We start from the raw sequence: 57,380 nt of genomic DNA on the forward strand, positions 1-57,380 counted from the left end.
GAGCGAACAATGCGCGCGCAAGCTGTGCCACGCCTTGCGGCGAAGTTCGCTCGCCCATGCCGATCAGTACGACGTCGGGCGACAGCGGCATCACGTCGCCACCTTCGATCGTCGCACCGCCGTGGTCCACGTCAGGACCGCCCCACCAGATGCGCGTGCCGCCGCTGAAAAGCGGATGAAAGCGGTAGATCGCCGCACTCAACAGCGTCTCCTCGCGTCGCGCAGGCCAGTACATCGAACCGAGCACGAGACCGTCGTTGATCCAGCAACTACTGTCGCGCGTGAAAAGCGTGTTGGGTAGTGGCGCAAGGATGAAGCCAGACGGCCGCGTGCATTGTGCGAGGAGGCCATCGGGCTCGAATGGCAGTTCCGCGCGTACGATTCCGCCGATCAGCCGCTCGGCCAGTTCCACGGCCGGCATCTCATCGAGCCAGATCTTCAGTTGAGAAGCGAGTTCCGCATCGACCGTGCCCGGCGCCAGCTTGCGCTCGAGTACCCACGCGCGCGCTTCGCGTCCGCGCAGGATGTCAGCGAGCAGGTCGTGCATGTCGAACACTTCGACGCCGTGCTCCTGCATGGTGCTGACGAACGCGTAATGATCAGTCTTTGCCTGCGAGACCCAGAGCACGTCGTCGAACAGCAGGTCGTGGCAATTAGCGGGAGTCAGGCGGGACTGCGCAAGGCCCGGGCGGCAGACCATCACTTTGCGCAGCTCGCCGATTTCAGAATAGACGCCGAGTGTCATTGTAGTTTTCCTGAAGATTGTTCGATCACAAGCCGAGCGCGCCTGTTGCCAGCAGCCATCCTGCTACGGCTGCAAGCATCAGGAGCGCGGCGAGGATCGCCAGTTCGAACGGTTTAAAAAGACGCGCGCCGCGTTCGCGTTTGGCCCATCCATACAGGAGCACGCCGGGGGCGTAGAGCACGGCCGAGAGCAGCAGATACTTCGGCCCGGCCGCATACAGCAGCCAGCAGCAATAGACGGTTGCGGCGGCCCCAATCAGCAGGTCGCGAGTCCGCGCACCTTCTCCTTGTGCGTAACCTTCACCGCGCATGGCAATGCGGGTCGCGTAGACTGCGGAGAACAGATAGGGAACGAGGATCATCGACGTCGCAAGCGAGATCAGCGCCAGATACGTCGCGTTCGAGACGAGCGTGATGACGAGGAACAGTTGCACCAGTCCGTTGGTGACCCAAAGCGCGTTGGCGGGTACGCCACGACTGTTCGAGCGCGCGAGGAACTCCGGCATGACGCCGCCGTTCGCGGGGGTGAAGAGCGTTTCGGCTGCCAGCAGCGTCCATGCGAGCAATGCTCCGCCCACCGACACCAGCAAACCGAGACTGATGAACACCGCGCCCCAGGCGCCGACCGCTTTTTCCAGCACGCCGGCCATCGACGGGTTTTTCATCGCGGCGAGTTCGCCTTGCGGGACGATGCCAAGCGACAGCAGAGACACCGCCATCAGCAGAAGCAGAACGACGGTGAAGCCGATCAGGGTTGCACGCCCGACATCTTCGCGCCGCTGCGCGCGGGCCGAGAACACGTTGGCGCCTTCAATGCCGATAAACACCCATACCGTGATAAGCATGGTGCTCTTGACCTGCGTGAACACGCTGCCGAGCTTTGCATTGCCCCAGACATCCTGCGCGATGACGTGGCTTCGGAAAGCCAGTGCGGCGAGCACGATGAACAGCAGGAGCGGAATCACCTTGGCGACCGTGGTGATGGCGTTCAGCAAGGCTGCGCTTCGCACGCCGCGCAGGATCACGGCGTGCATGACCCACAGCACGATCGACGCCCCCAGCACCGCGGCAGATGTGTTGCCGTCGCCGAATACGGGAAAGAAGTAGCCGAGGGTGCCGAACACGATCACCAGATAGCCCACATTGCCGATCCACGCGCTAACCCAGTAGCCCCACGCCGAGTTGAAGCCGACGAAATCGCCGGCGCTCGCTTGCGCATAGGCGTAGATGCCGTTGTCGAGTTGCGGCTTGCGCGTGGTCAGCGTCTGATAGACAAACGCGAGCATCAGCATGCCTGCGCCGGTGATGAGCCACCCAATCAGCACTGCGGCGGCGCCCGCGCCGGTGGCCATGTTCTGCGGCAGGGAAAACACGCCGCTGCCGATCATCGAACCGATGACGAGCGCGGTGAGCAAGCCGAGCCGCAACTGCTTTACCGCAACGCTGCCAGCATGCTCGGCCGGCCCGGAGGCAGACGATGCCGGTAATGAACCTGTCAGGTTTTTCATGACGGACCTCACTCCTTTTCTCGGATAAGAGGATTAGGACATCGCGGAGGGCCTCGTCGATTGATCTGGATCACTCGGGCCCGAGTGTGCCCCGCCGTTGGAGCAACCTCGGCAGCTCGAATCTGAAGGGTCGTGACTGCGCGGGAGTTTGTGAGACCTATCGATGAAACAGTTGATGAAGATCAGTTCGTGCGGGTGCCACGGCGATATCTTCTGACTGTTCATGACCGTCCGAGGGACCGGTATGCCGACTCATGCAGACCATGCAGCGTCACCGCCAGCGAACAACGCGACCACTCGCGAAGGCTACGTCGTCGCCGTGCGTGGGGCGATCGTCGACGTTGCATTCGGCGGCGCGCCCCTGCCTGCGGTCGGAGAGGCGCTCGTCGTCACGCCCGGCGATCTCGCGCCAGTGCTCGCAGAAGTGGAGGCGCATCTGAGCGAGACGACGGTCCGCGCGCTGGCGTTGCAAACCACTGCGGGTTTGCGGCGTGGCACGCGAGTCGAGGCGTCCGGCGGTGCCATCGAAGCGCCGGTTGGCGAGGCAGTGCTCGGCAGGCTTATCGACGTGACGGGCAGGGCGTGTGACGGCGGGGAAGCGCTGCCGTCGCAGATCGAACGGCGTCCGATTCATCGCGCGGCGCCTCCGCTTCGATCGCAGAAGGGCACTACCACACTGTTCTCGACCGGCATCAAGGTGATCGATCTGCTTACGCCGCTCGCCCAAGGAGGAAAGGCCGCGATGTTCGGCGGCGCCGGAGTCGGCAAGACAGTGTTGGTCATGGAGCTGATTCACGCGATGGTCGAGCGCTACGAAGGAATCTCGGTTTTCGCCGGCATCGGCGAGCGTTCGCGCGAAGGGCACGAGATGCTGCTCGACATGCGCACCTCGGGCGTACTGGCGCGCACCGTACTTGTGTACGGGCAGATGAACGAGCCCCCGGGCGCGCGTTGGCGCGTTCCCTTCACCGCATTGACGATAGCCGAATACTTCCGCGACGAACGACGTCAAAACGTCCTGCTGCTGATGGACAACGTTTTTCGCTTCGTGCAGGCGGGCGCGGAAGTTTCCGGTCTGCTCGGACGCATGCCCTCACGAGTGGGCTATCAGCCTACGCTTGCGAGTGAAGTTGCGCAGTTGCAGGAGCGCATCGTGTCCGTGGGCGGTGTGTCCGTCAGCGCGATAGAGGCGGTGTACGTGCCCGCCGACGACTTCACCGATCCGGCCGTGACCGCGATTGCCGCACACCTCGACAGCAATGTCGTGCTGTCACGCGCAATGGCAGCCGAAGGCATGTATCCCGCTGTCGATCCGATCGCGTCGTCGTCGATTCTTCTCGATCCGCTGGTGGTAGGCGAAGAACACGCGGCGGTCGCTACCGATGTGCGCCGCGTCATCGAGCATTACCGCGAACTGCAGGATGTGATCTCGCTCCTCGGCATCGAGGAGCTGGGCGCGGAAGACCGCATGCTGGTCGGCCGCGCGCGGCGCCTGCAGCGTTTTCTCACGCAGCCCTTTGCAGTCACGGAGGCTTTCACGGGCGTGCCCGGCCGTTCGGTCGCGCTTGCCGACACGATTGCTGGATGCAAGGCGATTCTTGCTGGCGAATGCGACACCTGGCAGGAAAGCTCGCTCTACATGGTCGGCACGCTGGATGAAGCGCGCGGCAAGGAAGAGGCTGCGACACAACAGGCCGCCTCTGCCACAACGGAGCAATCGGCATGAACGCCAACACATTACGGCTGACAATCGCCACGCCTTCGCGTGTGTGGTTCGACGGCGTCGAGATAGTTTCGCTGCGCGCGGAAGACGCAAGCGGTGCGTTCGGCATCCGCGCTGGCCATGCGGACTTCGTCACGCAACTCACGCCGTCGGTGGTCCGCTGGAGCGGCCCGGACAACGTGGCGCGCTACTGCGCGCTGAGTGGCGGGGTCCTGCTCGTGTCGGGCGGCAAGCACGTGTCCATCGCTTGCCGTGAAGCGATTCCGGGCGACGCGCTGGAAGACCTCGCGGCGATCGTTCGGAGCCGCCACGCCGCCGACGAAGAAGCGCTGCGGCGCGCGCGCGTCGACGAATTGCGCCTTCATGCGCGAGCGGTGCGTCAGATACTGCGTTACCTGCGGCCGCGGGCCGACGCAGGCGGCGCTCTGTCAACCGGTCCGGGCGGGTCGCTGCAATGATTGAGCATCGCCGCGAGGAGCGGCATTCCCCCGAAGACAGGCTCGCCAAGGCGGCGCAGGACGCCGCAGGGCGCGCAGCACGCGCACGCGAGGTACCGGAACCGTCGCTTGGCAGCCGGCTCGGCCAGATCGGCATTCTAGGGTGGGCAATCGTCCTGCCGACATTGCTTGGGCTCGCCGCCGGACGCTGGCTCGACCGCATCTTCGGCACCGGGGTGTTTTTTTCCGCGCCACTGCTGATGGCGGGGGCGGCGCTCGGCTTCTGGTCGGCGTGGAAATGGATGCATCGCGAACAAGGGGAACGCCGTGATTAGTACGCTGAACATCTGGAACATGCCGTCACCTTCGCTCGCCATCCAGGCCGCGGTTGGGCTCGCGGCAGGCCTCGCGGCAGGGGCGTGGCATTTCCTGTCGTTGAAATGGAACTGGCCGTTGTTCTCAGCAGGAAAATTTGCCGCGGCACTTGGACTGCAGTGTGCACGCATCGCGCTGACTTGCGCGTTGCTGCTGCTTCTCGCACGAGTCGGCGTGCCGGCATTGCTTGCCGGAATGGCGGGCGTGCTGTCGGCGCGCCGCATGATTGTGCAGCGTCACAGCGATTGCAAAGGCGTGTCATGACCGAGTCCCCGCTTACCGTCTCGCCGCTTTTACAGGTCGGCCCGGTCGTGATCACCGAACCGGTGCTCGCGACGTGGGCGATCATGGCCGTCGTGACGATCATTTCAGTCGTGGTGAGCCGAAGACTCTCGCTTGCACCCGGCAAGATGCAGACCGCGCTCGAACTGCTCGTGGACACGATCGACCAGCAGATTCGCGACACCATGCAAGCAGAGCCGGGTCCTTATCGCGCGCTCATCGGTACGTTATTCGTTTTCGTGCTGATCGCGAACTGGTGCGCGCTCGTTCCAGGCGTGACGCCGCCTACCGCACGCCTGGAGACCGATGCCGCGCTCGCGCTGGTAGTGCTCGGCGCCGCCGTCTTCCACGGCATTCGCAGCCGGGGCCTCGCCGGCTATCTGGCGTCGTTCGCCGAACCTAGCTGGGTCATGATTCCGCTCAACGTGGTGGAGCAGATCACGCGGACGTTTTCGCTTGTGGTGCGCCTGTTCGGCAACGTAATGAGCGGTGTGTTCGTGATCGGCATTGTGTTGTCGCTCGCGGGGTTGCTCGTGCCGATTCCGTTGATGGCGCTCGATCTGCTGACAGGCGCCGTTCAGGCCTACATCTTCGCTGTTCTCTCAATGGTCTTTATCGGCGCCGCGATAGGCGAGCCGCAACCCGCTACCGTCAAAAAGGCAAAGGCTCATGAATAATCTTGTTCAGATTGTCAGCATCGTCGCGGCAGCGCTTGCCGTCTCATTCGGCGCGATTGGGCCGGCCATTGCCGAAGGCCGCGCGGTCGCCGCAGCGATGGATGCGATCGCGCGTCAGCCGGATTCCGCAGGCACGGTGTCGCGAACCTTGTTCGTCGGTCTCGCAATGATCGAGACCATGGCAATCTATTGCCTCGTGATTGCGCTGTTGCTGTTGTTCGCCAATCCGTTTGCGAAGTAGGCGGGCGCCATGCGAATCGACTGGTGGACCCTCGCGTTGCAAACTATTAATGCATTGGTATTGATATGGCTGCTGGCGCGCTTCCTGTTCCGCCCGGTCGCGAACATGATCGCCGAGCGCCAGAACACGGCGCGGGCCCTGATCGCCGATGCCGGCGCGGCAAAGACAGCGGCGATTCATGAGCGCGACGACGCAGCTCGCGAAAGGCAGCGGATCGTCGCGGCCCGCGACGACGCGACGAAGGCGGTAGCCGCGGAGGTCGCGGCGCAGAAGCAGGCTCTTCTGAGCGCCGCGCAAGCCGATGTCGAGGCGTTGCGGGCCGCGGCGCGAGAGGAAGCGGCGGCTGCGCGCGCGCTCGAAGACAAACTGGCTGCCGAACGGGCGACGCGGTTAGCCGTCGACATCGCCGCGAAGCTGCTCGAAAGGCTCCCCGAAAGCATCCGCGTCACGGCCTTTATCGAAGGTCTTGCGGAGGGAATAGGACGGCTTCCGCAGCCGGCGCGCGCGGGGCTTGGAGAAGACGGCGCAGCGCCTGTGCTCGCTGCGCCGCGCGCGTTGAGTTCGCAAGAACAGGATCAGTGCCGTGCGATGCTCGCCGCCTGCCTGCGGAAGGACCTGCCGCTTCGCTTCGAGGTCGACCCGAAACTTATCGCCGGCCTCGAACTAAGGTCGCCGCACGCCGTCGTCAGCAACAGCTTCGGCGCCGAACTTGTCAGGATCAGGGAGGCGCTGCTCGATGACAGCCATGCTTCCCGCTGACTCGTGCGACGACACGTGGCTCGCGACGCAGCGCGCCGCGCTCGCGCGCGCGGTGACAGGCCCATACGCCGATACACTGGGACGCGTCGAACGTATCGGCGACGGCATCGCTTTTGTCTCGGGACTGACCGATGCGGCGCTCAATGAGCTGGTGCATTTCGATAACGGTGCGAGCGGCTTTGTTCATACACTCGAAGCCGGGCTCATGAGCGTAGTGCTACTGGACAATGCCGCCACGGTGGAAGCCGGCACGTCGGTGACTCGCACGGGCGCGGTCCTCGAGGTTCCGGTAGGCGAGGGATTGCTCGGCCGTGTGATTGATCCGCTCGGCCGGCCGCTCGACCGTGACGAACCCGTGAGGGCCGCTGGTCGCATGCCGGTGGAGCGGGCGGCGCCCGCTATCGTAGATCGCGATCTGGTTAGCGAGCCTGTCGAGACCGGGGTGCTGATCGTCGACGCGCTTTTCGCCATCGGTCGGGGGCAGCGGGAGCTGATTATCGGCGACCGGGCCACTGGCAAAAGTGCATTGGCGCTCGATGCGATCGTCAACCAGAAGCACTCGGACATGATTTGCGTCTACGTGGCAATAGGCCAGCGTTCGACCGCTGTGCAGCGAGTGATCGAAGCCGTGCATCGCTATGGCGCTCCCGAACGCTGCGTCTTCGTCGTCGCCGCCGCGGCGTCGGCGGCGGGATTGCAGTGGATCGCGCCGTTTGCGGGCTTCACGATAGCTGAATACTTCAGGGACCGCGGACAGCATGCGCTGGTCGTCATCGATGATCTGACCAAGCACGCCGCGACGCACCGCGAGCTGGCGCTGCTGACACGCGAGCCGCCGGGCCGTGAAGCCTATCCGGGCGACATCTTTTACGTTCATGCGCGATTGCTGGAGCGCGCGGCAAAACTGTCGCCGAGACTTGGCGGTGGTTCGCTGACGGCGTTGCCCATTGCGGAAACCGACATGGGCAACCTGTCCGCGTACATTCCGACCAATCTGATCTCGATTACGGATGGCCAGATCGTGCTGGACGCCGCACTCTTCGCGGCAAATCAGCGCCCGGCCGTCGACGTCGGCTTGAGCGTCAGCCGGGTCGGGGGCAAGGCCCAGCATCGCGCGTTGCGCGGCGTGTCGGGTCGGCTGCGGCTCGATTACGCGCAGTTTCTCGAACTCGAGATGTTCAGCCGGTTTGGAGGCCTGACGGACGCGCATGTCGCCGGCAAGATTGCTCGGGGCGAACGCATTCGGGCCTTGATTGCGCAACCTCGATTCGCGCCGCTCTCGACGCTCGACGAAATAGCGTTGCTTGCGGCGCTTGCGGAGGGCGTGTTCGACGCAGTGCCGCCGTCGATCGCGGCGCAAGTGCGCGCACATCTTGCCGCCCGGCTGTCGGGCGCGCGACTTGAAGAGGCCTACGATGACGCGTCGTTCGACGTGGCAGCTCAGACGAGACTCGTCGCGGCGGTACGCGACATCGTGCAGCGTCTCTCTCGGAGCAGCAGTCCCGGTCCAACCGGAACCCGGAGCGAGCAATGAGCGGGAAGCTGGCTGGAATCGAAGCGCGCAGCGCGACAGCGCGTCAGCTGGACGCGGTGATAGGTGCGATGCGCGGCATCGCGGCAGCCCGCTCGCGCGAGGCGCAACGGCGGCTGCCCGGCATACGTTCCTCGGCGGCAACCGTGGGCGCCGCGATTGGCGCGGTGCTCGGGCATGGAACACCTGAACCGCCGCTCCGGTCACCGTCGGATCTCCGCGCACGGATCGTCATCGCCCTCTGTTCGGAGCAGGGCTTCGTCGGCGCGTTCAATGAGCGGATTCTTGACTATGCGCAGAACTGCACCGACCACGCGCGATCCGAGTTGATGCTGGTCGGCACGCGCGGCGAGTTGCTCGCCAACGAGCGTCGCTGTCCAGTGGTCTGGCGTTCACCCGCGGCTTCCCACGCAGACGACGTCCTGTCGCTCGCGGGCCGCATCACCGATGCGCTCTACCAGCGTCTCGCCAGCCGCGCAATCGAGGATGTGTCGCTGGTGCACGCGCTGCCGGGCGTCGCGCAGACGGACGAGATCGTCGAGCACCGCCTGATCCCGCTCGACTTTTCACGTTTTCGTACGGTCGGACACGGCCTGCCGCCGCTGTTGAACCTATCCGCCGAGCGTCTGCTTGCGGGGCTGGTCGAATCATATGTTTTCGTCGAAATATGTGAAGCATTGATGCTCTCGTTCGCAGCTGAAAACGAAGCGAGGATGCGCGCGATGCTGGCCGCGCGTGCAAACGTGCGGGACACGCTCGAAGAATTGACGCAAAGCTATCGCCGGGTTCGCCAGGACGAAATCACCGAGGACATCGTGGAGCTGGCAGCAGGCGCGGCAGAGGCGCAGTAGGGCCGCGACGGCTGATGCCGCAACCCTGATTCGAATCAACTGCGCCGGAGCAACTGCAGGTGGTTTGCAAGGACGATGGACCAAGTCGCCCACGTCGGGCACCCCAGTCTGGCCGCTCCGACGCTGTGAGCAGCAGGAGGAACTTGGGCTCATGCAGCACCTCCGTGAGAGCACCTCCAGAGCGTTGCAGCCAGGTGCGCCGCGCTGTCGAATCGACGATGTTCAGGCCGAAGCGAGCCCACTGAGCTGCCACGCCGCCAAAGTCGGTAGAGCGCCCGGCTGCACAGGCCTAACCATGGGTGCGTCCGGATCGGATTGCATGAGTTTGCCGCTTGCTCCTGCTGGCGCCGTGCGCCGCTCACCAACGACCCATAGCAGCACAGCCTCTGCAGACTCGCGGCGCGCCATGCGTGGCCGCATCTTCCCAGAAAAAGCGCAATTCATTCGCGCCGCGAGGTGGCACGACGATCTTTCTGGTTTGAGCAAGATTTTCCCGACTAAATCGCCATTTTCAGAATGACGCGGAGGCGGCCTATGAGCGTTGACTTGCATCAAGCGGCTCACTCTCCAGTGGCATAGCCTGAAGTCAGCTGACTATCGCGCTGCCGCGCGAGCAGAGATGCGGCGATGGAGAACAAGGAGGCGGGATGAAACAACGGATTCGCGGAGGACTAGGCATCGGAGCGGCGCTGTTGATGTTTTCGTCGCCTGCGGCGCTAGCGGGCGATCTGGCATCGATCGAGACTCACAGTCAGCGTTATGGAGACCACGTCGCCATTTCCGCCTACGACGATCCTCTCGTGAAAGGCGTCACGTGCTATGTCACGGAATCGCATTCGGATGGTGCCTTCGGAGGTGGGCGGATGGCACGCACCGCGGATCTCTCGGCGTCGTGTCATCAGACTGGCAATCTGGAAGTTGCGGCTGCAGTTCCCGCCCAGGCAACAGTGTTTACGGCGCAACACAGTCCGATTTTCGGATCGCTTCACGTATTCCGAGTGGTCGACGTTGAGCGACACGCGCTCGTCTACTTCACTTACTCGGAAGACGAGACCGCTGGAGATTTGCCCGGCCGCTTGTACGTGATCCGATTACCGGCGAATCTCAAGATGCCGACGAGATAGCGCATTTCGAACGAGGCCGTGGTCTGAATCCGAGCGAATGACGTGGGCTCGTCACGCGGTCGGCGGCGTTCGGCTCGGGGCTCGCGGGACTCTGCCCGAGTCCTGCACTGGGTGCACTGGGCGCAGGCTTTCCGAAGGCTTGGTTTGTCTCTCAGCGATGCTTGCCGGAATGGCCGTGTTGGAGTTGTCCGGGCGTACTAAGCCAGGTCGGCAGCAGACCTGACCTGCCGAGTGCGCTGTGAAAGCGGTGCCATCTGCGACGATCCCGCGTGAGGGGCGCGTGAATACCGGAGGAAGGGCGCCTCACAAGCCCCACCTGGAACGAGACGATTTTCAGCGAATTTGACGGAAGTCAGTCGATGGCTCTATTCGGGCGATATCGTTTCACTGTTCACGACTGAGCACAGGAGACGGGGCATGCGGACGCGGCAGGAAGCGACCTTGGCGGCACGCGTACTGGCCGTTCGCGGCACGCAGGGGCAGGGCCGCTATGTGCTTCGGGCTTTTGTCTGGGTTGTCATGCTGGCTATTTTCGCAAGCTTGCCCGGTGGCTGCTCCTCTTACAGCGCCCCCCCGGACGATGCACAGGTCAACGCGGCGCTGCGAAATGTACTCAACGAGTACGAGACGCGTGCCTTGCTTGCGCGGGACCTGATCGTTCTGGCGCAACCCCTTGGGAATCCGAACAGTGCGCCAGTTTGGGCGGCAACGGCCGCGCAAGCCGACCTGGCGTGTATTCGGCTCGACCCGGAAGCGCTTGCGGAGCAGGTGCCGTTCGAGCGATTTGCCGTCGCGCAGCGGCAGCTAGGCGACGCCCTATCGCGGCTTCTGATTGAACTCGGCAATGATGGGCAGATTCGGCAGAACCCGCGTTTCGAAACGCTTCGCGCGCAACTGGGCGCGGTCGAAAGGCGTATTGCGGTCGCGCGAGAAGCGTACGACGAGGTCGTCGATCGCTATAACGCGAGCCTCGACGTATCGCGCCCTGAGGCACGGACGCACATGCCGGCACCACGTCCCCGGCCCACATTCCGCGTGACTGCCGGAGCAGAGAATCGGCAGGTGTAAAGAGTTGCGCCGGCTACATGGTTCAGGCGTCAGTGCGTGCAGCGATCCGCCGGCTGCGTTGCGTTCTCGACGTCCTTTACCTTGTACCTGCCACCGCAGACCTCGCAGGTTCTGGATGCCGATTACGACGCGCTCAGGGAGTCGCCCGAGACATGAACGCGCTCACCGATCTGGACCGGTGGCTGCGTCGAATAGTTGAAATTCCGGTAGCTGCCGTCCTGCATTCTGACCTGCACCTGGTAGTTAGTCGCCTTGCGCACAGCATGCTCAATGCCATTGCCCGCGAGGCCGCCGCCGACGGCACCGGCAATCGTTGCCAGAACTCGACCGCGTCCTCCGCCGACCTGATTTCCCAGCAGCCCACCGGCGACTGCCCCGCCTACGGCCCCGAGACCCGTTGTCGGTTCGGGCTCCTGGACCGTATTGATGGCGACGACTTCGCCAGCGTTCGGGTCAACAGCGACTGGTCCTGGAGCGGGCTGTGCCGACGCTTGATGTGCGTCGTTGTTAGCATACTTGGGGGGCTGCTCAACCGGCACATTGTGGTGATGATGGATGCGCGGCCGGGCGGGCGTTTCCTCCGCGGTCGCACGCTGCTCCACGTTCTGTTGCGGCGAAGTGACCGGTGCGCTTGCGCTTTGTGCAGCCACCGGTATGCCTTGCGTCGCAGGAGGCGTCACAGCTCGGGACGCCGGAAGAATGCCTGTCATCGCCGCGATACCCGTAGCGCTCGCCAGGATGACCGCCACAGCTGCGCCAGCAACCAAAGGGTGAATTCGACTACGCTGCGGTGAACTGGAAGTCAGGTTGGTGCTCATGTCGCGCTCCGTTGAGGTGTGTCAGCAAGAACGCAGCAATCGACACAGCGGTGCACCGGGCCAGTGTGAGATTTGTAAGCAGTTGTATTGCTTGACGGAGCGTCCAGGGGAAGTCTCTTCAAGGGTGGACCGTAGAGAACCCAGGCACAGCTTGCTCCGGTTGAACACCGTGCGGTGTGTGTTCGTCCACGATAGTCCGCATGAAAGTTACGCAGTCGCGCTCCATATCATCGTGTCGCCTACGTTGTCCCGGGCAGTGGACTGGAGACGAGAACGGCAGCCGTGACGAGCACAGCTCCTAGCAGAACAGATTCGACGTGCAAGACAGCGGCAAACCGCTTCAACGGTCGTGCAGTGAACTCCGTAGACGTCCCTCTCAGGGAGGTGAGCAGCTGGGGCATCTCGAAGAACCGGTTATGTCCGCCAAGCGCGGCGGCAATCCCCACGAGAGCAAGCTTAACCATCAGGACGCGTCCATACGTGGATGTCCAGAGGTACTCGGCTGCATTGACTCCGCGCCAGCCACTGTAAGCGCCAGTGACGAAGATGGTGACGAGCGCCAACGTCGCGGCGTCGGAAAGCGATTGAATGAACGCCGCAGTGTCCGGCCGCTCAGCGGCGGGCGCACGAAATACACGGGGCATCACGATGTAAGTTGCGACAAGTACGAGCCCCACCCACACGCTGATAGCAAGCAGGTGCACCCAGTCTACCCATACCGGAAGACTGAACGCGCCTGCATCGATCGGGTGTCCTCCGTGGCTGCGCGCCAACGCAACTCCTGCGAGGGCGAGCGAGATAGCGGGCTTGAAACGAATCGCACGTCGATCCTGCGCGAGCGACAGAATCATCACCAGTAGCATAAACCCCGCGCCTGCCAGCCAGGCATGGCCGAAGTCGGTTTCCACAAGCATTGAACGAGCGGCTGGACCCGCCTCTTGGAGGGTCGATTCACTCATTAGCGCGCAATGAATCCAGAACGCGAACGCACTGGACACCAGCGCAGTAAAGGAAGCGATGCGCAAGGTGAGAAGCAGATGGACACTGACGCTCGTCTGCCATCGTGAAGTGCTGCGGGAAAGCCACTTGTCACTGAGCAGAACACCTACAAGAATAGCGAAGCTGATGTTCTGCAGTGCCACAGATGCAAGCCGCAAAATGCCGAGGAAACCGTCGTTCATTACTTCACCGCGAATGTATAAGAGCCTTTGGTTTTGTGAGCATCATGCGTCATGACTGCCCACTGCACGGTGTACGAGCCGGAGGCAAGCTTTGGGACCGCAACCATGAGCACGCGTGGGTTCGACGAATCTACCTTTGCTTTGTCGTTGCTGGCAGTTGTGCCCGACGCGTCAACGACCTTGATCGAGCTAAACGCGGATTCGAGGTCTTCATTAAACGTCAGGCGCAGCATGTCAGGCGACGAGTCCACCGCGCTGCCGGCCGGTGGGGTGGCGCTCTCCAGCTTGCCGTGCGCGAACGCGATAAGAGGTGAAAGCGCAGCAGCGGCGGTCGCCGCTGCTGTGACGAGTAATCTGGATATCGTGATGTTCACGATTGTGTCCTCCCTTAACTCAATCGCGGTGCAGTGTGTACTGCCCCGCTGGAGCGCTATTAAAAGCTCACTGCTTCTGCAGTTTCGTCACAGTGAGGGCGCCGTCAATTTCTTCGGCAACGAAGTCAATCTTGTCGCCCACTTTTACCTGCGAAAGCATGGCTGGGTCTTTGACCTTGAACACCATCGTCATGGCCTCCATATCCAGATTTTTGAGCGGCCCGTGCTTGATGGTCAGCTTCCCGGCGGCGTTATCCACCTTCCTTACCTCGCCGTGCGACATGTCGTTCTTCGCGTCCGCACCCTGTTGTGCGCCGTCTGCCATATTCATGTTGCCCGTATCGCCCGCGGCATACGCGGTCGCGGATACGGCTACAGTGCAACCCAACACGATGGAAACAATTGCGTTCTTCATCAAAAACTCTCCTGCAGTTGAATTAACAAATATCGGCCGGAGCCATGTCCGGCGTGTCACGAAATCAGCTGTACGGCAGTTCACCGGTGTATTCGTACGCGACCGTCCCCTTCGGATGTTTGAACCAGCCAGGGTCACGGTAGTCGTTGCGGCCCAGTCCTTCGCGCACCTTCACGACGCTGAACATGCCGCCCATTTCCAGCGCACCGAACGGCCCGGTACCGGTCATCATCGGTAGCGTGTTGTCCGGTAGCGGCATTTCCATCTCGCCCATTGAACCGCCCGCGCTGCCCATTGCCATGTAGTCCGGGACCAGCTTGTTGATGCGTTTGGCGAGGTCCTTCTGCGGCACGCCAATCAGGTTCGGGACCTGATGCCCCATCGCGTTCATCGTGTGATGGGACTTGTGGCAGTGAAACGCCCAGTCACCAGGCCGGTCCGCGGTGAACTCGATGGCACGCATCTGACCGACGGCAACGTCGGCGGTCACTTCAGGCCAACGCGCGGCGGGAGGAATCCATCCACCGTCTGTTCCTGCGACCTCGAAGCTGTACCCATGCAGATGGATGGGATGATTGGTCATCGTCAGGTTGCCGAAGCGGATGCGGACGCGATCTCCTGCGCGCACGGGCAGCGAGTCGATGCCCGGAAAGACGCGTGCATTCCATGTCCACATGTTGAAGTCGGTCATCTCGTTCACGCGCGGCGTGAAGCTGCCCGGGTCGATGTCGTAGGCGGACATCAGGAACACGAAGTCGCGGTCCACCCGCATGACGCCACGGTCTTTCGGATGGACGATGAACGTGCCCATCATGCCCATCGCTATCTGCACCATCTCGTCGGCATGCGGGTGATACATGAACGTGCCGTGCTTCTCGAGCTGGAACTCATAGACGAACGTTTTGCCTGGCGGAATGTGGGGTTGCGTGAGACCGCCCACACCGTCCATACCGGACGGCACGAGCATTCCGTGCCAGTGAACCGTCGTGTGTTCCGGCAGCTTGTTGGTCACGAAGATTCGAACCTTGTCGCCTTCGACCGCCTCGATGGTCGGACCGGGCGCCTGGCCGTTGTAGCCCCACAGGTTCGCCTTCATGCCGGGCGCCATCTCGCGCACCACGGGCTCGGCAATCAGATGGAATTCCTTCCAACCGTTCTTCATCCGCCATGGCAGCGTCCAGCCATTCAGTGTGGCCACGGGTGTATACGGTCGGCCATTGGGCGGCACCAGTGGCGGTTGCGTGGTGGTCTTGTCCATAGTTGGCGCTTCTGGAAGTGACGCTGCGCCAGCCTTGCTGACCAATGCTGCGCCGAGTAGCGCCGCGCCAGAGCCGCCGAGAAATGTTCGACGTGAGACCATGTTCATTTACCTTCTGAAGTCGTCGGCGATGCCGGGTGGGGCGCGGGAGCAGGCAGCGGCGAGTCCTGCACCGGAGCCGGTGGTGTTGGCGGCGCGTCGCGCTGCGGTGCGCCCGGCGTCGGTGCCATTGCGAGCGGCGGAAGGCGGCCGCCAAGCGACTGTTGCAGGTCTGTCTCCGCAAGCCAGTAGTCTTTCAGCGCGTCGATGTATCCGTTGACGGCAGCAACCTGGTCGCGCGAATCGGCAAGCAGTTCGAACACGCTTGCGAGCATGCCGTTGTAGCGCAACAGCATTTCATCCGAGATAGTCTTGCGTATGGGCACGACCTCATCGCGGTAATGCTTCGCAACGTCGTAGCTCGTCACATAGCCGGAGTACGACTCGCGTACTTCGGAGCGGGCGTCAGTCGCCGTCTGGGCGAGCCGGTTCGCCGACTGCATATAGATGGCTTCGGCGCGTGCGACCTTTGCGCTGCCCCAATCGAAAATCGGAATCTCGACACTGATTTCGTATCCGTGCTCGTGTCCTTTATCGGTCTCGAAGTTGTCGAGATAGCCGACATCGAGCGCATTGATGAATCGGGTCGCCTTGCTGAGGCCCAGCGAGGTTGCAACGCCTTGTGTCCGCAGCTTTGCCGCCTGTATGTCCAGGCGGTTCTGCATCGCAAAGCTTTCGAGGTCGTTTAGTTGCGGCCTGTCCTTCGGCAGGTCAGGCAAACGGTCCGGCAGCTTGTATTGCGTTCCGGAGCCCCACAGGCCCATCGTGCGCGTGAGCTTTTCCCGGGCTATGACTGACTGCTGCCGTACCTTGGCCAGCTGCGCAACCGACTCAGCGTAAAAGGCCTGTTCGCGCGCATAGTCGAGCCTGCTGAAATTGCCTGCCTGCCGCATGCGCAAGGCAAGTTCTGCCCCTGCCTCGGCGGAATCCTTGACCTGAGCGGCGTATTGGGCTGCCTGCTCGGCAGCGACAGCATTCACATAGGCCTTCCGGGCATCGGCGGCCACGGCGAGCATCGCATTGGCCGTCTCGAGCTTTGTCTGTTCGAACCGCCGGCTCTCGATGCGCGTCGCCACAGGCAGCGTGAGTACACCCAATACGCCCATGGAGAACGTTCGGCTGATACCGAAGCCATCGCTCCAGTGCGTCCGGCTGAACGTAAAACCCGGATTGGGCAGGCGGCCCGCCTGCACGAGGTCGGCTTCGGAAATACCGAGCTCGGCGTACGACGCCTGAAGTCCCCGGTTATTCAGCAGCGCGACCTGAATGGCGTCATCCATGCCGAGTGGCTTCGACAGCAGTTCCTGCGTACGCTTGAAAGCAGCGACGCGGTCTTCGTCGTTTTTCAGGAAGACGGCGTCCTTACCAAGTCGCTCGGACGCAGTCGTCGATACGGTGTTGAATCCGCCGTCTTTTGAGAACGTCGTGCAGCCGGCCAGAAGCATCGTCGCGAGGGCAATGCATCCCACGCGGCTCGGGGCGAAATATCGAATCATTTCGACTCGCCCCCGTGCCCGTGACCGCCTTTTTCACCCGCGGTCGCAGCTGGTGGCTGACCATGCTTGATGGCCGCTGTGCTTCGGGTTGGCGCAACGGCACGGTTCAGCTGCTGCCAGCTCGGCGCGTCACCGTCTTGCCACGACTTGTAGCCGTCAAAGGCAGACTGAACGGTGATGAGCGGAACCGACGCCGCTGCATCAGTTGGATCGGGAACTGCAGTCGTAGCGTGCGCGAGCGACGACAACGCTGCGCCCGCGCCCAGGAGCGCCGCAGAAATTGTTCGCATGAATTTTTCTCGTCGTGAACCATCCAGCGTCCTTTACGGACACCGGAAAACTTGCAAGCGCAGCCAACGGATGCGCTTGCGCGGACTAGACGAGAAACAAGCGGGGAGGACGTTCGATGCCGCCGGTCACGAACGACACGACAGCGACAGCAGGGGGCAGTGGAACGGGGAAGTGGACCCGGTCAGCAGAAGCGGAAACCGCAGGCACGGCCGGTAGCGCAGCACCGACGCAACAGGAGGCGCAGGTCAAACACGCATGAGTGTGATGGGCACCGCTGGGGTCGTCGCCATGATGGTCATCATTGTTGGCTACGAGCACATGTCCGTCAGACGACTCGTCCAGATGGAGATGGTCAGCGGTTGCTTCATCGACCGCTTCCGGGGTGGCACAAATCATCGAGACGGCCGCAAACGACTGAACCGGAAGGCTCAGTGCAAGCAGCACGACGAGAAAGAGTTTGCGCCAGTAGGACATGGGTGCAGAGTCTAGCATGCGATTAAGACTTCTGTAATCGTCCAGAGGTGTCAGTCTGTAACGTTAAAGCGGCGGCGTCGTGGCAGCGACAATTACGAGCGCGTGAGGATTCTGGATCACATGGACGCATGCGTTCGCGGCGATTCACAAGCCACGCGCCCCGGAGCGGGGGACGGACGAGCGCCGCAAGCCACACCGCTGTCAGCGCCAATACGATGAACTTGAAATGCGAATTGATGAACAGATTCGCGACGGACATCAATCCGGTCGTAACGCTGCCGCTCAGCCAGGCGACCCAAAGAGCGCAGGGTTTGCGTTCGGCAAATGCGCCCAGTGCCAGATGCACGAGTAGGACGCCCGTCCCCACGATGTAACCGCCAAGAACAGTGAAGACTAATCTGAGCCACGACGTGAGCTTGGGCATTGCTACCAGCAACCGCTCACTGGACAACCCCATGTATCGAAGGTCTTCCGGTAGCAAGGGCGGCCGCACGAATATGAAATAGATGCCCATTGCGATTGTCGCAGCGCCGACGGCCGCGAGAAGCCACGCGCAAAGAGGCCAATGCAATGTTCGGTGCTTTCTGGGCATGGTATGTAACACCGGCTGCCTTCCTCGCGTGGTGAGGCGAGCGAGAAACGCTCGAACAGACACGGGCGCAAAGGTCGCGCGTTACGTCCGGGCAGTGCGTAATCGCAATGCGTTACCGATGACAGAGACCGAACTCAACGCCATCGCGGCACTGGCTATAATCGGACTCAGCACGATACCAAGCCACGGATAGAGCACACCAGCCGCCACCGGAATCCCCACCGCGTTATACGCGAACGCGAAAAACAGATTCTGGCGAATGTTCCTCATCGTTGCGACGCTCAATGCGCGCGCTCGCGCAATGCCACGCAGGTCGCCCTTGACCAGCACCACACGTGCGCTGTTCATCGCAACGTCCGTCCCTGTACCCATTGCGATGCCGACGTTGGCCTGTGCCAGCGCCGGTGCATCGTTCACGCCATCCCCGGCCATCGCGACGACGTGCCCCTGTTGCTGAAGCTCCTGGACATGCTTGTACTTGTCCTCGGGTAGAACGCCCGCTTTGACGCCATCGAGCGCCAGTGCCTTCGCAACTGCGTTCGCTGTAATGGGGTTGTCTCCGGTCAGCATCACAATCTTGATGCCAGAAGTTTTCAACTGACGTACCGCGTCGGGCGTGGTTTCCTTCACCGGGTCAGCGACACCGATGTAGCCCGCGAGTTTGCCGTCGATCGCGAGATACATGACCGTCTGGCCGGCCTCGCGCAGCTTGTTCGTATCGACCGCTACCGAGGAGTAGTCAACTGCCATGTCGTCCATCAGCCGTGCGTTGCCCAGTGACACCGTGTGACCGTCGATATTGCCTGTCACACCTTTGCCCGGAACCGATTCGAACGAGTCGACCCGACTTGTCGACGTACCCGACTCCTTCGCGCGCGCAATGATTGCCTGAGCGAGAGGATGTTCACTTGCACCCTCGAGACTCGCCGCATAGCCCAGCACGATGGATTCCGGTTGCCCGCTTAGCGCAATGACCGTCTGCACGCGCGGCTTTCCTTCGGTGAGCGTACCGGTCTTGTCCACAACGACGGTATCGATTTTCTCCATCAATTCGAGCGCTTCCGCATCCTTGATGAGCACGCCGTCCCTCGCGCCGCGGCCGACACCCACTATGATTGAAACGGGTGTCGAGAGTCCGAGCGCGCAGGGACATGCGATGATGAGAACGCTGATGGCAACAACCAACGCGTTCGCCAGAGCCGGCGTTGGCCCCACCATTGCCCAGACGACGAACGACACAGCCGCGATACCGATGACTGCGAGCACAAACCAGCCTGCCACATGGTCAGCGAGCTTCTGGATTGGCGCGCGCGAACGCCCGGCCTCAGCGACCATCTGTACGATTCTCGCGAGCAGCGTGTCGGAGCCGATTTTTTCGGCTCGCATCAGGAACGTGCCAGTCTGATTGACGGTTGCTCCGGTGACCTTGCTGCCTGCAATCTTTTCAGCAGGAATCGATTCTCCCGTAATCATCGATTCGTCGACGCTCGAGCCGCCATCCACCACAACACCGTCGACTGGTATCTTCGAACCTGGCTTCACGCGAAGCGTATCGCCAACGGCAACGTCTTCCAGCGGCACCGTCTCTTCCGCACCGTCCGATTTGACGCGGACCGCAGTATGGGGCGCGAGATGCAGCAAATCACGAATGGCACTCGACGTGCGCGAGCGGGCGCGAAGCTCGAGCACCTGACCGAGAAGCACAAGCGCCACGATGACCGACGCAGCCTCGAAATAGAGAGGCGGCTCGTGACCGCTCCTGAAGGCCTGTGGCAACGCTTCCGGGAAGAACAGAGCGAAAACGCTGAACACATACGCCGCAGCCACACCCAGCCCGATGAGGCTGAACATGTTCAACTGCCAGGTCACGAACGATTTCCACCCACGCTGTAGAAACGGCCAACCGGCCCACAACACAACGGGCGTCGCAAGCACCGCCTGGACGCACTGTGACCATGTCGCGTGCATCCAATGAGGCAGTGCCAATGCGGCAAAGAGCTGATCGAGCGCGGCGTCGAGGTCGAACGGCAACATCATTCGACCCATGGTCATCGCGAGCAGAGGAACCGACAGCACGAGCGCGACCCAGAAACGTCGCGTCATTGACTCCAGTTCGATATTGCGGCCTTCGTCAGCCACCGGAGTAAGCGGCTCCAGGGCCATGCCGCAGATAGGACACGCACCCGGCGCAGAAGCTCGTATTTGCGGATGCATTGGGCATGTATAGACGATGCCGGAAACAACGGGCGCAAGGGCCGTATTCGTCACCGGACCGAGGTATTTGTCCGGCGCTGCCCGGAAAGCTTCCAGACACTTGCTGCTGCAGAAGAAATACGTCTTGCTCTTGTGGGTAAGGCGATGAGGGGAGCCCGTCGCGACCTTCATTCCGCAGACCGGGTCGACGACTTCGGTTCCGTCCTGAGAAGTAGCGTACGCGCCGGCGTCGCCGCTGTCGGTGTCGTGAACATGCGCATGGGACTCAGGCATCGTTAACGCTTCCAGGTTGATTTCAGTGTACGTGCACTGCGTCGTCACCCGACAGCTTTGGTATGAAGCGCGGCGTGTGCGCGGCATAGTCGCGCCACGCTGGTCCGAACCGCTGGTCGGACTCGCGTTCTTCCTGCTTTGCGAGTTTCACGTACATGAAGACGAGTATCGGGAACATCGCCAGCGTCACGAGCGTCGGCCACTGGAGCAGGAATCCGAACATGATAGCGACGAAGGCGACGTACTGAGGGTGACGAATCTTCGCGTACGGCCCGGTGGTCGCCAGCTTCGCGCTGCGCTGGGCTTCGTAGAGCACGTGCCATGCCTTCGACAGCAGGTAAAAACCGCCAAAGATGAAGACCAGGCTCAGAAGGTGCGGAAGCGCGAAATGCGGGTCGCCATGCCGGCCTGTCATCATCCACCAGATGTGACCCGAGTCGTGCGAGAACAGATTCGTCTGCGGGAAACGTGTCTGCAACCACCCCGATAAAAGATAGATGGTCAGCGGGAACCCATACATCTCCGCGAAAAGCGCGACGACGAATGCAGAATATCCACCGAAGGTGCGCCAGTCACGCATGGTCGCCGGTTTGAAGAAGCTGAAGGCGAAGATGATGAACACCAGCGAATTGATGAGCACGAGGCCCCATAGGCCGTAGCCATTACCTATGCTGCTCATGGTTGCCTCCTGAATCAGACGTTCCATCTTTTATCGTCGAACCGGTATGGCTGTGTCCGTGACCGTGATGCATGAACAGATGCATCAACGGACAAGACAGCAATAGCAGATATGGCAACACGCCCAGAAAGTGTGCCCGGTGCTCCGAGAAAAGCAGGAACAGCGCGACAGCCGCAAACACCAGTAGCGCAACCCCTGACCGCGATTTCCAGAAGGGGAGCGAGGTATGTGAAGCGTCATTCATCGTCATCTCCATGAAGGGTCGGGCGTCATTTGACCGGTGCCCGGTCTTGTGCGGACTGACGGTCCATCATCGCCTGCATCATCATCTCGTGAGCTTGGCCCGACATTGGCATAGCGTCTGAATCCTGTTTCATCATGTCCATCATGTGCATGCTGTTTTGCATGGACTTGATCTGTTCGTCGATGTCACGAAGCTTCTTGTTATCTTTTGAGACGGGCTTGGGTGGCCGGCGGGTGATGCGCCTTGTGTTGCGCATCGCTCGCCTTCTGTTCGGCAGCGACCGCATTGCCGATGCTGCTAGTGACAGAAATCGCCGTGATAAGCGCCAGACTTTTGAAGAAATTCATGTTGGTCTCCGTAAGCACGGTTTGACCGGATTCATGCAATTGCTCTGCACTAACTGTATCCCCCGCGATGCAGCTATATTTGACGTGGCTCAACCACGCGGTTGAACACGGCCGTGCTTTTCAATGGCAGCCGAGTTCCACTTGGTGCTGAGCCCAGCTCCTAGGCACGCGTCGACTCCCTTGACCTGCGTCAATCGGCTACCAGACGCCGTCGGTAGCATGAAATAGCCGTCCTGTGCCATCCGGCACCATAGCGAAGGCATATATTTGGACGAGGGAGATTTCGTATGCGCAACGTTCGGATATGCGCTGTCGGTGAAAGGGGACCGGTGTGGGTTCTTGCGAACGTCGTCCTTGTTGTCATGGCGTTCCTGCTCGCCGGCTGCGGCTACAACACCATCCAGACGCAGGACGAGCAGGTCAAGGCAAGCTGGTCGGAGGTGCTGAACCAGTACCAGCGCCGAGCAGACCTCGTGCCAAACCTCGTCAATACGGTGAAGGGATACGCGAATCAGGAGAAGGAAGTTCTGACGAAGGTGACTGAGGCTCGCGCTCAAGTCGGCTCCATTCGCGCAACGCCGGAACTACTCGCGGACCCGCAGGCTTTCGCCAGATTCGAGGCAGCTCAGGGGCAACTCACCTCTTCGCTGTCCAGGCTGCTGGTGGTGTCCGAAAACTACCCGCAGCTGAAGTCGGACGCGAATTTCCGGGACCTGCAGGCGCAACTCGAAGGAACAGAAAACCGGATTACCGTCGCACGGAACCGGTACATCAAGTCCGTACAGGACTACAACATCACTGTCAGGTCGTTCCCTGACAACCTGACCGCCAAGGTCTTCGGCTATCAGGAGAAACCGAACTTCTCCGTAACTAACGAGGCTGCGATTTCGAAGCCGCCGCGCGTAGATTTCGGCGCTGCTCCTGCGTCGGCTGGCGGGGTGTCCAATTGAACATTCTCCGCGCTGCGATTGCGTTATTGGTTGCCATCCTCGCTTTCACTGGACAGGTCGCCGGCGCCGATGTTCCGGTTCCACCGCTGACGGCCCGCGTGACGGACGAAACGGGCACACTCACAGCCGAACAACGCTCCAGCCTGGAACAAACCTTAAAGGACTTCGAGGCGCAGAAAGGCAGCCAGATTTCGGTGCTTATTGTTCCAACGACCCAGCCAGAGACCATTGAGCAATATTCAATGCGCGTTGTCGAACAGTGGAAGCTTGGGCGCAAAAGCGTTGACGACGGCGCACTGCTCATTGTCGCCAGGAACGACCGCGCGCTTCGCATCGAAGTCGGATATGGTCTCGAGGGCGCACTCAATGACGCAACGAGCAATCGGATTATCACCGAGACGATTGTCCCCAGATTCAAACAAGGGGATTTCTATGGGGGCATCACGGCAGGCGTGGATAGCATCATGCACGTCGTCAATGGTGAGCCTTTACCTTCTCCCACAGGACGTCGAAACGAATATCACGGCGTCGGACAACTGCTGCCAGTGCTCTTCGTGTTGACCGTCGTAGCCGGTGGTGTGCTGCGCGCGATGCTCGGGCGACTCCCGGGCGCCATCGTGACAGGGAGCGCCATCGGCGTGTTGGCCTGGCTGCTGTCCGGGGCTATTCTAGCCGCCATTTTCGCCGGAATAATCGCACTCTTCTTCACCCTGGTGGGCAGTGGTCTCGGCGCATTCGTTGGTGGACGCTACATCGGCGGAGGGCGGGGTGGCTCGGGCCGCGACACATTTAGCGGAGGGGGCGGTGGTTTTGGCGGCGGCGGCGCCTCCGGCAGGTGGTAATCATGGACCTGAAGCGAACCATCAGACACATGTTTATGACCCGCTGGCGGATAAGCTCCTCATTCCCCGTGCGGTCACTGATGGCGATTGAGCAGGCCGTTCGCGAAAGTCATCAAAGGCACGTCGGTCAGGTTCGGTTTGCCGTCGAAGGTGCACTGCACAGTCTTGCCTTGCTCAAAGGAAAGTCAGCGAGAGAACGTGCGATTGAGGTGTTTTCGGACCTTCGGGTCTGGGACACGGAACACAACAATGGCGTTCTCGTGTACCTGCTCCTCGCCGACCGTGACGTTGAGATTGTCGCGGACCGGGGCATTCATGCGAGGGTGAGCGCAGAAGAATGGGAAGCCATTTGCCGCGAGATGGAGGCCGAGTTCAGACGCGGCCAATACGAATCTGGGGCCATAGGAGGCATTCGGAGAGTGACAGGGTTGCTCGAAAAACACTTCCCTGCATCGCAATCAGAACGCGAAGAATTGCCGAGTTCACCAACGGTGCTATGAGGTCTCGAATATGCTCGGGTTGGCCGCGGCTATAGCGGCACTTCCCTGAGACCAAATTTGACGAGGGGAGCGACCGCTCCCAAGCGGTTCAGCAGGCCGGTCTCAACCGGCGCGCTGACGAAGAGCATAGGGCAGTATCCGGGACGAAAGCTCCGACGAAGGCAACGCTTCAGGGACTGCCGCTCGTCTGGCGAAGAGGCTGAAGAAAGCGGGCGCAAAATCCACTCTCGACATTTGCGAGCACCAGGCGTCCCCCCGTGCGCCGAGCGATTTCAGAAACGATAGAGAGGCCCAGTCCACTTCCCGACGAAACCGAATGGTCCAGCCGATAGAACGGTTCCAGCACGCGCCCAAGTTCGTTGTCTGGTATGCCGGGTCCCGTGTCAGTAACCTCCAATATCAGCTCTCCCGCCCGCTCAAGAGCCGACACATCGACCTTCCCGCCGTCGGGGGTGTATCGCACGGCATTGTCGACCAGGTTCCTCAACACCACCGCCATGGATGACGCATCAACCACCACGTCAATATCGTCAACCTGCTCGATGCCGAGGTCGATGTCCTTGGCGCGGGCGAGGCCAATGCTGGCATTGATGGCGTCAGTCACCGCCGCATCCAACGACCACGCCGCTGGCTGCTCCAGTGCTGCCTGCTCAGACCTTGCCAAAGCCAGCAATTGCTCCACCAGCCGGTGGGTACGTCGCAATCCGGACTGGAAGGCCGAGAGTCGCTCGCGAGCATCGGGTGACGTGATAGTGGCGCCCAGGTTGCCCGCTTGTAACGATAGGGCCGCAAGCGGTGAGCGCAACTCATGCGCCGCGCTCGCGACAAAGCGGCGCTGATGACCAATGGCATCTTTCAACCGCGCGATGAGGTTGTTAATCGACCGGACAAAAGGAAGCACTTCCGTGGCGATACCTTCTTCCGGCAACAGCTTGAGCGACGCATCCGTTTGCTGGTCAACCACGATCGCCAAACGTGAGAGCGGTGCCAGCTTCGTTCTGACAATTACAACGACGACCACAAACAGAACTGGCATGAGGAGAAGCACGGGCACAAGCGTTCTCATTGCACCGTCACGGGCAATTTCGTCACGCAATGCAGAAGGCTCCGCGACGGCGATGCGCTCACCGGTTTGCAGCGTACGGATGTTGACGCGCCAACTCTGTCCGCCGCCGTCCAGGTCGTGAAACCCGTCCGCCATCGCGCGCGGAATCGTGAGGCCCGCTGCCTGTGACATACCTGCCGACGTCGCACTTAGTCTGTCGATGACGACCTTGACGTCCGAGTCCTGCGAACTCTCGACCGAAGACCGCGTTCCCGCGAGCGCCAGTGACCGCAACGAGGACACGTGCAGACTGATTCTGCATCGAGCTTCCCGCCGTTGAAAGCGTCAGGATGTAGGTTCTGTTCTGCTAAGGAGGTAAAAATGAAAAGCAACCGACTCTCAACCTACGGCACCAAACAAGGCGCCGACGCCTGACGAGACGCCCATTGCCAAGGCACTCCAGAAGACCACGCGAATAACGCCAGGCAAAATTTTCGCCCCGCCAGCTTTCGCCGCCAGGCCGCCCAGAAATGCCAGCGAAACAAGGGCGGAGACGACGATAGCCGGCAGCAGTACGGAATCGGGCGCGACTGCAGCAACGACAACCGGCAAAGCGGCGCCGGCCGCAAAGCTGCCTGCCGAAGCAAGTGCGGCCTGCAGAGGACGGGCCGCGGTGGCCTCCGAGATGCCCAGTTCATCGCGGGCATGAGCACCGAGCGCGTCGTGCGCCATGAGCTTCTCGGCAACCTGTCTGGCGAGCGGCAAATCCAGGCCTCGCTTCACGTAGATGGCGGCCAATTCTCCATGCTCGCGCGAGAAGTCGGTAGCAAGTTCAGTCCGTTCCTGCCGCAGCGCCGCCTTCTCCGTGTCCGCCTGCGATGACACGGACACGTATTCTCCCGTCGCCATCGACATTGCTCCCGCGGCTAGCCCGGCCACAGCGGTAAGCACTACGCTTCCGTGAGCAGTGTGCGCGGAGGCTACACCAGCAACGAGACTCGCCGTAGAGACAATCCCGTCATTGGCACCCAGTACGGCGGCACGCAACCAGCCAATAGAGTCGAGACGATGCTGTTCCACATGTCGACGTGGCATAACGCCTCCGCGTTTGAAATGTTAATTCACGACCCACAGCGATGGACGCAAGAGCAGTGTGTTTGTATCGCTGCGAGGGCGGGATGAGGGATTTCGCCGTGCGAAGAGGGCGCCTGCATATGGAGTAGGGCGTGCGCGAACGTATCCAACGCATAGTCAGACTTGCCATCAAATCTGCAAATGTCGAAACATGAAGAGTTGACTGCGAGCGCTCACGCGGCCGCCTGCGAAGGATGCACTTCTACCGTGACATGCGATAGCCCCTTGAAGCGTTCGAGCACCGCATGATAGAAGCGCGAGTCTCGCTCAGGCTCGCCGGTCGAGACCGACACCACCGCGCTCATGTGGCCAGGGCCCACCCGCCAGACATGCAGGTCAATTACCTTGTCGCCATGGTTCTCGATGGCGTGACGAACGTTCTCTGTCATGCGATGGTCCGGATTGATATCGAGCAGAATCGCACCGGTGTCGCGCATCAGTCCGTAAGACCAGTTCGCTATCACCAGTGCCCCGATGATGCCCGCCAGCGGGTCCATCCAGAGCCAGCCGAAGGAGCGCGCCAGTACAAGACCAAGAATCGCCAGCACGGATACCGCCGCGTCCGCCATTAGGTGCATATAGGCTGAGCGGATATTATGGTCCCTGCTTACAGCCTCATGCGTGTCGTGGCTATGCTCATGCTCCGCAAATTCGACTTCATGGTCGCCGTCAGACAAATGCACGATCGCTCTGAATGCGTGCGGCTCCGGGACTTCGTCTTTCGATTCCAGGTGACCACCACGCTCCGCCAGCACAAAAACCTGACGCGCCCCGTCTGGTCTGACGGTCGTGATAGTCGTGGTTGGAGGTGTCAGGCGCGAAACCGTTGTTTGCGGCGTAATCCGGAAAACTGGCGGCACGCCGTCCTCGAAGATCGAGACAGCGAATACACCGGAGGGGGCGACAATCTTCTGCACTTCCTCGCGGTGAACGTGTGCGTCATGACCATGCCCATGCCCGTGGTTATGACCATGGCTATGACCGTGATGGTCACCGCTCAGAAGCCAGACACTCGCGAGGTTGACCAGCAGGCCGACCACTGCGATGGGAATCGCCTCGCCAAAATGAATAGGAATCGGGGCAAGAAATCGGGAGACCGCCTCGTAACCGATCAGCAAGGCAATCATTGCCAGTACGATGGCACTCGTGAATCCTGCGAGGTCACCAAGTTTGCCTGTGCCGAACACAAAGCGGGAATCGGTGGCGTGCCTGCGCGCGTATGTATAGGCGAGTGCGGCAATCAGCATCGCTCCCGCATGCGTCGACATATGCAGGCCATCTGCGACGAGTGCAAGCGACCCAAACATGCTACCGCCGAGGATCTCAACGAGCATCATCGCACTGCAGAGTGCAATCACTGCCCATGTCTTGCGTTCATTTCTTTCATGACCAGTCCCGAGAAAGATGTGGTCATGCGCTGCGCCGAACGCGGCGTCTTTGAAATCATTCATTTCCAACCCAATCACTTGAAATAGCTGTGAACAACTTCGATGAGTTGTTCCGTGGCGCTGTCGCCGTGGTCCTCGCCGTTTCCGGCATCGACAAGGTGGTTCCGGATGTGGTCCTCCAATACCACTGCCAACAGGCCGTTCATCGCTCCCCTGCAACTCGTGATCCTTTGCAGCACGTCGGAGCACCCGTGCTCTTCCTCGAGCGCACGTTCGATGGCCTCGACCTGCCCTTTGATACGACGGACCCTGTTAAGAAGCTTCTGCTTTTCCTGAACTGTATGACTCATTGCTCCCTCTGCACACCCTACGTACACGCGTATCCAATCTCCAACTTTAACATAGGGGGAGGGGGTATTCTTGTTTGTGCGAAATCTCTGTGATCCCTCATATTGCCAAGATGCCGACGTACAGAATCGCGCAGCGAGGCAGGGCTGTTGTCGACCAACGTGTAATCGCGTGACGGGCCAATCGCGCTCGAGTGCATAACCGGCGACGCCGCCAGTACATATGCCGCAGACGTCGGGCGTTTTATCGAAAGCCCGGTTTTCCGATTTCCTCGGCCTTTTGTGGAACCCGCCGCATCCGGTCAGGGTTGTACCCCATGGCGCGCAGCCGGCCGAGCATTTCCTTGTAGGTGGCCTCGTCAATCTCGGGCGCGCGCGCAAGCACCCACACCATGTTGCCGTCCTCCATGCAACGGATGGTGTAGCGATATTCCGGATCGACGTATGCTGTGACCACTACGACTTCGAAAGGCCAGATGAGCGCTACTCGCCATTTCGTGTTGCCGGTTCCGGCCATCACCTTCGCGACGAAGTGGCTTCCAGAGACCGGCTGATTGAAGTCGTGGCGACGGCCGAGATATTTGTCGTCGATTGTCCCGTCGGCGCGCAACGTCCACTCGTCGTAATTGCCCACGAAATCATGTTCGCTCAGGAACGGCGTGTCGGCGAGAACATACCAGCGCCCCATGTATCGTTGAAGGTCGATCGGCGCGCCGGCGGTGCATGCTGAAACGAGCGCCGGCGCATCCGGTTCGGGCGAGGGCCCGTGCGCGCATCCGGTCAGGAAGGTCATGAATGCGACGAGGCAGACCATTGATGTGCGCATGATTGTTTTCCCGATTGTTCCGACGTTCACAAATTCAGACGTGCGCGCTGGACGAGGCACCTGCGACTGGCGGCGAGCGCGGCGTACACCGCTGCAATTTCTGCCGCTGACTTAATTTCAGCGGGGGTGCTGTCAATACTGTAGTCATCACGACCGCTGCACGACGCTCAGCCACCGCCGAGGACCGACCGAAGAGCTTGACGTGAATCAACGGAGCGCCTCGGCATGGTCAGCGCGCACACGTACGTGCAGATCGCCGGCGACTAATCGACATCAAGCTGGGCGGCGCACGATCGCCGGTGCTTGAGATTATCCGGTTCGTCTAAACGAGAGCACGATGAAACCCGCGGAAGTGCTGCGCGATGTGCGAGAGATCAGTCCAAGCCCGGAACGACCCGTGGCGCGCGGCTGATGCCGCCTCGGAGACCGAGGGCGCAAGGCAAGGCGGGGGCGGCGTCTAAAGGGCACCGCCATGCTACTTTGCGCTACGTTGGCCGCGCAAGCAGCAACGGCGTGCGAGCGAGGCGTGCAGTGCGAGCCGCGACACTGCCGAGGAACCAGCGCGCCACACCGCGCCGTCCATGTGTGCCGACGACCAGCAGATCCGCATGCCAGCGTTCGGCGTCACGCACGATTGTGTGCGGCACGTCATCGTTGACGGGCTCCGTTTTGACGAGCGCAGTCTCTGCGTGGTTGGACAGTTCTGCGAAGACGCTCGCGGCTGCGGCGAGCGCCGCGTGCCCCTCTTCGATAAACGCCTGCTGCAGAACGTGTATCGGCACGAAGTCGGTGAGCCGCACTGCGCGGTCGACCACGTAGATTGCGCGAAGGCGGGATTCCGGCCTTGCGAGCCGCAGCCCGAAGCGCAATGCGCTCACCGATGCAGCACTGCCGTCAAGCGCGAACACGATCCGTTGCGGCGACGGTCCGATATCCGCTTCGTAGCCGGCCGGCACGACGAGAATCGAACAGGGCGCTGCTGTAGTGACGTATTCCGATACGGTTCCTTCGATCCAGCGCAGCATGCCGTGATGCTGACGCGCACCGACGACGAGCAGATCCGCCTTCCATTGGGCTGCGGCGTCTATCAGCGCGTTGGCCGTGTAACCGCCTTGCCTTGAAGGCTGGATGACTTCCGATTCCACGTCAATGCCGGCCTCCGCAAACATACTTGTTGCCCGCGCTACGGCATTTTCCGCGTCGTGTGTGAGTTCGTCGCGCGCGACCTCGAGCTCGGCGTCCGCCATGGGTCCAAGCGGCAAGAGGGTACGAGGGTTTTCAGCGACACTGACAATTCGAATCGTCGCGTCGGGCAGCGCCATGCGACGCACGTATTCGGCCGCGCGGACCGACTGCGGCGACGCGTCCACGGCAACCAGTATTCGTTTGACTTCGGATCTCGCGTTGTGTTGCGTCTGAGCTGGATCCATGACTACTCTCCATTTGAGCGTGACGTGCGCCCCTCGGCGTCGATGGACTCATTGTGAGCGCGCCGCGCCTGGGAAGGTTGATGTGCGTCAAGCGCCAACCTGCATGTCTCGCGCCACGCCCGTTATCTCGCACGACCAGCAGCATCGCCGCACGTGTCTGACGGGTGACGATATCTGCTCGACAGCCTGCCTCTTCGTATTGATAGCGTTGTCCACCAGATTGTCCAGCATGATACGAACGCAGGGGGCGTCGCTCGTATCGTCACATACGCGGCTCTGGCCACGCTTAACTCGATGCCTTTAAACGATGCATCGGCTTCGTGCGCAATGATGCGTTCTCGTGCCACGGTGTCGGGTTGCACGTCCACGGTCGGCGCGGGGGCGTGTTCACCTTGATTGCCGCGAGCGGAGACTTCAGTTCATGTGCGGCATCGGCGGTGAAGCTCGTGCGCAATCGAGCGACGCGCGAAGCCGCGACCGCAGGACATCAGGACATCAGGACATCAGGACATCAGGACATCAGGACATCAGGACATCAGGACATCAGTGCGTCAGTGCGTCAGTTCTGTGGCGTCAGTTCTGTTGCGGAAGTCAGGTACGGGCATTTTCACCCGGTGTGTCGCGCTTGAAACGGAGCTTGTGCTCGGTCAGTGCATAGCTCCAGTCGACCCGCGCCAGAGCGAAAACGAGACACAGGAAAGCCAGTTGGCTGACGACGAAATACGCGCCCAGATAACCTCCGTCGAGATCGAGTTCAGGATCGAGGTACGAGTGCGCGACCTGCGCAAAATGTGTCCAGACTGCATAGCTCGCGAGGCGCCCGCAGAAGAAGGGCACGCCGATCACCCACAGCCTGAGACCGGTTAGCCCATATGCTATGAACAGATAGTTCGACGGGAACGGACTGAAGGCGTATAGAAGCAGCGCACCGGCCGTGAGCGCCTTCTTTTTTTCAAGCCAGATCTTCACCTCGTCGATGTTTTGCCTGTCAGCTTCGCGCATCAGATGCCCGCGGACGAGCCATGTCGAGCATCGTGCAAGAATCAGACGTCCGATCGTAGCGGCGGACGCAGCCACTACGGCAAGCAGCAACGGGTCTTCGGCCGGCTGATTGAATCCTATCCATGACATGGCCATCCACGTGGGTGGGGCGAAGGCGGGAATGACGTTGAGCAGCAGAATGGCTACGAAGAGTATCGCCATCGTGATCACAGGACTATCTCCGGGTTCTTTTCACCGTCAAGGGCGCAGCAATGCAACCAGTCCGAACAGCTCCGCCAGGGCACGCACACTCATCAGAAGCAGAAGCGCTGCCCCCGTCGCGCCCATGACAACCCAGAGGTAACGATTCTGAGAAGGCGTGTGGGAGCGTCGTCCCGTCTGCGGCAACGCACGGATCACAAAGATCAACGCTACATTCCCCGCTACCAGCGAAACGAATGCAACTGTGCGAGCGAGGGGCAGCGGGTAGCCGAGAGTCAGTAGCCCGCCATACAACCCCAGCAGCATCATGGCGCCCACTGCGCCTGCAGTCGCCCCTTTTGCGAGTGTCCAGTTCGACAGCAGTCTTGCGCCGATGCGGCGCGGCGGCAAGCGCATCAGATTTTCGCGCTCGGGCTCGTTCTCGAACACGACCGAGCAGACCGGGTTGATGATCAATTCCAGGAAGATGATATGAACGGGCGCAAGCAGCGGGGGCCAGCCGACGAAAACCGGAATCATGGCAGCGGCGATCATCGGAATGTGAACAGCAACTGTATAGCTGATGGCCTGCACGAGATTGGCGTAGATTCGTCTTCCCAATCGGATCGCCGACACGATCGGCGCAAAGTCGTCGCGCAGCAGGACAAGCGATGCGACTTCACGCGCAACCTCGGCGCCGCGCAGCCCCATCGCAATGCCAATATGCGCCGCCTTGAGCGCGGGCGCGTCGTTCACACCGTCGCCCGTCATCGCGACCACCTGGTCGCCATTCCTGAACGCGTTGACGAGTTGTAGTTTCTGCTCTGGTTTGACGCGGGCGAATACGCTAACGCTGTTGATTGCTTCGCGAAGCTGTGTAGCGTCCATCGCGGCTATTTCATGGCCGGTTACGATGCGTGTGCCGTCAATGCCGACCTCGGTCGCGATTGCCCGCGCCGTGGACGGATAGTCGCCGGTGATCATTACCACGCGGATGCCGGCTGCCTGGCATTGCTCGATAGCGCCCGCGACTTCCGGGCGGACGGGGTCCAGCAGGCCGACGAGTCCTACGAAGGAAAACTCGAATTCATCCTGCTTATGCGGCCAATCGGGCGGTGGGTGCCATGCCTTGGCCACCCCAAGGACACGCAGGCCTCCCGACGCCATCTGCGCGGCCTGATCGAGCAGAGTTCGCGTCTCGCGCTCGCTCAGGCGGCATAAGGCGCAGACCGCCTCTGGCGCCCCCTTGCAGGCCACGGCGTAATGGTCGAACTCCGGCGAGTGCCATGCGTGCGACATAGCCGGCAACTCCGGCGTCAGCCCGTACTCGTGCACGAGCGCCCAGTCCGTGTGGATGCGTCCGGTCCCGGCAAGACCAACCCGGCCTGTTTCGTGAAACGCGCGTTCCATCGGATCGACGGGCTCGATTTCGCTTGCGAGCACGAGGTATTCGATGAGCTCGTGATACGCCTCATCAATGCGCTGGGTGCGCGGATCGATGACCTGCCGCTTTCCTTGCGCAAATAGCACGCGCACGGACATACGGTTTTGCGTTAGTGTGCCGGTCTTGTCGACGCACAGCACGGACGTCTGGCCCAGCGTTTCGATCGCACTCATGCGGCGCGTCAGCACACCTTCGTTCGCGATGCGGCGGGCTCCCAGCGCCATGAACACGGTCAGTATCACGGGAATTTCTTCTGGAAGAATGCCCATTGCCAGAGTAATCCCGGCGAGCACCCCTGGAAGCCATTCGCCCGAGCGCCAACGGTAAGCCATGACCAGCAACAGGCACAGTGCGACGGCGGTCACCGCTACGCGGTTGACGAAAGTTCTCGTCTCGACTTGCAACGGTGATCGGGCCTCCGTTATGCCGCTCAACGACTTGCCAACGCGACCGAGCGTCGTATTCGCCCCAGTCGCGGTCACTATCATCTGTCCTTGACCCTGCACGACCATTGATCCAAAGAAAAGTTGTCCGTAAGGATCTTCTTCGGCAGAGGCATCGGGCCGTGCAACGGACTTGCTCACTGACACGGATTCGCCCGTCATGAGCGACTCGTCTACGCTCAGCTCGTGAGCCTCGGTTACGATGCCGTCGGCCGGAACGCGAGAGCCTTCATCGACGAAAACGACGTCGCCCGGCACCAGTTCCGCTGCGGAAACGAGTTGCCGTTGACCGTCCCGGAGTACCTGCGCACGGGGCGCGGACAGTTCGCGAAGAGAGTCGAGTACCCGAGCGGTACGATGGCTTTGAAAAACGGTCAGCAGGACAATTGCGCCGACAAACGCGAGAAGCGCCAGGGCCTCCGACACATCGCCAAGCAGAAAGTAGATACCGGTCGCGCCGAGGAGCAGAAGAAACATGGGCTCGCTCAGTACTTCCTTAAGCGTTTGCCACCACGTGCGGCGGGCTTTCGAGTCTACGAAGTTACGGCCGAAACGGGCGCGCTGTTCTTCTACCTGCGCGTGCGACAGACCACGCCGCGTGTCGACGCGCCCGACAGGCGATGCAGATTCGGCATCGCCAGCTGCCAGGTCTGGGGCGGACTCAACGGGACTTGTCTGCATCCTGGTGTCAATTCCATTAAGGACATTGTGCGAGGCGACGACCCTTGGCGACGCCGGCGAACGCAACTGTGATTCGCTGGGGCCGGCGCGAGAGCGCTTGATCCACAGCCGAAAGGCGTCCTGCACAAACCGCGATCCAATTTTGAGAATGACGCGGACCGAACAGGTGGCCGTTGACCTGAGTCAAGCAGTTCACTTTGAAGTGACCGTTTCCACTCGATCAATTCAACCGGCGGATGCAATTCAGTGACGACTGCACAAGCACCGGAAGTGTTACAAATGGGACGTGTGTCTCTCATGACAGACGATGATCCACGTCAAATCCACTGCGGCGTCCTGCCCATACTTTAATGTTGAGGGTACGTCGTACCGTCGATCGACATGGGCGGAGCGGAGATGAAGAACTGGCGGCTGGCAGCACTCGCGCTGCAGATCATCATGATGGCTGGATGCAACACGCAGGCGCGCATCGCAGCAACCCGGAGCACCGAAATCGCGCTTGGAAACGCGCGCAACGTGGCGCGGGTCGATTGCTCGGAGCCAGCCGAGTGCGAGCGCTTTTGGCGCCGCACCGAACTATACGTGGCGCAACGCTCGGCGGCGCCAATCCGGCATGCAGACGATACGAGCATCGAGACAGCGGTGCCCCATACGTTCGGCACGATCTATGTATGGGCGACGCGAACGATCGACGCCGGCGGCGTTTCGACGATCCGGATCATCGGCATGTGTCGCGGAATGTATCGCGCAGACGGCAGTCCCGGCTGGCTGTACCAAACGTGCGCCGAACAGATTCGCGCAGTCGAAACCGATTTCCGCTCGTTCATCGGCGCGGCATCGTGAGCAAGGAGACGACGTGAAAGCGAGCGTGCGCGCGACGGTTCTCGCCGGCGTTGACTCCCACGACGGTGCGCGCGCCATTCAGGCGTGGCGCTGGATGCAGTGGGCGTTGCTCGTTGTCAGTCTGATCGCCATTCCGGCGTTTTATCTGGAACTGGCCGACGCGTCCGGGCTTCGTCTGGCGGGACGTGTGCTATATGCATGCATGTGTGCGGGATTCGTGGCGATACTTGCCCGTATGGCCGCCCTTAGCCACAAGCCACAACGGTTCCTCACCCGCAATGCTTACGACGTACTGATTGCGCTTGGCGCAGCGGCCAGTGTCATGCGAGGTCTATTGCCGTGGTCATCTTTCGAATGGATATTGCGCATCCTGTTCGTGGCGCTCGTAGCGGTGCGCATTGTGGTCTCGTTGCGAACTTTTTTCGCGCCAGGCCGCCTGGGGATGCTGCTCACCGCCGCCGCAGTGCTGCTCGCGTCCGCGGGCGCGGGTTTCTACTGGCTCGAACCGGGCGTGCATACCTACGCCGAAGGCGTCTGGCTCGCGTTTGAAAGCAGCGCGACAGTCGGTTATGGCGACACGGCGCCCACCACGCCGGCATCGCGTATTTTCGCCGCCTTCGTCGTGTTACTGGGCTATGGGCTCTTGTCGCTGGTTTTCGCCAGCATCGCCGCGATTTTCGTCGAACAGGAAGAACGGATTTTGCGGCGCGAAATGCATCGCGACATCAAGGCGCTGCGAGACGAGATTGCCGCGCTAAGAAAAGATGTGCGCGAGGCTCGGGTGAGCGCCGCCGCAGTCGCGCCGGTCGACCGGGAGATACCGCATCCGGATGGATCGCACTGAGCGGTATCTGCAGGGCGGTCCGGAAGCTTATGCCCGCGCGCTGTCCGTTGTGACGATGCCGCGTAATTGCCGCACCGGCACGCGCATGCCGAGCATGGCGAATGATGCGATTGCCGTCGGCTGGGGCTCACGGGGCGCTTGAACCAGCAACACTGGTTTTTGCGCCAGCCGCAGAAGGGCAGGCCGAAGCAGGCGCAATTCAACCCAGACGGTCTGCTGCACAAGCAGATCGGTCAGTGCGCCGCGCGGCAATTCCTTGACACGTTCGGCGACAGGCGTCGCATTCGGCGAATCGTGCGAACGACGCCTTCGCACCCAGTTGTCATTCGACGTCGCGCGAGGGCGGATTGGGCGCCAGAATCACTTCGTACTCGGGCTCCCACGTCACGCTGTCCAGTTCGGCGATCTGCTCGCCGCTGCCGGAACGTGGATCATGACGAGCGGCGAGATAGACGGGCGCATCGGCGCGCAGCGGCAGAATCGTCAGCATGAGCGGCGCGTCCGGATCGATCGCCACATTGCGAACGCCGATCCGCCACGGCAAGCCGTTATAGAAGTGATCGTCGATCAGTTTCGTCCCGCTGAAAAGGCGCGCCACGTCGCCCCGATAGCGGATCGTCAGGTAAGCGTTGGCGAGACCATGCGCGTCGAGCGCGTCGCGAGGCACATCGATGCGCCAGGCGGCCGCCTTGCCGAACGTTTCCGGCAACGGCGCGACAGCGGCGTTGGCCGTGCCGCCGCGCATGACCGGCGGCACGGTTTGCGGCGCGCGAAGCGGCGTGACGCGCACGTCGAATGCCGACTGCGGAACGTGCACACGCAAACGCTGGAACATGCCTCCGCACGATGAGTCGATGTTTGCGTGATCCACCTGCAATGCGGACGGCAACTGAAGCAGCGGCGGATAGACATCGACATCGAACGCCGAAGCACTGTTCGGGCGCAGCACGAGATGGCCGTCGCGCTCGAAGGCGAACGCGTCGCTCAATATGAGTCTGCGCCGGCCGTCAAACGGCAACACGCTCAGTCTCTCCGCGTCCTTTCGCAATAGCGTGACGAAGACGAGGCGCGCGCCGCCGCGATCCGTCACGACGAACGCCGCGCCGTTGTGCGACCGCACGACGAGCACCCCGTCGGCTTCATGCTGGCTCAACGCCGGCTCGCCGCCAGGCGCGGGCGTCATACTGCTTTCCAGCGCGGCGATCGTCGCTACGCTGCGGGAGTCGAACGCGAACTCGGGCGCGACGCCGTCGGTGGCCGCGAACACATGAACATCGCCATCGTCGCCCGATATCTGCGTCACCGGCTGCGCGGTCGCGTAACGCAACCGCACGCTGCCGAATCGCAAGCCGATCGGCCAGATGAACGACGTGCCTGGCGCGATGTCGACGGGCTCCACAGGCAGCGCGACGCTGCCGCTCGCAAGCTTCACCGAGAAACGCATGCCTCGATGCGCTGGCATCGCATGTTCGCGGACGTGATTGTTGAAGAACAGGAACCCCTGGTCCCCGTTCGCACGTACGGCAAAGCGCGGCGTCGCGAGGTCGGCGGGACCGTGCGATACGGTGTCGGGCGCATACACATCACATGGCGCAAGCACTGCGCCCCACTGCCTGAGGAAGTAGTGAATCGGCCGCAGCTTGCCGAGCACTTCGCGCGCCTCGCCATTCGCGCCGAATGGAGCCTGGAAGTCGTAATTGACGATCGGTACGTCGTTGTAGCCGCCGCTCGCGGTCGATTCCTGGCCGTCCATGTCGCCGGGCGGATTGCGTCCGCCGTGCAGCATGTAATAGCCGTACAGGTTGACTCCCGAGCCGAGCTGCACGGGCAGCATCGCGGCGATGTCGTCGGCGTCCAGAACCGGCCGCCGCCGGTACATCGCGGGCACGCCGCCGCCGAACTCCGCGCCGAGAAAGGGCGTTTCGTGCGCGACGGCGTCGGCGTCGCCCGGCACGTCGCTGTGCGTCTGAGCGCCGAGATCGCCACCCACCCGGCTGGCGAAGCGGAATCCATAGACCTCGTTCGGCGGCGACATGTGCGGCGACACGCCCCACGGTAGATCGGGATAGCCGCCGAACACAGGCGCGACTTCGCCGCGCGGAAAGACCGCGTTGTCCCAGCCCGTCACCGTGTAAAGCGGCACGTCGAGCCCCGCATCGCGCGCGAGGCGCTTGAGCGTCGCGATGTGCGCGGCCCCTTGCTGAGGGCCGCTCAGGTTGTACTCGTTCTCAAGCTGGATGCCGATGACAGGTCCGCTGTCTTTCCATAACAGGCCGTGCAGCTGCGCGGCGATCTGCGAGAAAAGTCTTGCCACGTAGTGCAGATAGAGCGGGTTGTCGCCGCGCGTGGGCATCTGATCGACGACCCAGCCAGGCAGCCCGCCGTAGCGAACCTCCGCATGCACCCACGGCCCGACGCGAATCAACGCGAGCAGATCACGCTTCGCGCATGTTTCGACGAAGCGTCGCAAGTCGAGGCGTTCGGTCCAGTCGAAAGTGCCCGCGCGCGGCTCGTGATGGCGCCACACGACATACGACGCGACGATGTCGACGCCGGCTGCCTTCGCTTTAAGAAGCGTGTCGTCCCATTGACTGGCTGGCAGGCGCGCGTAGTGAATCTCGCCCATCACCGGCAGCCACGGCTCGCCGTCGCGCGTCAGATAGCGGCTGTTGATGCCGATGGTGCTGCCGTTGGGCGAAGTCGACGTACCGACGCACAGCGTGTCGTGCAACGGCGCGGTGGCGGGCGCGCTGGCGTCGATGCTCAACGTGAGCGTTGCATGGCCGCCGGCCGCGCTGTCGGTGTTCGCATCGGCGTCCGCGTGAGCGGTCAAGCTCGTCATGCCTGCGTCCACACGCACACGTCCGCGGTGCCGAGCGTGCGGCTGCCCAGCACGAAGCGGGCGTTTGCCGGTGCAGGCGCATCGACGGCTTGCGCGCCGAAGTTGAACGCGAAAGTCAGCGGGCCACGCCTGCGAATGCGCACGCCTTCGGGCAGGTGAACGGGATTCAGCGACGCATCGCGTGCCGCCGCTTCGAGCAACGCGCGATGCAACGACGGATCGAACCATGCGCTCGCGTAGCGGACGCGATCGCGCGCGACGACAGCCGGCCAGCCGTCGTCGAAGCGCGCCAACACTTCGACGCCGTCGCGCGTTTCCAGATGCTCGCGCCAATGCAGTGCGACACCGGACACGCCGCCGAGCGTGGTGGACGGTTGCAGACTCGGGCGCAATGAGTCGACCTCCAGCACCTTGAAAGGCAGCAGCGTCTGCAACGGTCCCGGAGGCAGTTCGGAAGGAATGGCGAAGTCGAGTGTCTTCGAGCCGGTACGCGGCCCGATCACCCACTGCGCGCCCGAGCGGCGAATCGTGTCGACGAAGCCGGGCGGCAGGACCGCGAGCCCCGGCACGACGATCAGTGCGTAGCCTTCCAGGTCCGCGTGCGCCGATACGATATCGACGTCCAGCGCCATCTCGCGCAAGGTCCGGTAGTACTCGAACGCGAGCGTCTGATAGTCGAAGTCTTTGGCGTGGCGCTGAATCTCGAACATCCATTGCGTCTCGTAGTCGAACACGAGAGCGACGGGTGCGCGGCCTGCCGGCCCGCTTTGCGCGAGCGCCGACAGTTCCGCAGATTTCCCGATTTCCTGCGCCGCACGCGCCACCTCGCGACCGCCGGGCGACGGCGTGTTGTCCGGCAGATGCAGACCCGAATGCATCTGCTCCTGCGCGATCAGCACCTTACGCTCGAAGTCGGGATCCTCGAGGACGATGCGAAGAATGCCGGCTGGAAGCCCGCCAAGGAATTCTGGAAACAGGTGGTCGGCGTTATTGCATCTGAGGTACGAAACGACCCGACGCTCGAACAGACAACCTGGGCTTCGGCGCTGAACATACGGTTGGCCAAGGTCTTCGACGAAACCTATCGGAAGCTCGGTGGCGTGCGTAAGTTCTACGAGATCAAGGGCAATGCCCGTCTTGAGATGGCGCGCCACGTCGGTCGCCAGATCGAAAAAGACCTTTTTGCACGCTGGAAGATTGGCACACATTCGCTGATCCAGTTGCGCCAGTTCGTCGACGCTATCCTTGCGCTTCTTGACGAGCGTCAGGCGGTGCTTGCTGACGAACTCACGAAGGCGCCGACTGTCCAGGCTGCTATCCAGCAGAGCATTGAGGAATTGGTCACCCAATTCAACAAAGTTGGCTTCTTCGGACAGCACCTAACTGACAAGCGCGGTGCACTGTTTGCTGAGGTCGCAGCAAGGCATCAGGATATCTATGCAGCTCGGACGTTGCAAGAAGGGCAAAAGTTTGCGATCAGTCTGATTCCGTTTATCAAAGACGAGCTGACTTCGCTGCGCGGCCATATTGACGACATGCACCAGACGCTTGCGGCCGCGACCGAGCGCGTCCATGACGAACAGCAGGCACGTCTGGTTGGCGGTGATACCACCTATCAGCAGCGGATCTTTGACCGCACGGCAATCGCCAACATCATGAAGGCGGTCATCGTCGACGAACAGGCGCAGATCGTCCGCACGCAAAGGGTACGTCAGTCCGTAATCGACTTGGCGGGCACAGAGGTTGATTCCTTCGACAAGCTCGTTCGTGGCGTCTCGTTGGGTGCAATCATCTCCACGATATCGCAGACTTCGGCGACTATCGTCGAGATGGCGCACGCCGAAATCTCAAAGAACCTTCCGCCGGTGCTGCAGGTGAACATCGTTGAGCGACTGCAGAAGCAGTACGACGCGAACCCGAACGGTCTGCGGAAATTCGTGTCGGAGCTTTACGAGAAGTCCGGGACGATGATCCAGTACAACAAGACCGAAGTTGACCGGTCGGTGGCTAACAATACAGGCGGATCGCGCGGTACAACCAACACGGTTGCCGTCTTCCTGCCGGAATGTGAGAGCCAGAAGGACTTCCAGGCCACGCTGACACGCCTTTTCGAAGAGCAGAAAGACCCTGCGTCTGACACCGTTGTTGCACCTGGCAGATTGTCGAACGAGATTGTCATCCTGAAGATTGCGTCGTTGATGCCGGCACGATTCATCGAGCCGCTAGCGATGATGAAGCGCCATTACGACGGACTGGTTGCTGATTTCAATGAATCGCACCTTCTACATAGCGCCGGCGATGGCAAGAAGCTTCCTCCGCTGTATGCGCGCTCGTCAGCCGAGGTGAGCGCGCTCGCAAAGCGCAAGCCGTTCCTGCTTGTTGCGCGTCTGATGGACATGCTCAAGGAGCGCGAAAACAAGACGACCGGCGAGCCGGAGTGGGCCTTTGTTTACAAGGCGAATGGGCTTCCCGCGTCGAAGGTGCTGCGAGGCGCAACGTGGCAGTCAATCATCGATGATGATCATCCAGCTGAAATTCAGAGTCTGATTGAGCGGGAGGTTAGCCGCAAGGTCGAAGTCGATCTGAAGCACCGGGATGAAAAGCAAAAAGTGTTCGACCGCTACATCGACTTTGCTACGGCGCGTTTCAACGAAGCAGGCGAGGACGACCAGGATCCTGAATTTGTTGCGCTGAGTGCAATGCAGAAGCCTGTGCGCGAAATCATCGGGTTGCCGGCGGTTGCCGAGTGAACGGCGGTTGAACACATAACTGAGTAAACAGAGATATGCCAATCTATAAGTGCCCCACCGTCGGTGATTGCGAAAAGGCCAACAGCGGCGAGATTTTCGTTCGCTCGCCGGGAGAAGACCTCAAGTGTCCTGAGTGCTCGACGCTGCTGGTGCCTCAGATTACCGGCGGTAAACCCGGACCCGACAAGAAGATCATTGCTGCAGCTATCGCGGCAGGCATTGTGTTGATCGCAGGCGCTGTCGGCGGCGGTCTCTACTATAAAAAGTCGCATGCAGCAAAGGTCGAGGTAGTCGAGGCTGTAGCCCCCACACCTGCTTCGGAGGTGCCGGCAGCACTGGCACCTGCAAGCGCACCGGCGCAAGCGACCACAGTCGGTATTTCGCCGTCGGACGCAGACATCAACGCACAGCGCAAGGACAGCGACACGAAGCTGTCGCAGGGTGACGCCCCGGGGGCAGAATCGGCAAGCAATCAGGTCGCTGCCAAAGAAATGGTCAAGGTGGCGATTGCCCAGATGTCGCAAGGCAAGCTTGACGACGCCGAAAAAGAGTTGAATGACGCGGCGACGCGCGATCCGAAGCAATCGCTGGTGTACTACAACATGGCTGTGCTCAGGCTAAAGCAGGGGCGCACCGACGAAGCGTTCAAGGAACTGGAGGCCAGCTTTCTGAATGGTTTCTCGTATTTCGACGAGATGCAGAAGGATCCTGATCTGGACGCGATTCGAAATGACCCGCGCTTCATCGCGCTCGTCAAGAAATATAGAACAACGGTGTGATGGCCTCTATCCGTCGACTGGCCGCTGGGTCCGGCGTTGCGCTGGTCCTTATTTCGGCATGTTCGAAGTCAGCCGACCCTTCGATTTTGGGTCACTGGCGGGCTGAACACATAGACGTATACAGCCTGCAACTGCCTGTGGGACCGGACATCGTCGTGTCAGCGAGCGAAATTGTTACTCCGGATACTGGCGCGAGCGTTCGGGTGACCGGGATTGAAGCCAAGGGCGGTACGGCGACTGTCGACATGCCGTACGGCGTGGAGTTGAAGTTCTTCTTCGACGGTCCGGACCGCATGTATCTGAAAGCGCCCTTGGTCGGACGTGTCTACTATCGGCGGGTCGCCGAACCTGCTCGTGCCTCGCAACTGGCGATATCTAGTACCGTTGTAGAAGCGACGGGGGAGCAACAGGGGACTGCGCCCGCTGGGAAGCGAATATCGGTTGGCGTCACACCGACGCCGAGTCAGATCGGCCCCAAGGCTTCCGGGTCTGCGTACCCGACCACCGCTCCCTTGGCGCGCGCACCTGGCCAATCCACCGGCGAACTTGGGGTCAAACAGTACGAGCGCGCGTTGCTGGCTGCCAGGCAAGGACAGGTCGATGGCGCGATCGACAATCTGAATAGCGCATTGAAGGCGGGTTTTCGCGAGTTTGCTGTATTAGATTCCGCGCCAGAGATGGCCGAGTTGAGAAAGGACGTGCGCTATCGGGCGCTCGTGGCTCGCTATCGATAGCAGCTGAGTGTGTTCTGTGGTGTCAAAACTTAAATTGAAACGGGGAATGGTCATGAGTGAAACTGCTCGCGAGATGATGATGTACGACGCACAGAAGAAAAGCGTCGGTGTTGCATACCTGCTTTGGTTCTTTCTCGGCACTCTTGGCGGTCATCGCTTCTATGCCGGTCGTACAGGAACGGCGATCGTTCAGCTTCTGCTGACGATTGCAGGTGCATGCACCATGTTTCTCGGCGTTGGTTTTTTCATCGTAGGTTGCGTCGGGTTGTGGGTTCTGATCGATGCGTTCCTGCTCCCGGGCATTATCCGCTCATTCAATGTGACCTTGGTAAACCGTTTCGCTTAACGCGACGTGGCTAGTTGCGCAGAGGAGCCTGGCGCTACAGGTTAGCCCGTTACGTTCTACGCAACGGCCGCGTATGAGAGAAATAAAAAGGAGCAATTCAATCATGTTGTTTGGTCGACTCGTTATCTATGGCCTCGCGGCGTCCATCCTCGCGGGATGTGCAGTCGGGCGTACCACTGTCGACGTGTCTGCGTCACAAGGCAACAATCCGGCAACGGGCAAGTACGTGCGCATCGACTCTGCTGAGGACAAGAGAACGTTTACTGTTGCTCCTCCGAGTGCTGACATGGCATCGCTGGACCCTGCCGAAGATTCTAGCGATGCGTCGAAGGCGCGAGCGATCGGACGCAAGAGAAACGGCTATGGAAAGGCGCTCGGCGATGTGGTGCTTCCTGAGGGTAAAACGGTTTCCGGCCTGGTCGAAAGTGCGCTGGCTACGGGCTTTCAGCAGGCAGGATACGTTGTCGTGAAGCAGGGCGATCCCAACTTCGATTCCGCCGCTCCCGTGACTGCACAGATTGTCGACTTTTGGGCATGGTTTCAGCCCGGGTTCTGGTCCGTTACTACCAACCAGAAATCGGAGGTAAAGCTGTCCGGTGACATCGGTGCGCTTCATGGCGATCAGACAATCAAGACTCGGGTGAGCGAATCAAAACAGGTCGTGACGTCCGGGGACTGGCAAGAGATCGTGGAAAAGGGCCTTGCCGCCATTGCTCAGCAGACGAAGGACCTGATCAGCGGCAAATAATCGTCGATGCCGCGAGCTCTGGACGTTCAATAGAGCTCGCGATGACGTATACCGTACCCAGCACGGACGAACTGTGAGGTCTAGCTATGAGCATTCTGTGCCAAAGCATCCGTAAGTTGCATGCTCGCACCTCGGAGAAGCAGATTCGAAACAACGTGGCAAAACTTCGCAGCCGAAGAGAATCGAAGACGTAACAATTGATTAAACGCAAAACGCTGGGCTGTCCGTGTGCCACCGTTTCTCAAAATTCGCGGAAGTACTACGATGATTCCGAAAGTTGCACGATGGAACAGGGCCGTTTTCTTATCTGGCAATCATGGTGGATGAGGTCGTCTAGCGGGAAATTCTGGTCGCCCAAGTTATTTGACATAAGATAAATTATCAACAAAACGGTTGTGGGAGCAAAGTAGTAGTGTCGTACCTGAGCAAAGTACAGATGTCGTATCGCAAGGATCTGTAGCGCATGCTGGTGCGGTTTTCCCGCCTGTGGAGACCGCCATGACGCGCACCGGGACGATCACGATGAGCATGCAGGAGCTTGACCGGCTGAAGGTTATTGAGGCGGTTGCCGAGGCGCGGCTGATGACCTGGCGCGCTGCTGAACGGCTGGGTTTGAGCCGACGCCAGGTTGAGCGGCTCGTGGTCCGCTACCGCGACGAAGGCGCCGCTGGGCTCGTTTCGCAGCGGCGCGGCGCGCGCAGCAATCATCAGTTGCCGCAGACGGTGCTTGACCGGGCGCTCGGACTGATCCACGAGTGCTACGCGGATTTCGGGCCGACGCTCGCCTGCGAGAAGCTGCGTGAATGCCATGGGCTGGTGCTGTCGAAGGAAACCGTGCGGCACCTGATGACGGACGCGGGCCTGTGGGTGCCGCGCAAACAGCGACCGCCGAAGGTCTATCAGCCGCGTGCCCGACGCGCCTGTTTCGGCGAACTGGTGCAGATCGACGGCAGTGACCATCACTGGTTTGAGGAACGGGCACCGGCGTGCACGCTGCTGGTGTATGTGGACGATGCCACCAGCCGGATCATGGCGCTGCACTTCACGGCGACCGAGTCGACTTTCAGCTACTTTGAGGCGACGCGCACGTATCTCGAAAGGCATGGCAAGCCGGTGGCGTTCTACAGCGACCGCGCCAGCGTGTTCCATGTCAAGAAACGCGCGGAGACGGCGGGCAAAGGCGTCACGCAGTTCGGCCGCGCGATGTACGAGCTGAACATCGACACGTTCTGCGCCAACAGCAGCCCCGCCAAGGGGCGTGTCGAACGGGCTCACCTGACGCTGCAGGACCGCCTCGTGAAGGAACTGCGTTTGCGCGATATCAGCACCATCGAAGCCGCAAACGCGTATGCCTGCGCTTTCATGGCCGCTTATAACGCGCGTTTCGCGAAGCTGCCCAGAAGCACGTACGATGCGCACCGGCCGCTGCGCGCCGACGAGAATCTCGACACGATCCTGACGTGGCGGGTCCAGCGCAAGGTGTCGGATGCGCTGACGCTGCTGAACGATCGCGTGATCTGGCTGCTCGACGATACGCCGGCGACCCGCAGGCTGATCGGCCGCTACATCGACGTGTGGGAGTATCCGGACGGGCGCCTGGAGATCCGTGCGGACGGCGTCGTGCTGCCCTGTGTCCAGTACGACAAGCTTGCCGAGATCGACCAGGGTGCGGTGATCGAGCACAAGCGTCTTGGTCATGCGCTGCAGGTCGCGCAGGCCCTGCAGGCACAGCGCGACAACCGCCGGATCTCGGGCTCGCCATCACGTACGAATCGTGGTGCGGCGGTACGCAAACCCACACCCTCACCCGGCACGAAGAAGCAACGCGCATTCACCCGAGCCGACCTGAACCAGGCAATCGTGCAGATCGCACAGCAGTCGAAGACGCCTTCAACACCTGGCCAACGGTCTGCACGCACTCGCTGAACGGACTGAGACGCCCTGCCCGTTCAAGGCTGTCCTTCGACACCACGTGGATTCAAAACCGTTAAAGACAGACTCAAACCCGACATCAAGACTACGACATCTGTATTTAGCCAGCCCTGCGACATTTCAATCTGGCCTCGACAACGGTTGTGGGAGCAAAGTAGTAGTGTCGTACCTGAGCAAAGTACAGATGTCGTATCGCAAGGATCTGTAGCGCATGCTGGTGCGGTTTTCCCGCCTGTGGAGACCGCCATGACGCGCACCGGGACGATCACGATGAGCATGCAGGAGCTTGACCGGCTGAAGGTTATTGAGGCGGTTGCCGAGGCGCGGCTGATGACCTGGCGCGCTGCTGAACGGCTGGGTTTGAGCCGACGCCAGGTTGAGCGGCTCGTGGTCCGCTACCGCGACGAAGGCGCCGCTGGGCTCGTTTCGCAGCGGCGCGGCGCGCGCAGCAATCATCAGTTGCCGCAGACGGTGCTTGACCGGGCGCTCGGACTGATCCACGAGTGCTACGCGGATTTCGGGCCGACGCTCGCCTGCGAGAAGCTGCGTGAATGCCATGGGCTGGTGCTGTCGAAGGAAACCGTGCGGCACCTGATGACGGACGCGGGCCTGTGGGTGCCGCGCAAACAGCGACCGCCGAAGGTCTATCAGCCGCGTGCCCGACGCGCCTGTTTCGGCGAACTGGTGCAGATCGACGGCAGTGACCATCACTGGTTTGAGGAACGGGCACCGGCGTGCACGCTGCTGGTGTATGTGGACGATGCCACCAGCCGGATCATGGCGCTGCACTTCACGGCGACCGAGTCGACTTTCAGCTACTTTGAGGCGACGCGCACGTATCTCGAAAGGCATGGCAAGCCGGTGGCGTTCTACAGCGACCGCGCCAGCGTGTTCCATGTCAAGAAACGCGCGGAGACGGCGGGCAAAGGCGTCACGCAGTTCGGCCGCGCGATGTACGAGCTGAACATCGACACGTTCTGCGCCAACAGCAGCCCCGCCAAGGGGCGTGTCGAACGGGCTCACCTGACGCTGCAGGACCGCCTCGTGAAGGAACTGCGTTTGCGCGATATCAGCACCATCGAAGCCGCAAACGCGTATGCCTGCGCTTTCATGGCCGCTTATAACGCGCGTTTCGCGAAGCTGCCCAGAAGCACGTACGATGCGCACCGGCCGCTGCGCGCCGACGAGAATCTCGACACGATCCTGACGTGGCGGGTCCAGCGCAAGGTGTCGGATGCGCTGACGCTGCTGAACGATCGCGTGATCTGGCTGCTCGACGATACGCCGGCGACCCGCAGGCTGATCGGCCGCTACATCGACGTGTGGGAGTATCCGGACGGGCGCCTGGAGATCCGTGCGGACGGCGTCGTGCTGCCCTGTGTCCAGTACGACAAGCTTGCCGAGATCGACCAGGGTGCGGTGATCGAGCACAAGCGTCTTGGTCATGCGCTGCAGGTCGCGCAGGCCCTGCAGGCACAGCGCGACAACCGCCGGATCTCGGGCTCGCCATCACGTACGAATCGTGGTGCGGCGGTACGCAAACCCACACCCTCACCCGGCACGAAGAAGCAACGCGCATTCACCCGAGCCGACCTGAACCAGGCAATCGTGCAGATCGCACAGCAGTCGAAGACGCCTTCAACACCTGGCCAACGGTCTGCACGCACTCGCTGAACGGACTGAGACGCCCTGCCCGTTCAAGGCTGTCCTTCGACACCACGTGGATTCAAAACCGTTAAAGACAGACTCAAACCCGACATCAAGACTACGACATCTGTATTTAGCCAGCCCTGCGACATTTCAATCTGGCCTCGACAACGGTTGTTAGTCCAAAGTTCAGATGTCGTGTTCCGCTATTTAAAGATGTCGGGTTTTGCAACTTGGTCATGCTGGACGCTCGTACTCAGACTGCGGGAGCCCAGCATGCGTCAAACCGACCTGGTGACACTGAAGATGCGCGAACTCGACCGGTTGAAGATGGCCCACGCAATCGTGGGATGAGCGTGAAGCCTTGCCGCGCGGCCGGAGCGATAGTTGCTTAACCGCACCTAAAAGCGCCGAGGGCCCAAGTGCGGTGAAACCTCTAATCGCATCGACGTTATGGCATACCGGATTAGTGCCGCGTGCATCCGCGCTTTCGTCGCCCTGCTCCTGGAACGTCAGCATACGGCGCCAGGTGATAACAGATATCCGGCCTTGTGAGGTGTGGCAAAGGTCGTCCTCGTCAGCATCTTGTCAAGCGGCCTCTGGGCGGCACAACGCGCCGGAAACGACCGACGAAGAGCGAGTATCCAATGTCTGAAGCGGTTCACTCATCCGGAACGTCCTGGGTGCCGCCTTCCCGCAGTACCATGTTCGCGCATAGCAATACACGACTTGCGGGAGCTTCTCACCTTGGCGGTCGACCAGATCAGTGAGCCCGACGTACCGATTCCGACGCGCGATTTCGAGGTAACGCGGCGCGTGCTCGCCGTCGTCCTGTTTTTGTCGGTCTTTGTTCCTCTTGGTTGTGTCGCGGGCTACGGCTACTTCGACTATCAGCGGCGTATTGCCGACGCAGGCGACATAGTGGACCGCCTCACCAGGGTCGCCCAGGAGCACGCGTTGAAGATTGTCGACATGAACCACGAAATTGAAACGCGCATCGTCGAACTCCTTGATACCGACGATGACGCGAAAATTCGCGGGCATGAGAGCCGCGTACATAGCAGGCTCAACACAATTGCAGCGGACTACCCGCAGCTTGCAGCCATCTCCGTGTTCGGTACCCACGGCGACTTGCTGGCGAGCAGCCGCTTTTTCCCGGTGCCGCCCATTTCCATCGCCGGACGCGAAGACTTTCGAGGGGCACTGGCGTCAGCGCCCGCTCCCTACTTCTCCCGGCCTTTATCCGGGAAAGTTATGCAGTCCGACATTTTCACGACAAACATGGCACGGGTCGGGAAAGACGGAGTTTTGCTCGGCGTTGTGTCCATTGCGCTCAAGCGGCAATATTTCAGCGAATTCTACGCGGACTTGACCAATTCCAACCCGGCGTTACTCGTCGGACTGTATCGGCAGGACGGGACCATTCTGGCTAGGCTCCCGGACGTCGGGACCGTGAGCAATCTCGCGCCAAATACCCCCTTTACGATTGCGCTTGGGCAGGCGGTGAAAATTGGCCGGCTCAATATGGTCTCCAATGTTGACGGCGTCGAGAGAATCCTTTCGTTTCGGCGCGTCGGACGGTACCCACTGTACGTCGCGAGCGGCTACTCCACGGCAGCAATACACGAGCAATGGCGCAAACATCTGATGGTCGTCGCTATGTTCACGCTTGTGCCGTGCATCGCGCTCTGGTCACTGATTGTGTTCTCACATCGTCAACTGCGAACTGAGGAAGCGGCATGGAATCACTGGAAAGCGGAGTGGGTACGGCGAGCATCCGCTGAAGCCTCGAGCCGGCAGCTGCGCCGCATGGGCGCGCTGGGAAATCTGGTCGCGCGCGTAGCCCACGATTTCAACAACCTGCTGATGGTGGTAGCCGCAAATATGGAACTCGCAACGCGTAAGAACTATACGAACGTTGAAAGGGAGGTTACTGCGGTAAAGCGAGCCACGGCCGGCGCGGAGGCTCTTGCCCGCAGACTCATGAGCGTCGCGCGTAAGCAGCCGCTGAAACATGAAGTCGTTGACCTTGCTACGTGGTTTGGGAGTGCCAGTGACATCATAGGCACGGCTCTCACCGAGAAAATCGAGATGACCCTGGACGTCGCGCCAGGTACCGGGTTAGTCAAGGTGGACGCCACCGAGCTCGAGTCTGCGATTCTCAACATTGCGGTGAATGCGAGGGATGCAATGCCGGATGGAGGACGTTTCTCTATCCGATGCTCAAATATTCACCTGAGAGAACTCGAAACCAGACTGCCCGCTGGAGAATACGTGCTTATAGCGCTTTCCGATGACGGGCACGGGATGCCTCCGGCGGTGAAAGAGCACGCGTTCGAGCCGCTTTTTACCACCAAAGCGCTTGGCGCCGGCACCGGTCTTGGTCTCGCTCAGGTACTGGCCACGTGCGAGCAATCAGGTGGAACTGCGATGATAGAGAGCGAGCCTGGCAGAGGAACAACACTGAAATTGTTTTTGCCTTTGTACAAAGGTACAGAAGGTTTTGTCCAACCCGCGTTGCCGGAACGAGCTACTTCCGCAGCGCCTAAGCCTCAGCACGTGTTCGTCGTAGAAGACAACCCGGAAGTAGCCGCCGGAATTTGCGCAGTTCTCGAGGTGCTCGGATGCACCGTACGGCACTCGACGACGGCCGACGAAGCCCTTGAGGTCCTCAATCAGGGTGCCGCCTTCGACTTCGTGCTTTCAGACGTGCATCTGCCCGGAAAGATGAGCGGTATCGACTTTGCAGAACACGTCCGGAGCAGATGGCCGGCGCAGAAGATTGCCTTGATGACCGGCTACGCCGACGAACTGGAGCGCGCAAAACTGGGCGGAGTAATCGTTTTGGCAAAGCCGTTCAATATCGACGAACTGGCTTTGCTGATGAGCGACAGCGTTGCCTTCGCCCAGCAATAGCCTGCGAACCGTTCTTAGCCGGAGGAACCTGCCTGCGCGTCGGCGCACTTCTTTGGCCCGCGTCCGGTGCTGTGAGGGCAATCGGCAGACCATCGCGTCTGCGAGTCGGTGTCACTTCGGAAAAACGGCACGGCAGATGTCATTGCGTGAAAACCTGTATGGATGTACAGTGTTGGACGGGCATTTCGTGCCCCACGAACGGCCCACTCTTCCGGAGCAAAGACGCAGTCGATGGGCGTGGGCCAAGCCGCGAGCCTTCCCATGCCGGAAACTGCGACGTTTGCGGCGCAGGGTTATCGGCGCGCGGCGAACTCGCGTCGTTGGGTCAGTGAGTCCGCTGCCGTCGAATGCCTGGGGCGCGTCAGCGAAACCATTCTGGTGGCCATTGGGCAAGGAGAAAGCGTGCGAAGACTTGCACTTGCGTTGTTGACGGCGGCGTTTGCGCCGACTGCTTTCGGAGCCGGCATGTATTCGGAAGTCTGGAATCCGCCGGAGGCGCGCGCGACTGCGCCACACAGGCCGACTGCCCTGCACAAGCTCGCCGTGCGGCGGCACGTGGCTTTGCATGCGAAAAAGGTGTATTCGCGGCGCACATTGGCACCTGCAACAAAGCTCGTCGCGAAACAAGGCAATGTGCCGAAGACTTTGCCTAAAGACGAACCGGACATGTCTGAAATCCCACGACAAGTCACACCGGAGGGTAACGTCCTTCGTGTAAGAGGCCACGCGCTATCCGCTCACGTCGTCCGCTAATGCAATCGCGGAGCTACCACGGGTATCACGTCTGGGGGCACTCAATCGTCGAGCACGAAGGGCAGTTGCAGCGAAAACGTTATGCGGCCAGCGGTACCGTCACCCTTCGCGGCAAGCTTGTCCATGCTTCAGGTGTTCTTGGCCACTTTGAAAGTGAGGAGGATGCTGAGCTCGCAGGGTTGGATTGGGCTCGCGCATGGCTCGATGCTCATAGCTAGCGCCATCAGCTGCTCTGCGTTGCAGAAATGCATCAAGGCGGGCCAAGTTGGTTCCTTCTTTGTCAGTTGCCGCAGGTGGTCGCTCTCGAAAAATTTGACTCGCTCTGGGACGAAGTGGATCGCGCAGCAACATCCGCGTCGGCAACCGGCGGCATCATGGAATACGTAGCCTTGCTGAAGGATATGCAACCTTGGTACACCGAGGACTTAAAAGGCCCCGCCTGATGTCAAAGCGGTCCAACGGAACAGCTCTCGGAACATGGTCGAATGGCGACTTCGCGCGCGGGACCAATTTGCGACGCCCTCATCTGCTTGATGGCAACAACCTGCCGCAGTGTGGCGGTCGCACGATGGTCTCGCGGCGAGACTCATCACTGTCTAGACAGACTGTCTTCGTCGGTGGCGGCGTGACGTGCTGAGATCGCCGCGCCGCCCCGGGTCCGCACGCAGTTCCGGCCCGCCGTTTTCGCGTCATAGAGAGCCTTGTCCGCAGCTGCTAGCAACTCTTGAAGCGTCGGAACTGACTCTCCCAGGCCCGCGACACCCAAGCTTATTGTCGCCCTCAGCTGTCCGATTCCTGTCTCAATACTCGCGAGCTCCACTGCTCGCCTGAGTCGCTCGGCGATTTCCATCGCCTCTTGCGTTGCGGTTGAGAGCAGCATGAGAACGAATTCTTCCCCGCCGAGCCTCGCAACGACATCCGATATGCGCAGGACCGCCCTCGCCTCTGCAACGATACGCTTCAGAACCTCATCGCCTGCCTGATGCCCTGCAGTGTCGTTGATACGCTTGAAGTGGTCCGCGTCCAGCATAATGATGGAGAGCGGTCGGCTCTGCCGTTGAGCGCGCCCAATCTCCGCTTCCGCTATTTCAAAGAAGTGCGCACGATTGGTCGCTCCGGTGAGATGGTCCGTGGTAAGAAGACGCTTGAGGTTATCGCTGGTCAGCTTCCGCTCAGTGACGTCGCGCAAGACGACGGAGTATCCCGAAATATCGCCTTCGACCTCTCGCAGCACCGCGACGAGCAATTGGCCCCAGTAGCGGCGCCCCGTCTTTGTTTCGCACCAAAGCTCTTCGACGTGCCAACCCTCGTCACGTGTCAGGGCGATGTGCTCAGGCGGGCGGTGCGAAGCAAGTTCGTCCGGGGCGTAGAAGCGTGAAAGCGTCCGCCCCATGACTTCTGCCTCAGTGAAGCCCGTCAGTCGCTCGACTGATGAATTCCAGCTTTCGATGCGACCGCCCGAGTCCAGCGTGAAGAACGTGAAATCATTGACACTCGTGTAGATTCCGGCGAGCCAAGCCTCAGTCTGCTTGGCCCGGCGCTCCGCAGCGACCTGTCGGGAGATATCCGACAAGACGGTCATTAAGAGATTGGCGGCCACCTTGATGATGGAACAGCCGAGGACAACCGCACCATCCTTGGCTTGTGTCACAAACACTCGGTGGTTCTCGCAGACAGGCCCGCGCTCCGCCTGGAAACTGCTCACCAGATTTCGAAGCTCCGGTGCGACGGACGCGAGGCTATCAAAGATGTTTTCAATGCTTCCGTCTTTCACCAGAGGCATCAAAAGCTGTGCCGCGAGCGGGTTCAGCATGTCAACAACGCCGTCTTTGTCACTGCGGACAATGCCGACTGGCGAGAGATACATGAACGAAAGCAGGGCCTCATACTCCGACTCGAGCTCAGTCCGTTCGGCGTGGTCCGTGCTCACTTTGTTGCCCTTCGCTCAACCAATACAAACCGCGCCGCGTGCCCCGGAGCTTTGAGCAACCGCAGTCGCACGGGAGTCGGGCGCATCCGCAAGGTCAGCACGTAGGGGATCGTATGGTCGAGTTCCTCTTCGTCGGCAAATCGCTGCGCCACCATGAAGTTGTTCATACAGGGCGCAATCTCCTCGAAGAAATGCTTCCCGAGCACTCTCTCCGGTCGTAGTCCGGCGTTCTTCGCTTCTGTCTCGTTGTACACGGTGACAATCGCGTCTGGAGCGAAGCCGATAACGCCGAAGGGCAGCGCATCAAGGTGCTCGCCATCCAGCGCAAGGAGTTCTTCAATCCGCACAGCTTCAAATTCTTTAATCATTTTCGTCCCGCCCAACCCTGTCACCTGGAATCGGCTTGATGGTCTAGTTCACGCAGTAGGGGGCAATCGCAACACAAATCACCACAGATACGTTGTCGGCCGCGCGAGTCGCAACTTTAGCCAATGTGGGACACGAATTGAGTCGTGATCGCATGCACGCATCGCCGCTTGAGACGCGTTGTGTGCATCACGCGGACAAACCCGAGAAGAACTGGCGAAAGCTGGAGAGTGGGAGGGACGACAGCACAGGCGCGACGAACAAAAAGTGGTGCGACGGCGGCCGGCGTTGTCACGTCGTTCGACCGCGAACGTGCGCGGCAACTTTATGCCGCCAGTGCCCGATCAACGACTGCATACCGGGGAAGATACAGCCGGACGTTAGTGCCTTTACCTTCAATCCTATCGATTCGTGCTGTGCCACCCGCCGGGCTTGTGGACGCAATGCACGCTGCTGGTTGCACGTTGACGATCATGGAATTCAGGCCGGCCGCCCCTCATCCTTCGCACCGGTACCTTCGCGCATCACGTGTGCCGAGATCAGTTCTACCAGCGAAGTCAAATCGGCGGGCTTGATGAGGTGATGATCGATCCCCGCCGAGCGCGACTTCCGACGGTCTTCATGTTGCCCATAACCGCTTACGGCGATCAGCAGGCAGCCGCGCAAGGAATCATCGGCGCGAATGGCCCTGGCGACTTCATATCCGTTCATCCCAGGAAGACCAATGTCAAGGATGGCAACCCGCGGTTCGAACGCTTTTGCAAGCGCCAACGCGGAAACGCCATCGTGCGCGCATTGCACCTCGTAGCCGTGCAATTCGAGAAAGATTTTGAGGCTCTCCGTGGAAGCGACGGAATCGTCCACGACAAGCACCCGCACGTCCCGCTTGCGGCGCAGCGGCAACACATTAGCGACGGGCGTCGGCTTGTCCGCTGCGCGAGATGCCGGCAATTCCACGGTGAACTCCGCGCCTTGCCCCCGGCCCCCGCTCCGGCAACGGATCGAGCCTCCGTGCAGTTCAGTCAGATGGCGAGCGAGCGTGAGCCCGATCCCCAATCCTCCCTGAGCGCGATCTAGCGCGCTATCACCCTGGGTGAACAGATCGAAGACGCGTGGAAGGAGCTTTGGGTCGATTCCCTCGCCGTCGTCGATCACCGTGACGACTGCCTTTCCGGCGGACGAACCCGTCGAAAGACTGATATGCCCGCCGGGAGGCGTGAACTTGGACGCATTGTTCAACAGATTGGCGACAACCTGCGTGAGACGAACGACGTCGCCTTCTATCATGACGTCGTCTTCTTTTTGCTCGCATGAGAAGGCTTGCGAGCGGTTGGCGAAATGGGGCCGACTCGTTTCGATCGCGCGTTCGATAACGGTCCGCAAGTGAACAGGCTCCCGCTGGAGCGCTACCGTGCCGCGCTGGATTCGGGAAACATCGAGCAGATCGTCGACGATGCGCACCATATGACCGAGTTGATTGCCGATGATCTGGGTCGCCCACATCGTCACTTTCGAATCGCCCGGCTCCGCGCTCCGCATCACGCTCACCGCGTTCGAAATTGGCGCTAGCGGATTTCGCAGCTCATGGGCGAGCATCGCAAGGAATTCGTTCTTGCGCCGGTCCTCGTCGCGCAAGGCGGAGAATAGAAACGCGTTCTCCAGCGCGATGGAGGCTCGACTCACGAACTCGGTGACCACGGGCGCTGGCTGGCGATTTTCATCGCAGCGGACAACACCGAAGCAAAGCACCGCCTTGCGCTCCGCGCCGCTCAGCACTAAATGGAACCTGATCTCTTCGAACTTGACTGAGCGTTGCTCATCGTTCGCACCGGCGGGCCACCCGAAGACGTGCTCCGCCTCGCTTCGGCATATGAGACTTTCGCCCCTATCCACGGTCTGCTTCGCGAGCTCAAAGAATCGCCCGAGCGGTGCGATTGCGTCGATCTCCTGCCCGCGCGCCGGATCGATCAAGGCACGCACTGCGGGGCCGCAGCGCAACGATGTCGGTGGCGTCGCGTTCCCGTCCACTTCGAGAAACACGCATGCCAGATCGGCCAACGCCGGTACCGAGGTCTCCAGAATACGGATAAGCGTTGTCTCGACATCCAGCGAGCGCGTGAGCAAATGGCTCACATGCGACAGAAAGTCGGCGCGCTGGCGAGCCTCATCGGCGGATGCGCGCTGCGCTTCCGCCCGCGCGAGCGCTTCGCGCTGCTCTGCCCGGGCTCGCAGTTCGCGGTTCATGCAAAACATCTGCACGAACACACGGACCTTCGCACTGAGAATTTCCGGCACGACGGGCGACGATATGTAATCCACCGCCCCGAGCGAATAGCCTCTCGCCATCTCGGCATCGTCGGCATAAGCGGTGACGAAGATGATTGGAGTGGATGCCGTCGGGCGGTAGGAGCGCAGCATACTGGCCGTCTCGAAGCCGTCCATGTCGGGCATGTTAACGTCGAGCAGGATGACCGCAAACTCCTCTTGCAGCACTGCCTTGAGCGCCTCCCGCCCAGACGACACGCTGACGACTTCCTGGTCGGGTCCGTCGAGCACCGAGCGCAGGACCATGTGCTGGCTCGGCAGATCATCCACCACCAGAATCTTCACTTTGTCTTCAGAAGAGACATCGAACCTTGCCATAGCTGCTCCTAATGATGCAGCCACGCATGGAGTACCGCGACAAGATCATCCCGGTTGACCGGCTTCGAGAGATAGTCCCACGCGCCGGCCTCGATGCACTTCTCCCGATCGCCCTTCATCGCTTTGGCCGTCACGGCGATGATCGGCAACGTTTTGCCGACCGGTCGCTTGCGAATCTCGCGCATCGTGGTCAGGCCATCCATCTCGGGCATCATGATGTCCATCATGACGATGCCGATTTCGTGATCCGACTCGACCTGCCGTATCGCCTCGCGTCCGTTGTCGGCCCAGACGTGCCGCATGCCGAGGTCTTCCATGATTGTCGCGAGCGCGAAGATGTTGCGCATGTCGTCATCGACGATCAGTGCCTTGACGCCTTGCAGCGCGCGCTGCGATGCATGTAAGGCGTTCAGTACGGTTCTGGACTGTGCAGGGAGCCGCTTCGTGTCGAGGTGAAGCGCGGCGACGCATAAATCCAGAAGCCGGTCGCCGGTCGGTGCGTGTTGCACGTAGAAGCGTTCCTGGACGCGTTCCCAGCGTTCTGGCGGACCATCGCCCGCCGTGCTCACGACCACCGGAAGCGGCGCGAAGCAATCCCGAGCGACGAGCGTGGCTTCGATCAGCTCGGGGGAAATGCCGGGCACGTCATCGGCGAGCACGAGCGCATCAACGGCTTGCGACGACAGTTCCTGCACCAGGGCATCACGCGAATCGGCAAATATCGCGCGGACATGCGTGCCCTGCAACGCGCCGCAAAGCAGCTCACGCTCCGCTCCCGGCGGCATGGCCATGACGATCGCGCGCTGCTCCGCGTCGATGTATCGGGCCATGGATGCGAGCGCGCGATCCAGAATTGCGAGCGATTCGACGGGCTTGGGCAAAAATGCGAAAGCGCCCGAGCGAAGCGCGCGCTCACGCGATTCATCGGTCGAGATGACGCACACCGGAATATGCCGCGTGGACATGTCGTTTTTCAGGCGCGCGAGAATCCGCCAGCCGTCCATATCGGGCAAAAACAGA

At 61.0% G+C, this 57,380-nt stretch carries 57 protein-coding genes and 1 pseudogene (2 of these 58 running past the window's edge); 27 read left to right on the forward strand and 31 right to left on the reverse strand.

The window, feature by feature from the left end; translation table 11 throughout:
• Both OH764_RS23475 and arcD read right to left on the reverse strand, forming a co-directional pair.
• Positions 1-745, reverse strand: partial view of an arginine deiminase gene (locus OH764_RS23475; RefSeq protein WP_498851010.1) — the 5' portion only. It extends 473 nt beyond the left edge of the window; only the first 745 of its 1,218 coding nucleotides appear in the window; its start codon is at positions 743-745; its stop codon lies off the left edge, out of view.
• Positions 746-770: 25 nt separating this feature from the next.
• A complete protein-coding gene (arcD, locus tag OH764_RS23480) occupies positions 771-2,252 on the reverse strand; it encodes a basic amino acid/polyamine antiporter (RefSeq protein ID WP_498851011.1) in 1,482 nt (493 codons plus the stop codon).
• Between the two features lie 244 nt (positions 2,253-2,496).
• Between arcD and atpD the strand changes: the two genes are divergently transcribed.
• The 13 genes and pseudogenes from atpD to OH764_RS23545 all read left to right on the forward strand — a co-directional run bounded on the left by atpD (position 2,497) and on the right by OH764_RS23545 (position 11,320).
• Positions 2,497-3,978, forward strand: coding sequence for a F0F1 ATP synthase subunit beta (gene atpD / locus OH764_RS23485; protein ID WP_498851012.1), 1,482 nt, complete (start codon positions 2,497-2,499; stop codon positions 3,976-3,978).
• Complete coding sequence (locus OH764_RS23490) at positions 3,975-4,433, forward strand: F0F1 ATP synthase subunit epsilon (protein WP_498851013.1); 459 nt, start codon at positions 3,975-3,977, stop codon at positions 4,431-4,433. The genes atpD and OH764_RS23490 overlap by 4 nt, the downstream gene beginning before the upstream one ends.
• Positions 4,430-4,747, forward strand: coding sequence for an AtpZ/AtpI family protein (locus tag OH764_RS23495; protein WP_498851014.1), 318 nt, complete (start codon positions 4,430-4,432; stop codon positions 4,745-4,747). Before OH764_RS23490 ends, OH764_RS23495 begins: the two co-directional genes overlap by 4 nt.
• A complete protein-coding gene (locus tag OH764_RS23500) occupies positions 4,740-5,051 on the forward strand; it encodes an N-ATPase subunit AtpR (protein WP_498851015.1) in 312 nt (103 codons plus the stop codon). Before OH764_RS23495 ends, OH764_RS23500 begins: the two co-directional genes overlap by 8 nt.
• Positions 5,048-5,746 carry a FoF1 ATP synthase subunit a gene (locus OH764_RS23505; protein ID WP_498851016.1) on the forward strand — a complete coding sequence of 233 codons (699 nt, stop codon included), beginning with the start codon at positions 5,048-5,050 and terminating at the stop codon, positions 5,744-5,746. Before OH764_RS23500 ends, OH764_RS23505 begins: the two co-directional genes overlap by 4 nt.
• Entirely contained in the window at positions 5,739-5,987 is a 249-nt protein-coding gene (locus OH764_RS23510; RefSeq protein WP_013339327.1) for a F0F1 ATP synthase subunit C, read from the forward strand. The genes OH764_RS23505 and OH764_RS23510 overlap by 8 nt, the downstream gene beginning before the upstream one ends.
• Positions 5,988-5,996: 9 nt before the next feature.
• Positions 5,997-6,746, forward strand: coding sequence for a F0F1 ATP synthase subunit B (locus OH764_RS23515; protein WP_498851017.1), 750 nt, complete (start codon positions 5,997-5,999; stop codon positions 6,744-6,746).
• A complete protein-coding gene (locus OH764_RS23520; protein WP_498851018.1) occupies positions 6,724-8,280 on the forward strand; it encodes a F0F1 ATP synthase subunit alpha in 1,557 nt (518 codons plus the stop codon). Before OH764_RS23515 ends, OH764_RS23520 begins: the two co-directional genes overlap by 23 nt.
• On the forward strand, positions 8,277-9,128 hold the full coding sequence (locus OH764_RS23525) for a F0F1 ATP synthase subunit gamma (RefSeq protein ID WP_498851019.1): 852 nt from the start codon (positions 8,277-8,279) through the stop codon (positions 9,126-9,128). The genes OH764_RS23520 and OH764_RS23525 overlap by 4 nt, the downstream gene beginning before the upstream one ends.
• Positions 9,129-9,447: 319 nt before the next feature.
• The gene (locus tag OH764_RS23530; RefSeq protein ID WP_498851020.1) at positions 9,448-9,648 is read left to right on the forward strand and encodes a hypothetical protein; all 201 of its coding nucleotides are present in this window, start codon (positions 9,448-9,450) and stop codon (positions 9,646-9,648) included.
• Between the two features lie 127 nt (positions 9,649-9,775).
• Entirely contained in the window at positions 9,776-10,252 is a 477-nt protein-coding gene (locus OH764_RS23535; RefSeq protein ID WP_498851021.1) for a CreA family protein, read from the forward strand.
• A gap of 47 nt (positions 10,253-10,299) precedes the next feature.
• Positions 10,300-10,475 (forward strand): annotated as a pseudogene (locus OH764_RS23540) (DUF6691 family protein); the annotation flags it as partial.
• A gap of 194 nt (positions 10,476-10,669) precedes the next feature.
• Entirely contained in the window at positions 10,670-11,320 is a 651-nt protein-coding gene (locus OH764_RS23545; RefSeq protein ID WP_498851022.1) for a LemA family protein, read from the forward strand.
• A gap of 122 nt (positions 11,321-11,442) precedes the next feature.
• Here the strand turns inward: OH764_RS23545 and OH764_RS23550 are convergent, their stop codons facing one another.
• From OH764_RS23550 to OH764_RS23615, 14 genes are all read right to left on the reverse strand, one after another.
• A complete protein-coding gene (locus OH764_RS23550) occupies positions 11,443-12,138 on the reverse strand; it encodes a glycine zipper 2TM domain-containing protein (RefSeq protein WP_498851023.1) in 696 nt (231 codons plus the stop codon).
• 239 nt (positions 12,139-12,377) lie between these two features.
• Positions 12,378-13,319, reverse strand: a complete 942-nt coding sequence (locus tag OH764_RS23555) for a CopD family protein (protein ID WP_498851024.1) — start codon at positions 13,317-13,319, stop codon at positions 12,378-12,380.
• Positions 13,319-13,693 carry a copper resistance CopC family protein gene (gene copC / locus OH764_RS23560; RefSeq protein WP_498851025.1) on the reverse strand — a complete coding sequence of 125 codons (375 nt, stop codon included), beginning with the start codon at positions 13,691-13,693 and terminating at the stop codon, positions 13,319-13,321. The genes OH764_RS23555 and copC overlap by 1 nt, the downstream gene beginning before the upstream one ends.
• A 67-nt stretch (positions 13,694-13,760) precedes the next feature.
• On the reverse strand, positions 13,761-14,108 hold the full coding sequence (locus tag OH764_RS23565; protein ID WP_498851026.1) for a copper-binding protein: 348 nt from the start codon (positions 14,106-14,108) through the stop codon (positions 13,761-13,763).
• Positions 14,109-14,172: 64 nt separating this feature from the next.
• Positions 14,173-15,468: a multicopper oxidase domain-containing protein gene (locus OH764_RS23570; protein ID WP_498851027.1), complete on the reverse strand. Its 1,296-nt coding sequence runs from the start codon at positions 15,466-15,468 to the stop codon at positions 14,173-14,175.
• A gap of 2 nt (positions 15,469-15,470) precedes the next feature.
• A complete protein-coding gene (locus OH764_RS23575) occupies positions 15,471-16,961 on the reverse strand; it encodes a TolC family protein (protein ID WP_498851028.1) in 1,491 nt (496 codons plus the stop codon).
• Complete coding sequence (locus OH764_RS23580) at positions 16,958-17,251, reverse strand: hypothetical protein (RefSeq protein ID WP_498851029.1); 294 nt, start codon at positions 17,249-17,251, stop codon at positions 16,958-16,960. Before OH764_RS23580 ends, OH764_RS23575 begins: the two co-directional genes overlap by 4 nt.
• 85 nt (positions 17,252-17,336) lie before the next feature.
• Positions 17,337-17,726 (reverse strand): hypothetical protein, encoded by a 390-nt coding sequence (locus tag OH764_RS23585; protein ID WP_498851030.1) that lies wholly within the window; start codon positions 17,724-17,726, stop codon positions 17,337-17,339.
• 22 nt (positions 17,727-17,748) lie between these two features.
• Complete coding sequence (locus OH764_RS23590) at positions 17,749-18,240, reverse strand: hypothetical protein (protein WP_498851031.1); 492 nt, start codon at positions 18,238-18,240, stop codon at positions 17,749-17,751.
• 159 nt (positions 18,241-18,399) lie between these two features.
• Complete coding sequence (locus tag OH764_RS23595) at positions 18,400-20,805, reverse strand: heavy metal translocating P-type ATPase (protein ID WP_498851032.1); 2,406 nt, start codon at positions 20,803-20,805, stop codon at positions 18,400-18,402.
• 22 nt (positions 20,806-20,827) lie between these two features.
• Entirely contained in the window at positions 20,828-21,484 is a 657-nt protein-coding gene (locus tag OH764_RS23600) for a methyltransferase family protein (RefSeq protein ID WP_498851033.1), read from the reverse strand.
• A complete protein-coding gene (locus OH764_RS23605; protein WP_498851034.1) occupies positions 21,468-21,728 on the reverse strand; it encodes a DUF2933 domain-containing protein in 261 nt (86 codons plus the stop codon). Before OH764_RS23605 ends, OH764_RS23600 begins: the two co-directional genes overlap by 17 nt.
• Positions 21,729-21,753: 25 nt before the next feature.
• Entirely contained in the window at positions 21,754-21,984 is a 231-nt protein-coding gene (locus tag OH764_RS23610) for a hypothetical protein (protein WP_498851035.1), read from the reverse strand.
• A complete protein-coding gene (locus tag OH764_RS23615) occupies positions 21,929-22,075 on the reverse strand; it encodes a hypothetical protein (RefSeq protein WP_498851036.1) in 147 nt (48 codons plus the stop codon). Before OH764_RS23615 ends, OH764_RS23610 begins: the two co-directional genes overlap by 56 nt.
• 362 nt (positions 22,076-22,437) lie before the next feature.
• Here OH764_RS23615 and OH764_RS23620 point away from each other — a divergent pair, with 362 nt between their 5' ends.
• The 3 genes from OH764_RS23620 to OH764_RS23630 are packed head-to-tail and all read left to right on the forward strand — an operon-like array spanning position 22,438 to position 24,367.
• Positions 22,438-23,025 (forward strand): LemA family protein, encoded by a 588-nt coding sequence (locus tag OH764_RS23620; protein WP_498851037.1) that lies wholly within the window; start codon positions 22,438-22,440, stop codon positions 23,023-23,025.
• Complete coding sequence (locus tag OH764_RS23625) at positions 23,022-23,867, forward strand: TPM domain-containing protein (RefSeq protein WP_498851038.1); 846 nt, start codon at positions 23,022-23,024, stop codon at positions 23,865-23,867. The genes OH764_RS23620 and OH764_RS23625 overlap by 4 nt, the downstream gene beginning before the upstream one ends.
• Positions 23,868-23,869: 2 nt before the next feature.
• A complete protein-coding gene (locus OH764_RS23630) occupies positions 23,870-24,367 on the forward strand; it encodes a TPM domain-containing protein (RefSeq protein WP_498851039.1) in 498 nt (165 codons plus the stop codon).
• Between the two features lie 169 nt (positions 24,368-24,536).
• On the opposite strand, the gene OH764_RS23635 is transcribed toward OH764_RS23630, so the two are convergent.
• The 8 genes from OH764_RS23635 to OH764_RS23670 form a co-directional block, all read right to left on the reverse strand.
• The gene (locus OH764_RS23635; protein ID WP_498851040.1) at positions 24,537-25,604 is read right to left on the reverse strand and encodes a sensor histidine kinase family protein; all 1,068 of its coding nucleotides are present in this window, start codon (positions 25,602-25,604) and stop codon (positions 24,537-24,539) included.
• Positions 25,605-25,811: 207 nt separating this feature from the next.
• Positions 25,812-26,507, reverse strand: a complete 696-nt coding sequence (locus OH764_RS23640) for a VIT1/CCC1 transporter family protein (RefSeq protein ID WP_498851041.1) — start codon at positions 26,505-26,507, stop codon at positions 25,812-25,814.
• Between the two features lie 212 nt (positions 26,508-26,719).
• Entirely contained in the window at positions 26,720-27,997 is a 1,278-nt protein-coding gene (gene dmeF / locus OH764_RS23645; protein ID WP_498851042.1) for a cation diffusion facilitator family transporter, read from the reverse strand.
• An 11-nt stretch (positions 27,998-28,008) separates the two neighbouring features.
• Positions 28,009-28,284, reverse strand: a complete 276-nt coding sequence (locus tag OH764_RS23650) for a metal/formaldehyde-sensitive transcriptional repressor (protein ID WP_498851043.1) — start codon at positions 28,282-28,284, stop codon at positions 28,009-28,011.
• Positions 28,285-28,525: 241 nt separating this feature from the next.
• Entirely contained in the window at positions 28,526-29,107 is a 582-nt protein-coding gene (locus OH764_RS23655; RefSeq protein ID WP_498851044.1) for a lipocalin family protein, read from the reverse strand.
• Between the two features lie 485 nt (positions 29,108-29,592).
• Complete coding sequence (locus OH764_RS23660; RefSeq protein ID WP_498851045.1) at positions 29,593-30,537, reverse strand: universal stress protein; 945 nt, start codon at positions 30,535-30,537, stop codon at positions 29,593-29,595.
• Positions 30,538-31,128: 591 nt separating this feature from the next.
• The gene (locus OH764_RS23665) at positions 31,129-31,749 is read right to left on the reverse strand and encodes a hypothetical protein (protein WP_498851046.1); all 621 of its coding nucleotides are present in this window, start codon (positions 31,747-31,749) and stop codon (positions 31,129-31,131) included.
• Between the two features lie 27 nt (positions 31,750-31,776).
• Positions 31,777-34,287 carry a cation-translocating P-type ATPase gene (locus OH764_RS23670; RefSeq protein WP_498851047.1) on the reverse strand — a complete coding sequence of 837 codons (2,511 nt, stop codon included), beginning with the start codon at positions 34,285-34,287 and terminating at the stop codon, positions 31,777-31,779.
• 396 nt (positions 34,288-34,683) lie between these two features.
• Between OH764_RS23670 and OH764_RS23675 the strand changes: the two genes are divergently transcribed.
• Positions 34,684-35,130, forward strand: a complete 447-nt coding sequence (locus OH764_RS23675) for a hypothetical protein (protein WP_498851048.1) — start codon at positions 34,684-34,686, stop codon at positions 35,128-35,130.
• Positions 35,131-35,143: 13 nt separating this feature from the next.
• On the forward strand, positions 35,144-35,974 hold the full coding sequence (locus tag OH764_RS23680) for a potassium channel family protein (protein ID WP_498851049.1): 831 nt from the start codon (positions 35,144-35,146) through the stop codon (positions 35,972-35,974).
• A gap of 27 nt (positions 35,975-36,001) precedes the next feature.
• Here the strand turns inward: OH764_RS23680 and OH764_RS23685 are convergent, their stop codons facing one another.
• From OH764_RS23685 to OH764_RS23695, 3 genes are read right to left on the reverse strand one after another with little or no spacing between them, the layout of a single operon-like run.
• The gene (locus OH764_RS23685) at positions 36,002-36,289 is read right to left on the reverse strand and encodes a hypothetical protein (RefSeq protein ID WP_498851050.1); all 288 of its coding nucleotides are present in this window, start codon (positions 36,287-36,289) and stop codon (positions 36,002-36,004) included.
• A 7-nt stretch (positions 36,290-36,296) separates the two neighbouring features.
• Positions 36,297-38,816: a beta-galactosidase gene (locus OH764_RS23690; RefSeq protein ID WP_498851051.1), complete on the reverse strand. Its 2,520-nt coding sequence runs from the start codon at positions 38,814-38,816 to the stop codon at positions 36,297-36,299.
• Complete coding sequence (locus OH764_RS23695) at positions 38,813-39,715, reverse strand: beta-galactosidase (protein ID WP_498851052.1); 903 nt, start codon at positions 39,713-39,715, stop codon at positions 38,813-38,815. Before OH764_RS23695 ends, OH764_RS23690 begins: the two co-directional genes overlap by 4 nt.
• Here OH764_RS23695 and OH764_RS23700 point away from each other — a divergent pair.
• The 9 genes from OH764_RS23700 (at position 39,689) to OH764_RS23740 (ending at position 51,639) form a co-directional block, all read left to right on the forward strand.
• On the forward strand, positions 39,689-41,566 hold the full coding sequence (locus tag OH764_RS23700) for a hypothetical protein (protein WP_498851053.1): 1,878 nt from the start codon (positions 39,689-39,691) through the stop codon (positions 41,564-41,566). The genes OH764_RS23695 and OH764_RS23700 overlap by 27 nt on opposite strands.
• A gap of 35 nt (positions 41,567-41,601) precedes the next feature.
• On the forward strand, positions 41,602-42,345 hold the full coding sequence (locus OH764_RS23705) for a tetratricopeptide repeat protein (RefSeq protein ID WP_498851054.1): 744 nt from the start codon (positions 41,602-41,604) through the stop codon (positions 42,343-42,345).
• A 155-nt stretch (positions 42,346-42,500) separates the two neighbouring features.
• Positions 42,501-43,079, forward strand: coding sequence for a hypothetical protein (locus OH764_RS23710; RefSeq protein WP_498851055.1), 579 nt, complete (start codon positions 42,501-42,503; stop codon positions 43,077-43,079).
• Between the two features lie 52 nt (positions 43,080-43,131).
• On the forward strand, positions 43,132-43,425 hold the full coding sequence (locus tag OH764_RS23715; protein ID WP_498851056.1) for a TM2 domain-containing protein: 294 nt from the start codon (positions 43,132-43,134) through the stop codon (positions 43,423-43,425).
• Positions 43,426-43,528: 103 nt separating this feature from the next.
• Positions 43,529-44,173 carry a flagellar biosynthesis protein gene (locus OH764_RS23720; protein WP_498851057.1) on the forward strand — a complete coding sequence of 215 codons (645 nt, stop codon included), beginning with the start codon at positions 43,529-43,531 and terminating at the stop codon, positions 44,171-44,173.
• Positions 44,174-44,671: 498 nt separating this feature from the next.
• Positions 44,672-46,099 carry an ISNCY family transposase gene (locus OH764_RS23725; protein WP_498851058.1) on the forward strand — a complete coding sequence of 476 codons (1,428 nt, stop codon included), beginning with the start codon at positions 44,672-44,674 and terminating at the stop codon, positions 46,097-46,099.
• Positions 46,100-46,351: 252 nt separating this feature from the next.
• Complete coding sequence (locus tag OH764_RS23730) at positions 46,352-47,779, forward strand: ISNCY family transposase (protein WP_498851058.1); 1,428 nt, start codon at positions 46,352-46,354, stop codon at positions 47,777-47,779.
• A 720-nt stretch (positions 47,780-48,499) separates the two neighbouring features.
• A complete protein-coding gene (locus OH764_RS23735; RefSeq protein ID WP_498851059.1) occupies positions 48,500-50,668 on the forward strand; it encodes a hybrid sensor histidine kinase/response regulator family protein in 2,169 nt (722 codons plus the stop codon).
• A gap of 752 nt (positions 50,669-51,420) precedes the next feature.
• Positions 51,421-51,639, forward strand: coding sequence for a hypothetical protein (locus OH764_RS23740; RefSeq protein ID WP_498851060.1), 219 nt, complete (start codon positions 51,421-51,423; stop codon positions 51,637-51,639).
• A gap of 371 nt (positions 51,640-52,010) precedes the next feature.
• Here OH764_RS23740 and OH764_RS23745 read toward each other — a convergent pair whose 3' ends face one another.
• From OH764_RS23745 to OH764_RS23760, 4 genes are all read right to left on the reverse strand, one after another.
• Positions 52,011-53,351: a sensor domain-containing diguanylate cyclase gene (locus tag OH764_RS23745; RefSeq protein WP_498851061.1), complete on the reverse strand. Its 1,341-nt coding sequence runs from the start codon at positions 53,349-53,351 to the stop codon at positions 52,011-52,013.
• Positions 53,348-53,719 carry a PAS domain-containing protein gene (locus OH764_RS23750; protein WP_498851062.1) on the reverse strand — a complete coding sequence of 124 codons (372 nt, stop codon included), beginning with the start codon at positions 53,717-53,719 and terminating at the stop codon, positions 53,348-53,350. The genes OH764_RS23745 and OH764_RS23750 overlap by 4 nt, the downstream gene beginning before the upstream one ends.
• A 478-nt stretch (positions 53,720-54,197) precedes the next feature.
• On the reverse strand, positions 54,198-56,360 hold the full coding sequence (locus OH764_RS23755; protein WP_498851063.1) for a response regulator: 2,163 nt from the start codon (positions 56,358-56,360) through the stop codon (positions 54,198-54,200).
• Positions 56,361-56,368: 8 nt separating this feature from the next.
• Positions 56,369-57,380, reverse strand: the final stretch of a protein-coding gene (locus tag OH764_RS23760; protein WP_498851268.1) for a HAMP domain-containing protein. 4,712 nt of this gene lie beyond the right edge of the window; 1,012 of the gene's 5,724 nt are visible here — the last part of the coding sequence; its start codon lies beyond the right edge, outside the window — the gene reads right to left on this strand; it ends in the stop codon at positions 56,369-56,371.

It is taken from the genome of Burkholderia sp. M6-3 (genome assembly GCF_050858985.1).
Taxonomy (GTDB): Bacteria; Pseudomonadota; Gammaproteobacteria; order Burkholderiales; family Burkholderiaceae; genus Paraburkholderia; species Paraburkholderia caledonica.

Coding starts and splice junctions, on each gene's coding strand:
- OH764_RS23700 (WP_498851053.1), top strand. CDS start 39,689: ATGCATCTGCTCCTGCGCGATCAGCACCTTACGCTCGAAGTCGGGATC.
- OH764_RS23590 (WP_498851031.1), bottom strand. CDS start 18,240: ATGGGCATCTATTTCATATTCGTGCGGCCGCCCTTGCTACCGGAAGAC.
- OH764_RS23755 (WP_498851063.1), bottom strand. CDS start 56,360: ATGGCAAGGTTCGATGTCTCTTCTGAAGACAAAGTGAAGATTCTGGTG.
- OH764_RS23610 (WP_498851035.1), bottom strand. CDS start 21,984: ATGCGCAACACAAGGCGCATCACCCGCCGGCCACCCAAGCCCGTCTCA.
- OH764_RS23595 (WP_498851032.1), bottom strand. CDS start 20,805: ATGCCTGAGTCCCATGCGCATGTTCACGACACCGACAGCGGCGACGCC.
- OH764_RS23690 (WP_498851051.1), bottom strand. CDS start 38,816: ATGACGAGCTTGACCGCTCACGCGGACGCCGATGCGAACACCGACAGC.
- OH764_RS23525 (WP_498851019.1), top strand. CDS start 8,277: ATGAGCGGGAAGCTGGCTGGAATCGAAGCGCGCAGCGCGACAGCGCGT.
- OH764_RS23615 (WP_498851036.1), bottom strand. CDS start 22,075: ATGAATTTCTTCAAAAGTCTGGCGCTTATCACGGCGATTTCTGTCACT.
- OH764_RS23515 (WP_498851017.1), top strand. CDS start 5,997: ATGCGAATCGACTGGTGGACCCTCGCGTTGCAAACTATTAATGCATTG.
- OH764_RS23605 (WP_498851034.1), bottom strand. CDS start 21,728: ATGAATGACGCTTCACATACCTCGCTCCCCTTCTGGAAATCGCGGTCA.
- OH764_RS23750 (WP_498851062.1), bottom strand. CDS start 53,719: ATGATTAAAGAATTTGAAGCTGTGCGGATTGAAGAACTCCTTGCGCTG.
- dmeF (WP_498851042.1), bottom strand. CDS start 27,997: ATGAATGATTTCAAAGACGCCGCGTTCGGCGCAGCGCATGACCACATC.
- OH764_RS23670 (WP_498851047.1), bottom strand. CDS start 34,287: ATGCAGACAAGTCCCGTTGAGTCCGCCCCAGACCTGGCAGCTGGCGAT.
- OH764_RS23715 (WP_498851056.1), top strand. CDS start 43,132: ATGAGTGAAACTGCTCGCGAGATGATGATGTACGACGCACAGAAGAAA.
- OH764_RS23730 (WP_498851058.1), top strand. CDS start 46,352: ATGACGCGCACCGGGACGATCACGATGAGCATGCAGGAGCTTGACCGG.
- OH764_RS23520 (WP_498851018.1), top strand. CDS start 6,724: ATGACAGCCATGCTTCCCGCTGACTCGTGCGACGACACGTGGCTCGCG.
- OH764_RS23575 (WP_498851028.1), bottom strand. CDS start 16,961: ATGATTCGATATTTCGCCCCGAGCCGCGTGGGATGCATTGCCCTCGCG.
- OH764_RS23570 (WP_498851027.1), bottom strand. CDS start 15,468: ATGGTCTCACGTCGAACATTTCTCGGCGGCTCTGGCGCGGCGCTACTC.
- OH764_RS23565 (WP_498851026.1), bottom strand. CDS start 14,108: ATGAAGAACGCAATTGTTTCCATCGTGTTGGGTTGCACTGTAGCCGTA.
- OH764_RS23490 (WP_498851013.1), top strand. CDS start 3,975: ATGAACGCCAACACATTACGGCTGACAATCGCCACGCCTTCGCGTGTG.
- OH764_RS23495 (WP_498851014.1), top strand. CDS start 4,430: ATGATTGAGCATCGCCGCGAGGAGCGGCATTCCCCCGAAGACAGGCTC.
- OH764_RS23550 (WP_498851023.1), bottom strand. CDS start 12,138: ATGAGCACCAACCTGACTTCCAGTTCACCGCAGCGTAGTCGAATTCAC.
- OH764_RS23640 (WP_498851041.1), bottom strand. CDS start 26,507: ATGCCACGTCGACATGTGGAACAGCATCGTCTCGACTCTATTGGCTGG.
- OH764_RS23585 (WP_498851030.1), bottom strand. CDS start 17,726: ATGTCCTACTGGCGCAAACTCTTTCTCGTCGTGCTGCTTGCACTGAGC.
- OH764_RS23630 (WP_498851039.1), top strand. CDS start 23,870: ATGGACCTGAAGCGAACCATCAGACACATGTTTATGACCCGCTGGCGG.
- OH764_RS23675 (WP_498851048.1), top strand. CDS start 34,684: ATGAAGAACTGGCGGCTGGCAGCACTCGCGCTGCAGATCATCATGATG.
- OH764_RS23535 (WP_498851021.1), top strand. CDS start 9,776: ATGAAACAACGGATTCGCGGAGGACTAGGCATCGGAGCGGCGCTGTTG.
- OH764_RS23635 (WP_498851040.1), bottom strand. CDS start 25,604: ATGTCACAGGCAGCGGGCCTCACGATTCCGCGCGCGATGGCGGACGGG.
- OH764_RS23740 (WP_498851060.1), top strand. CDS start 51,421: ATGCAATCGCGGAGCTACCACGGGTATCACGTCTGGGGGCACTCAATC.
- OH764_RS23720 (WP_498851057.1), top strand. CDS start 43,529: ATGTTGTTTGGTCGACTCGTTATCTATGGCCTCGCGGCGTCCATCCTC.
- OH764_RS23555 (WP_498851024.1), bottom strand. CDS start 13,319: ATGAACGACGGTTTCCTCGGCATTTTGCGGCTTGCATCTGTGGCACTG.
- OH764_RS23650 (WP_498851043.1), bottom strand. CDS start 28,284: ATGAGTCATACAGTTCAGGAAAAGCAGAAGCTTCTTAACAGGGTCCGT.
- OH764_RS23655 (WP_498851044.1), bottom strand. CDS start 29,107: ATGCGCACATCAATGGTCTGCCTCGTCGCATTCATGACCTTCCTGACC.
- OH764_RS23545 (WP_498851022.1), top strand. CDS start 10,670: ATGCGGACGCGGCAGGAAGCGACCTTGGCGGCACGCGTACTGGCCGTT.
- OH764_RS23660 (WP_498851045.1), bottom strand. CDS start 30,537: ATGGATCCAGCTCAGACGCAACACAACGCGAGATCCGAAGTCAAACGA.
- OH764_RS23530 (WP_498851020.1), top strand. CDS start 9,448: ATGAGTTTGCCGCTTGCTCCTGCTGGCGCCGTGCGCCGCTCACCAACG.
- OH764_RS23600 (WP_498851033.1), bottom strand. CDS start 21,484: ATGAGCAGCATAGGTAATGGCTACGGCCTATGGGGCCTCGTGCTCATC.
- OH764_RS23725 (WP_498851058.1), top strand. CDS start 44,672: ATGACGCGCACCGGGACGATCACGATGAGCATGCAGGAGCTTGACCGG.
- OH764_RS23505 (WP_498851016.1), top strand. CDS start 5,048: ATGACCGAGTCCCCGCTTACCGTCTCGCCGCTTTTACAGGTCGGCCCG.
- OH764_RS23510 (WP_013339327.1), top strand. CDS start 5,739: ATGAATAATCTTGTTCAGATTGTCAGCATCGTCGCGGCAGCGCTTGCC.
- OH764_RS23580 (WP_498851029.1), bottom strand. CDS start 17,251: ATGCGAACAATTTCTGCGGCGCTCCTGGGCGCGGGCGCAGCGTTGTCG.
- arcD (WP_498851011.1), bottom strand. CDS start 2,252: ATGAAAAACCTGACAGGTTCATTACCGGCATCGTCTGCCTCCGGGCCG.
- OH764_RS23705 (WP_498851054.1), top strand. CDS start 41,602: ATGCCAATCTATAAGTGCCCCACCGTCGGTGATTGCGAAAAGGCCAAC.
- OH764_RS23620 (WP_498851037.1), top strand. CDS start 22,438: ATGGCGTTCCTGCTCGCCGGCTGCGGCTACAACACCATCCAGACGCAG.
- atpD (WP_498851012.1), top strand. CDS start 2,497: ATGCCGACTCATGCAGACCATGCAGCGTCACCGCCAGCGAACAACGCG.